Origin of the sequence: Streptomyces sp. NPDC006923 (genome assembly GCF_040635655.1) — a bacterium.
Taxonomy (GTDB): Bacteria; Actinomycetota; Actinomycetes; order Streptomycetales; family Streptomycetaceae; genus Streptomyces.
The window spans coordinates 1-56,950 of sequence record NZ_JBEYIF010000023.1 but is presented as its reverse complement, the minus strand read 5'-3'; the positions used below and the strand labels follow the sequence as shown (position 1 = coordinate 56,950).

Below are 56,950 nucleotides of genomic sequence, written 5' to 3'. Positions count from 1 at the left end.
CCGCACTAACGTGCGTGGGCATGACAGGTAGCGCGATCACGGAGGTGGCCGGATGAGTCTGACCAGACGGGGTGTACTGGCCGGCGGCGGCGCGTTGGGGGCCCTGGCCGCGACCGCCTCCCGCGCGGCGGCGCGCCCGGAGCGCGGACGGCCCGGCGCGGGTGTCCGCACCGGATTCGACCGGCTCGCCGCCGACGGCTACCGGCTGCTGTCCGGCCGGCGCGTGGGGATCGTCACCAATCCGACCGGGATCACCCGGGACGCACGGCACATCGTCGATGTGATGCACGGCGACGACCGGGTCGACCTGACCGCCGTCTTCGGCCCCGAGCACGGCTTCCGGGGCACGGCCCAGGCCGGCGGCTCGGAGGGACGCCACGACGACCCGGCCACCGGGCTGCCCGTCTACGACACCTACCTCAAGAGCGGACAGCCGCTCGCGGACATCTTCACCGCGTCCGGCGTCGACACCGTCGTCTTCGACATCCAGGACGCGGGCGCCCGCTTCTACACCTACATCTGGACGCTGTACGACTGCATGGAGGCGGCGGCCCTCGCGGGCAAGCGCTTCGTCGTCCTGGACCGGCCCAATCCGGTCACCGGGCGGGCGGCCCTCGGGCCTGTCCTGCACCCCGAGTTCGCGACCTTCGTGGGGCGCCGGCCGATCGCCCAGGCGCACGGCATGACGGTCACCGAGCTGGCGCTGCTCTTCAACGGCGAATTCCTGGCGAAGCCGGTGGAGCTGGAGACGGTGCGGATGTCGGGATGGCGCCGCTCGGACTTCTTCGATGCCACGGGGCTGCCCTGGGTGCCGCCGAGCCCCAACATGCCGACGCCGGACACGGCGCTCGTCTACTCGGGCACCTGTCTCTTCGAGGGGACGAATCTGTCGGAGGGACGCGGGACGACCCGGCCCTTCGAGCTGCTGGGGGCGGAGGGCATCGACCGGCGGTGGGCCGAGGCGGCCAACGCGCTGGAGCTGCCGGGGGTCCGCTTCCGCGAGGCGTACTTCGCGCCGTCGTTCTCCAAGTTCGAGGGGGTCACGGTCGGCGGCGTCCAACTGCACGTCCACGACCGGGAGTCCTTCGACCCGGTACGCACCGGGATCGCGCTGCTGGTGACGGCGAAACGCACCTGGAGCGGGTTCGCCTGGCGCTCCGACAACTGGATCGACAAGCTGACCGGCTCGGCGCGGGTCCGCACGATGATCGACGCGGGCGCCGGAACGGACGAGGTCGTCGGGGCCTGGGAGGACGAACTCGCCGCGTTCCGCGCCGTACGGCGTTCCTGGCTGCGCTACCGCTGACCGCGGAGGCCGGACCGCCCGGGACGGCGGTCCGGCGCGCGGGGCACACCGTCAGCGGTGCGAGGCAGTGTGGGGTCGGCAGGGCCGCGCCGGTGCGAACACCGACGCGGCGGTGGCGCCGGCGAGTCTTCCATTGCGTCGTCGCACGGATGCTCCTCGGGGGGCCGGCGTGCGGAAGTTACCGACGGCATGCCTCCCCAGGAAGATGAACATGAGTCACCTTTTCCGGGTCACCCCACGGATTTTCCTGTGAATCCCACTCGAATCTTGCTCGATAACAACCTAAATGCCCGGCTCGCCACAGCCAATTGTTTTTTGATGGAGCCGAATGGGGCAGGCGTACGTCCATTCCACAACGCCGAAGTACCAGCGACGGAGGTGGCATACGGTGGCCGGATTCCGGAGTCTTGCGAGACAGGTGCGCGATCCACGATGTGATCTGGCCTTGCGACGGTATTCACTGCGCAAGTGCCTGGAACGGTTTGCCCCTTATGGGCACCGGGCGACCTGGGATCATCTGTGCGCGAGGCACAGCATAGAGCCCGAGGACAGGGCGCCCGATCCGGCACGGCTGACCGCCGCGCTGGACGAACTGGAGGAGGCGCGGGCCGTATGGCTCGCGTACGAGGTGGAGTTCGCGGAACGGCGCAAGCGCGAGAAGCACGACGGGCTGCGGCGCCCGGGGAGCTTCGACGACTGGCACCGGCGGACCTGGGGCGGCAACGGCGTCGCCCGGTGCGACGATCCGGCGGTCCATCCGTCGGAGTCACTCGCCGAGGTGCTGCGCCGGCTGATCTCCGGGCTGGAGACGGGCCCCGGCACGGCCTGCCCGGTGTGCGCGGCGCGTGGGATCGTCTGGCGGCCGGATCTGTCCAACGAGCCGTGGTCCGGGCCGGTCTGCATGGGCTGTGGCATCGTCGTGCCGCAGCCCGTTCTCACCTCCGAGGCCCTGGACCGGGCGAAGCGGGAACGGCTGAAGGAACTGGCGTCAGTGGCATAGGACCTGCGGGGGCGGACTCCGGCGACGGTGCGCCCCCGCGGTGTCGACACCGCCACGGCTCCCCGTCCGCAGGCCCCGGACCTCTGGGAACGGGGCACGGGACGGCGGCCCGGCGGCCGGTGGCGACCACGCGCGGCGGGACCGCCCGCCGGCCTCAGGAGGCCCCGGTCCGCTTCCCGGCGCGGCGTTCCGGAAGAAGGCTCGACCCCGCCATACGGTCGCCGAAGACATCGTCCGGGTTGGACAGGACGCAGGTTTCGAGCGAGAGGCAGCCGCAGCCGATGCAGTCCGTCAGGTGGTCGCGCAGGCGGGCCAGCCGGTTGATGCGCTCGTCCAGTTCTGAACGCCAGGCTTCGGAGAGCCGGGCCCAGTCGTCGCGGGTCGGGGTGCGCTCCTCCGGGAGTTCGGCGAGCGCGGCCCTGATCGTCGCGAGCGGGATACCCACCCGCTGGGCGGCGCGGACGAAGGCCACACGGCGGAGCGCGTCCCGGCAGTAGCGGCGCTGGTTGCCACTTGTCCTGCGGCTTCTGATCAGTCCCTTGGACTCGTAGAAATGCAGGGCCGACACGGCGGCGCCACTGCGCGCCGAAAGCTGGCCGACGGTGAGTTCTTGGATCTTCTCGGGAATCTGCGGCACCTCCCAGAGCCTACTGTCCGCTCCCGTCGAGCGGGTGGGCGTCCGCGTCAACGGCCGTGCCGGCATACGCGCTGAGCCCGTGCCGGTGGGTGTCCGCGTTGACATGAGAACGCGCGCGCCAGCATCCTGAGCAAGCGCTTGGACATGCGCTTTCGCACGCTTCACGGGCCCGAGAGGCAGGGAACAGGGACATGGCTGAGCCGAGAATCTTCACCTCCGCCGAGGAACTGCGCGCCGGAGTCGGTGAGCAGCTCGGTCACAGCGACTGGCTGGACATCGACCAGAAACGGATCGACCTCTTCGCCGACGCCACCGGCGACCACCAGTGGATCCATGTGGACCCCGCACGCGCGGCAACCGGCCCGTTCGGGGCGACGATCGCGCACGGCTATCTCACGCTGTCGCTGCTGCCGGTGCTCGTACCGCAGGTCCTGCGGGTGGAGAACGCGAAGATGGGCATCAACTACGGTGCCAACAAGGTCCGTTTCCCCTCCCCCGTGCCGGTCGGCTCCCGGCTGCGCGCGTCGGTCGTCCTGAAGGAGGTCACGGAGGCGGGCGAGGGCGGCGTGCAGATCACGGCGCTGGTCACGGTCGAACGCGAGGGCGGCGCCAAACCGGTCTGCGTGGCCGAGTCCCTGATCCGCTATTACTTCTGAGCCCGGGGCTTCCGGGCCGCGCCGGGCCCTCGCGGGGCGGAGACCATGCGCAGGACGAGGTCGGCGTAGAGCGCGCCGACCTCGTCGGGTGTCCGGCGCCCGGCCGTGTTGAACCAGCGCGCCACATCGATGCAGAGCGACAGCACCGCGAGCGTGGTGCCCGGCACATCGGGCACGTCGAACTCCCCGTCCCGGACACCGTCGCCCAGGATGCGCCGCACCACCGCGTCGGTGCGCCGCCGCAGCTCGACGATCTCCGCGCGGTGCTCCTCGCCGAGCGCGTCCAGTTCGTACTGGACGACCCGCGCCGTGGTGTGCCGCTCCGCGTGCCAGCGGACGAAGGAGCGTACGGCGTCGGCGAGCCGCTCCGCCGCCGTACCCTCCCGGTCCGCCGCGGCGGACAGCAGTTCCAGCGCCCGGTCGTGGCCGATCCTGCTGATGCGGTGGAGCAGTTCTTCCTTGGTCTTGTAATGGATGTAGAGCGCCGCCGGGCTCATCCCCGCGCGTCCGGCGATGTCACGGGTGGTGGTGGCGTGGTAGCCGCGCTCGGCGAACGCCTCGACGGCGGCGACGAGCAGCCTTCTGGCCGCCTCCGGGGTGACCTCGCCCCAGGGCGTGTTCTCGCCGTCCGCCGTCTGCTCCGCCGTACGCATCGCTCGCCCCTTCCACTCGGCAGGACGCACACCATACCCCGAGCCTGAGCAAGCGCTTAGGGCTTGTCCGGTCCCCGGACGGCGCGGGAGATCCTGGTCAGAGCTTCTGGAAGGGGTCGTGCTCGGCGAGGATCTTCTCCAGCCGGGCCTGGTCGACACGGCTGACGATCTGCCCCGCCTCCTGCCGGTCTCTGACCACTTTGGCCAGGGTGAACGCCGAGGTCGTCAGATAGAGGATCGCGATGCCGAGGAAGCCCCGCACCCACGCGTCGGCGTCAAGACGGAGCACCCCGACGGTCACGGCGCCCAGCGCGAGGGCGAAGGAGGCGACGGCCTGACCGTAGAAGGCGGCCGTATTCTGCTGCTTGACGGGAGAATCAGTCATACAAGCAGCTTCGGCCGCCGTGATCCGGGCCACATCCGCATCCGTACTCAGTCGGTACTCAGACGACCGGGACGATCCCGGCGGCCGGGCCCGGCGGCCGGTTCAGGAGCGGTCGCGGGCCGGGGCGGACCGGCCGGGCTCCGGGACACCGGCCGTCTCCGCCCGGGTATCGGGCTCCGGCTCTGTCTCCCGTTCCGCCTCCCGTTCCGGTGGCGCGGCGGCCGGACCCCGGAGACCGAGGCCGGCCGCCGCCGTCAGCAGCGCGCCGAGCATCACGAACGGCGCCCCGGTGCCGGCGACTCCCGCGGCCAGACCGGCGGAGGCGGGCGCGGCGACCTGCCCCAGCCGGTTGCCGGTGAGCCGCAGGGCGAGAGCGGTGGAGCGGGCGTCATGAGGAGCGGCCCGTACGACGGTCGTCATCGACAGCGGCTGACCGGCACCGAGACAGAAGCCGAGCGCCCCGAGCGTCACCGCGAGCGCCCACACCGGCACGGGCAACGCGAGGCCCGCGCAGAGGAGTCCGCCGAGCAGACAGGTCACGGAGAGCAGGACGGTACGGCCGAGCCACCGGATCATCGGGGTCATCACCAGACGGCAGGCGATGGTCGCGGCGGCGCGCAGGCTGAGCAGCAGTCCGATCGTGGTGGGCGCGATCCCGCGCCGCTCCCCCAGCACCGGCAGATAGGCGGTGAGGATGTCCGTGGTGGAGAGCACGGCCAGGCTGATGAAGATGCCGACGGGCACGCCCCTGGTCCGCAGGATGCTCCGGACAGGGACCTTCACCGGCCGTCCGCCCGCCGGAGCGGAGACGGCGGGCCGCTCGATCCCCCGGAGCGAGGTGCAGGAGACCGCTGCTGCGGCGGCGGAGACAAGCAGGGCCAGTGCGCTCGTACGGGCCATCTCGGCGTCCCGGCCCGAGACCAGCAGACCGGCCGCGACGGGTCCGGCGAGCTGGCCGAGGGAGGCACCGATGGTGAAGTGGCCGAAGTCGCGGTCCTGTTCGGCGGGGGCGCTGCGGCGGGCGACGATCGACTGGGCGCCGATGACGAAGCAGAGATGACCGAGGCCCATCACCGCGCTCCAGACGGCCAGGGCCCGCAGCGAGTCCGCCGTACCGCTGAGCGCGCATCCGCCGGAGATCAGGACCACCCCGGCCACCAGCAGCGGGACACAGCGTCCATGGTCGGTCCTGCGGCCGAGCGGTACGGCGGCGAAGACCGGCAACAGCGCGTACACCGCGGTGATCACGCCGATCGCCTGCTCGTCCGCGCCCATGGAGAGCGCCCGGTAGGAGACGGCCGGCCGCGCCATCGACACCGCGCCCTGGGCGCAGCAGAAGGCGATGACCAGCCGGAGCAGCCAGCCCCGCCCGCCGGGCGTCCGGTCCGCCGGGATCGCGGTCACCCGCCCCGGGCGCGCGGCTCCTCTCGCCATGTACTCGACCATACCGGTGCCGGTGACGCCCTCGACGGCCGGTCAGGACGCGGTGGGGACAGGCGCGGTGGGCTCGGGGGGGCCATTGAGCACGACGTCCCGGAGTACGGATCCCGCCGGGAGCCGTCAGAGAGCACCGGCCGGTCGACCGGGCGCGCTTACGCGTGGCCGGTCAGTCGAGCGTCCTGGCGAGATAGGCGCGCAGCAGTTCCCTGGTCTCCCTGACGATCCCCGGATCGCCGGCCGCGTCCGTACGGCACGCGAGCCGGAGCAGCGCGTCGGCTGCTTCGACGGCGACCAGGACCGTCCGGTGCAGGGTCGCGTCGGGTGCCCGGCCGAGATGGGCCGCGAGCAGAGCGGTGAGCAGTCCGGCGACGCGGAGGTTGGGATCGGCCCCCTCGTCCGCCGGGCCGAGGGCGTCCCGGGACCGGGTGCCGGACAGGAACTGCGCGCCGAAGTCGATCAGGGCGAAGCCGGGCACGGTGCGCTTCATGGCGAGGTATTCGTCCAGTACGGCGTCGACGGCGCCGCGCCAGTCGCGCGGGTCGAGTGCCGTGAACCGGTGGGTGATCCGCTCGGCATAGCTGTCCAGATTGCGCCGGGCGAGCGCCTCCGCCATGGCGCGCTTGTCGCCGAAGAACCGGTAGACGGAGCCGATGGGGACCCCGGCGCGGGCGGCGACCGCGCGGGTGGAGAGCCGCTCGTAGCCCGTCTCGTCGAGGAGTCCGGCGCAGGCGTCCAGTATCCGGGCGAGCCGCTCCGCGCTGCGCCGCTGCACCGGCGCCCGGCGCAGACCACCGGCGTCGGAGCCGGCATCGGGACGGGCGGCCTCGTAGGGCCCGGCGTTCGTACGGTCGTGTGGCACGGACTCCATGATGCCGCGCGGCGCCGTTGACGCGTCGCGCCAGCAATCCTACGGTTGTCCATAGGATTTCCTGGACAGGGGAGCGGACGATGAGCGGCATCGAGCAGGCGCGGAAGACGGCGGAGGATCTGGACCACTCCCCCGGCTTCGGCAATGAGCACAGCTCCGAGGCCGTGCCGGGCGCGCTCCCGCACGGCCGCAACGCCCCGCAGCGCGCTCCGCTGGGTCTCTACGCGGAGCAGCTCAGCGGCAGCGCCTTCACCGAGCCCCGCTCGCACAACCGGCGGTCCTGGCTGTACCGCATCCGCCCGTCGGCCGCGCACCCGCCGTTCGTCAGGACCGACAACGGCGCGGTGCGGGGCGGCCCGTTCACCGAGACCGTCCCCGACCCCAACCGGCTGCGCTGGGATCCGCTGCCGGACCCCGCGCCGGGCACCGACTTCCTGGCCGGCCTCTGGACGCTGGGCGGGAACGGCGACCCGGCCCTGCGCTCGGGTATGGCGGTGCACCTCTACCACGCCAACACCGCCATGACCGACCGGGTGTTCAGTGACTCCGACGGAGAGCTGCTGATCGTCCCCGAGCGCGGCGGTCTGCTGATCCGTACCGAGCTGGGTCTGCTCGCCGCCCGCCCCGGCCAGGTGGCGCTGATCCCGCGCGGGGTGCGCTTCCGCGTCGAGCTGCTGGACGAGACGGCGCGCGGCTATGTCTGCGAGAACTACGGCCGGCCGTTCGCCCTCCCGGACCTCGGTCCGATCGGCGCCAACGGCCTCGCCAACGCCCGCGACTTCCTCGCGCCCACCGCCGCGTACGAGGACGTCGAGGGGCCGGTGGAGGTCGTCAACAAGTTCTGCGGGAATCTCTGGGCCGCCGTGTACGACCACTCCCCGCTCGATGTGGTCGCCTGGCACGGCAGCCATGTGCCGTACATCTATGACCTGCGGCGCTTCAATGTCATCGGGTCCATCAGCTACGACCATCCCGACCCGTCGATCTTCACCGTGCTGACCTCGCCCTCCGACACCCCGGGACTGGCCGGTGTCGACTTCGTCGTCTTCGCGCCACGCTGGCTGGTCGGCGAGGACACCTTCCGGCCGCCGTACTTCCACCGCAATGTGATGAGCGAGTACATGGGCCTGATCGAGGGCGCGTACGACGCGAAGACGGCCGGTGAGGGCGGGTTCGTACCCGGCGGCGGCTCGCTGCACACCATGATGTCGGCGCACGGCCCCGACCGGGAGACCTTCGAGCGGGCGAGCGCCGCCGAGCTGAGGCCGCAGAAGATCGACGCCGGGCTCGCCTTCATGTTCGAGACGCGCTGGCCGGTGACCATGACCGCACAGGCCGCGGGAGCTGGACACCTTCAGCAGGGCTATGACGACGTGTGGCAGGGTCTGGAGCGCCACTTCAGGCGCTGACACAGAGCAGTATGTGAAGTTTCGGAGTTGCCGTGACCGCCTTCGCCCCCGACTCGCTGGTCCTGAACCGCAAGCTGCCGCTCTGGTATCAGGTCTCGCAGTCGCTGCGCGCCTCGATACTGGGCCGCAGCCCGCGCGATCCGCTGCGGCTGCCCACCGAGGAACAGCTCGCCGCGCACTACGGCGTCAGTGTGCTGACCATGCGCCAGGCCCTCAAGGAGCTGGAGGAGGAGGGCCTGATCAGCCGGCACCGGCGGCGCGGCACCTTTATCGAGCCGGGCGCGCGGCGCGGTGCCCCGCGCCGGCTGCTCGGCTCGATCGACGCGGTCGTGGCCCAGCAGTCCGGCGAGCGGACGACGGTCCTCGGCCATGGCCCGGTCCCGGTCCCCGGTGAGCTGGCGGAGTACTTCCCCGGTCTGGACGAGGTGGTCGCCTACCGGCGGGTGCGCAGCGACGGCGCGACCGGTGAGCCCGTCAACTGGGCGGAGAACGCCGTCCGTCCCGAGGTCGCCGCGGACCTGGACATCACCGATCTGGAACGCTGGCCGATGACAAAGGTGCTGCGGGACGCGGTGGGGGTGCGGATCAGCCGGATCACGGACACGGTCGAGGCCCGGCTCGCGGACCCGGCCACGGCGGAGCTGCTGCGGGTGCCGCTGCTGAGCCCGATCCTGCACTACACCGGAGTGACGTACGACGACCGGGGCCGGGTCGTCGATGTGGCCAGGATCCACTACCGGGGTGACCGCTTCTCGTTCTCCGTCACCGTCGAGACGGACCTCACCGGCGGGGCGCCGGCGCACTGACCCCGGCGCACTGACCCGGTTCCGGAGCGCCGGTTACGATGCCGCCGACGGCGTACGGGGACAAAGACGACGGAAGGACTGTCCGGATGACGGGGAGGGTGCCCCCATGACGGCGACACGGTCCGGCGGGGACGCCCCGCTCTCCGACGCCCCGCTGCTCAGCGATCTCATGCCCTGGTCGACGGCGCCCCTGCGGTACGGCAGGTCCTGGATCCTGTCGCCGGACGCGGCGTCCCTCACGGCCCGCTGGGACCGGCTCGTACAGGCGCGGGGCGCCGAGCGGGAGGCGCTGTTCGAGCCGAGCCGGGCCCGTACGCAGCACAGCGCCGTGGCCGCGCTGCCCGGTGGGGCCACCGGCACCGGGCGGTTCGCACGGGAGTCGGGCCGCTGTCCGCGGCCGCTGAGGGTGCTGCACGGCCCGTTCGACGAGCAGTGGCTGATCCCCGACCACCGGCTGATCGACGTGGCCCGCCCCGAGCTGTGGCGCGTCGCCGACGAGCATCAGGTCTTCGCCGTCGAACAGGCCTGGATACCGGGCGCCACGACGGGTCCCGCGCTGCTGGTGAGCGCCCTGCTCCCGGACGGCCGTTCCCCGGCGGGGCGGCCGGGGCGGATCCGTCCGCTCTACCGCCGCCCCGGCGGCGCCGAACCCAATCTCGCTCCCGGGCTGACGGCCCTGCTGACCGGGCGTTACGGGCGCGCGGTCACCGCCGGCGAGGTATTGGCCTGGGCCGTGGCCGCCGCCGCGCCCTCCGCCGGAGGCGCCGCCGTACCGCTGACGGCCGACCCCGGAGTCTGGGCCCGCGGCGTGGCGCTGGGACGGCGGATGATCGAGATCCAGCTTCGCGGGGCCCGTGGCGGCGAACGGCCCCGGCTGCCCGGCGGCCGCCGCCCCTATGTGCGCGCGGCCGTCCCCGCCGTGCCCGGGACGATCGCGTACGACCCGGCCGACGAGGCCCTCCTGCTGGGCACCGGCCGTATCTCGCCGGTGCCCGCCGGGGCGTGGGACTTCCTCGCCGGAGGCGTGCGGATGCTGGAGCTGTGGTTCGAGCGCCGGACCCGGCGCCCCGCGCCGGGCACGCTGGAGGCGATCGCCCCTGCGGCCTGGCAGCGGGAGTGGACCTCGGAGCTGCTTGAGCTGATCACGGTCCTGGCGCTTCTCGCGGAACTCCGCCCACAGCAGCAGGAACTGCGCGAGGGCCCGGCCGTCGGCCGGAGCGAGCTGTACGGAGCGGGCGTCCTCCCGGCCCCGGAAGCGGCCCGCCGGCCGGCCTCCGTGCTGGACCATCACGAAGAGGGGCCGGACGGCCAGTTCGCCCTGATCTGAGGCATGTGTTTCACAGGGCCGGTGGGCATGGCGGGTGGCCAGAATCATGCGCCGACCGCCGGTGCTTCTCGTACTGTTCATACCGCTCGCGGTGAAGCGGTAGGCCGACGGCGGGAGTGACGGAAAACGGCGGGGCGGGAATACGGGGCGCGGGTTGAACGAGGTCGACGTCAACGGCTGGGGCCGGTGGCGGGGAGTGGTCCACCGGCCGAGCCGTCGCGACGAGGGAAGTGCCCGCGCCCGCCGAACGTACCGACGCGCTGCCGCAGGCCGTGGGGATGACGGACGAGCGGAGAGCGGCACCGCGTCGGACGGAATGATCGACCGAGCGCGTCCTGTCATGCTCCGAGGGTCAGCCGCGGCTGCCGAACAGCGAGCGGCGCAGGCGCCTCAGCGGTGCGAAGAGCGAGACCCGAGCGCTCCTGCTCTTGTGGGTCTCCGACCTGTCACGCGAGGTCAGCTCGCGCATCAGCAGGGTCGCCTCGGCCGCCTCACCCCGGGGCACGGCGGGACCGCCGAGCACCGAGAGATGGCGGTCGAGCCGCGAACTGGTCGCGCTGCTCCCGCATGTGATGGCAGGGATCCGCGCCCTGCTGTGCATCGTTATCTGTTCCATGTCACTCCCCACCCGTACGAGGGCACCCGGCCCGGGCAGGTTAACCCTATCGCCCCCTCATGACACTCGTGTATCCCGTCTACGGGAATAACCACACCCGTACGAGGACTGACGCCACCGCCCGATCCGTCTTAATTCAGGGCGAGTTGGACAGATCGTCAACAGATCGCCGCCACGCTGTTCGATCACGGGTGGGTCAAGAGGGTTCCGAGGGGCCCGGGTTGAGCGAGTGAGGCCGGTGCCGATCCCCCGGCGGGGCACCGGCCTCGCACTGATGCGCGGACCCTACGCGGCCCTGGTGAAGACCGGCAGATAGCCGCCCGACTGACCGCCGGACGTGGGGTGGTACGACTCGCCGATATTCAGCCAGTTCACACTGTGCAGCCAGGCCGATCCCGAGCAGATCTCGTGACCGGTGAAGGCTCCCGCGACATCGGCGAAGGTGAAGCCGTGGTCGGCGGCCCGCTTGGCGGTCGCCGCGTTGAGGTGGTCGGCGGCGCTGTTGATCGCGGCGCGCTCGTTCTCACTCAGGCCCACGACGCAGTTGCCGCCGAGCCGGTAGAAGCGCGGATAACCGAGGACGACGACCCGGGCCGAGGGCGCCTTGGATCTGATGGCCGTGTACACCGCGTCGAGGTTCCCGGGCAGGGTGCTGTCGACGAAGCCCCGGGCCTGAGCGATCCGGTTGAGGCAGGTCGCCTCCGACTGGAGGACGCAGGTGGTCATGACATCGGCGAAGCCGGCGTCATTGCCGCCGATGGAGATGCTCACGAGGTCGGTGGCCGAGCTGAGGGGTCCCAGCTGACCGGCGGTCACATCACCCGTACGGGCGCCGGAACAGGCGGTGAAGGCGAAGGTCGCGGGGGCGTTCGCGGCCGCCCAGAGGGCCGGGTAGGCCCGGGGCGTGCGCTTGCAGTCGCCGCTGGCGCTGTCGTAGCCCCCGGCCCCGAGCCCGGAGGAGTACGAGTCGCCGAGCGCCACATAGTCGACAGCGGCGGCCGACTGCGCGGCCTGGGCCGAGGCCGCTCCGGTGAGAGCGAGCACGGCACCGAGGATCAACGCGGAGGAGAATGCCGTCATTCGGGACAGTTTCATAGAACCTCTCCTTAGCAGGATTTCTGCCCCAACTTTGTTACCAGGCAACACAGTTCACTGGAAGTGTTCATGCCAAGAACATTACGTGAGGAGTCCGGAAAGGCGTCATGATCGCCCGGTTCGTAAGAGATCGGGTAAATCTGATCAGGGAGGTTCCGGAACTGAACGGCGAAGTACGGCCAAAGAAGCAAAAAAGCGGGACCAGCTTCCAGGTCTTGCCATACAGTCCCAATCATCAATACCGTCGTACATCCACCCGCATCGGACCATCATGCAAAGCGGCTCAGGGGAGGGCTCTAGCGTCGCGATGGATCCCGGAGCGGGGCGCGGTAGGGGGGTGCCGCGCTCGGTGACCGCACGGTGTGCCGAGTCGCGTGCCGCGCGGCCAGCTCCACAACTCACCCGTCAGGACGGCGTTCCGCGCCGCCCGGGACGGACTGAGAACCCCCCTTTCGAACCGGAAACACCACCGGACCGCCCGGGGGCGGGCGGTCCACCGGACGAGAGGGAAAAGACTCGTGAGCGCTTTTCTGCGCCCAGCCGTATCGAGCGAAGATCCACTCATCATGGCGTCAGGCCATACGGACGGTTCGGTAAGTGAGCAGACGCAGTCGCAGTCGCATTTCGCCAAGGACGAATCCGGCCGTATGGAGGGGCAATACCGGCCGGTCTCTTCGCATCTCGCGATCGCTCCGCCCGTCAGTGTCGTGATCCCTGCGATGAATGAGGCGCGGAACCTTCCGTACGTTTTCACGTCACTGCCCGACTGGATCCATGAAGTCGTCCTGGTGGACGGCGATTCCAGCGACGACACGATCGCGGTCGCCCGCGCACTGCGACCGGACGTCAAGGTCGTCAGGCAGCGGGGCAAGGGCAAGGGCGACGCCCTGATCAGCGGGTTCGCCGCCTGCACGGGCGACATCATCGTGATGGTCGACGCGGACGGATCGGCCGACGGCCAGGAGATCGTCTCCTATGTGTCGGCGCTCGTCTCCGGCGCCGACTTCGCCAAGGGCTCGCGGTTCGCGAACGGCGGCGGTACGGACGACATGACGGCGATCCGCAAGCTCGGCAACCGGGTGCTGTGCGCCGTCGTCAACGCCAAGTTCGGCGCCAGGTACACCGATCTCTGCTACGGGTACAACGCCTTCTGGCGCCACTGCCTGGACGAGATCACGCTGGACTGCACCGGTTTCGAGGTCGAGACCCTGATGAACATCAGGGTCGTCAAGGCCGGTCTCAGGGTGCAGGAGATCCCCAGCCACGAGTACGACCGTATCCACGGGGTCAGCAATCTGCGGGCGGTCAGGGACGGACTCCGGGTGCTCAGGGTGATCCTCCGGGAGAGGGGCGTGCCCCGGGCGACCCGCCGCCGCCCGCTCGCCCTGCGGGTCCCGGTCGCCCGGGGAGAGGCGTCTTGAACCACCGTCACCGGCCCTTCTCCGTGGTGATCTGCGTCTATACCGAGGACCGCTGGGAGGACATCCTCGCGGCGGTCGAGTCGGTGCGGCGGCAGTCACTGCCGGCCCTGGAGACACTGCTCGTGGTCGACCACAACGCCGCGCTGCTGGCACGGCTCGGCCGGGAGTACCGGGATCACGCGGCGCGCGGAGAGGTGCGGGTGCTCGCCAACGCGGGCCCCCGCGGCCTCTCGGCGGGCCGCAACACCGGCATCGCCGCCGCGCGCGGTGAGCTCGTGGCGTTCCTCGACGACGACGCCGTGGCCGAACGGGACTGGCTGCGGTTCTTCGACGAGGCGTACGACGATCCACGGGTGCTGGCCGTCGGCGGGCGGACGGTGCCCGCCTGGGCGTCGGGCCGCAGACCGGTCTGGTTTCCCGAGGAGTTCGACTGGGTCGTCGGCTGTACCTACCGGGGGCTGCCCGCCGGACGGGTACGGGTCCGCAATGTCCTGGGCGGGAACGCGTCGTTCCGGCGTACCGCGTTCGACTCCGCCGGGGGTTTCGCCACCGGCATCGGCCGTGACGGCGACCGGCGCCCGCTGGGGTGTGAGGAGACGGAGCTGTGCATCCGGCTCGCCAGGGCCGTGCCGGACGCCGTGCTGCTGATCGACGACAGGGCGGTCATCCACCACAAGGTGCCTGGGGTCCGCGAGCGCTTCGGCTACTTCCGCACGCGCACCTACGCGGAGGGACTCTCCAAGGCGCTGGTGGCCCGGAGCGTCGGGGCGCGCAAGGGCCTTGAGTCCGAGCGCCGCTACGCCACCCGCGTACTGCCCGCCGGGGTGGCGCGCGGACTGCGCGACACGGCGCGGGGGCGGCCTGGCGGGCTGGGCCGGGCGGCCGCGATCGTGGCCGGCGTCTCGTCGGCGGCGATCGGCTATCTGGTGGGCCGTTTCCACGGCCGGCGCCGCCCCGCCGTCTTCTCGTCCGGCCCGGTCGGAAGCGGTCCGGTCGGAAGCGGCCTGGCCGGCGCCGCCCCGCGCGAAAGCCCCCGGAGCCCCCGGAGTCCCCGGGGAGCGGCCGCGTGAGCGTACGGGCGACGGGCCCCGCGGCCGGTCCGGGAGCGAAGGAGACCTCGCCCCCGGACCGGCCCGTGCCGATCCTCATGTATCACGCCGTCGCGCACCGGCCGGCCGCGGCGACCCACGCGCTCTCCGTCTCGCCCGGCGCCTTCGCGGAGCAGATGGAGCTGCTCGGCGCGCGCGGCTTCACGCCGGTCAGCACGGCGCGGCTCGGTGACGCGTGGCGGACCGGGGCACCGCTGCCCGACCGGCCCGTGCTGATCACCTTCGACGACGGCTACGAGGGGGTGCACCGGTACGCCCTGCCCGTCCTCGCCTCGCTCGGCTTCGCCGCCACCCTGTTCGTCTCCACGGGGTGGCTGCGCGGCGCGTACGACGAAGGCGGTGCGCAGGACACCATGCTCGACTGGGAACAGGTGCGCGAACTGTCCGCGGCAGGTACCGAAATCGGCGGTCACAGCCACACCCATCCCCAGCTCGACCAGCTCGACAACCGGCGGCTCGGCCACGAGATCCGGCACTGCCGGGAGATCCTCGCCGCGGAGCTGGGCGCCCCGCCCGTCTCCTTCGCCTATCCGTACGGCTACTCCAGCCGGCGCGTACGCCACGCGGTCCGCGCGGCCGGTTTCGCGCAGTCGCTGGCCGTGGGCAACGCGCGGGCCCGCCGGAGCCAGGGGCCCTATGCCCTGGAGCGGATCACCGTCCGGCGCGGCACCGGCACGGAGGAGTTCGGACGGCTCGTAGAGGGCCGGTACACCGGCCGTCACTTCGCCCGGGACCACGCGCTGACCAAGGGATACGCCCTGGTGCGCGGCGCACGCCGGGCCGTTCGCGCCGCCGGCCGCGCGGCGCGCGGCGGCCCCGTCTGACCCGGTGCGAGCGACCGTCCCCAGCGGTCCCGGCCACCGTTCCCGGCGGCCGGGGCCGTCCTCGCCGCCGGCCGGGACGGCCGGACAGCACGCCGCCACAGGGCAAAACACCGTGCATCGGCCGTCCCTGTGCCGGATCATGGGCCCCATGTCTGCCAAGCCTCAGGACGCACTGCCGATCCGGCTCAACGTCGACGACAGCGACTCGCCGTCGGATGTGGTCGACGCGCTGTTCCTCGGCCGCTTCGCGACGGGCGAGCAGCCGTACTCCCACAGCTCCACGATCGACCGGGTCAAGTCGGGCGTGACCCTGCTGCCGCCCGGCGCCACCGTGCTCCGCTCCGCCCGCGACGACGACCGCAGCGCGACCCTCGCCGAGGGCAACGGCTGGACGCTGCTGGTGTCCCGCTGGAACCGCGGCGCCGATGTGACGGTGACGGCCGTCAGCTCCGAGCTCGCGGAGAAGATCCATCAGCAGGCGACGGACGGCGCGCAGGACGAGCCGGAGCCCCAGCCCGAGAACGTGACGATGGGGTTCTGGTACGTCTCGCCGCGGCGCGGCCCGCACCGCACCACCCGTCAGATCGCCGCCGGCACCTGGGACGAGGTCAGGCCCAACTACACCGCTCCGGTGGCCGACGCGATGGACCGGCTGATGAAGGTGACCCCGGACGACATCGCCGGCCGGCTGCTGCTGCTGCACGGCCCGCCGGGCACCGGCAAGACCTCGGCGCTGCGCACGCTGGCCCGCTCCTGGCGCGACTGGTGCCAGGTCGACTGCGTACTCGACCCGGAGCGGCTCTTCAACGACGTCGGCTATCTGATGGACATCGCGATCGGCGAGGACGACGGCACGGCCAAGGGCCGCTGGCGGCTGCTCCTGCTGGAGGACTGCGACGAGCTGATCCGCGGCGAGGCCAAGCACACGGCGGGGCAGGCGCTGTCCCGGCTGCTGAACCTCACCGACGGCCTGCTCGGCCAGGGCAGGAACGTTCTGGTGGGTGTGACGACCAATGAGGATCTGGAGCGGCTGCACCCGGCGGTCGTCAGGCCCGGCCGCTGTCTGGCCAGGATCGAAGTCGGCTCGCTCACCCGTTCGGAGGCATTGTCCTGGCTGAGCCGGGAGGACGGCGGCACGGAGGCGAAGGTCGGCCGCGAGGGCGCGACACTGGCCGAGTTGTACGCGCTGCGGCGCGGCAGCGGCCCGGCGGCGGTGCCCGCCCAGCACTCGGGCGCGGACGCGGGTCTCTATCTCTGACGGACGTTGGGCTTACGCTCCGGTGCTCCCGCCGGCCGGTCCGGGGCGCGGTCAGCCGGCATAGACGGCGCGGACCGCGTCCTCCGCCGCCGCCAGCGCGGCGCTCCGGTCGAGTCCGAGCCGCCGCGCCCGCTCCGCGTACGCCCGCGCGGCGGCCGCGGCCTCGTGTTCCGCCGCGTCGCCGGCCGCGGCGACGAAGGTGCCGTTCCTGCCCCGGGTCTCGACGACCCCGTCGGTCTCCAGCGCGCGGTACGCCTTGGCCACCGTGTTGGCGGCCAGACCCAGCTCCTCGGCGAGTCCGCGCACGGTCGGGAGCTTGTACCCGACCGGCAGCGCGCCGGAGCGGGCCCGCGCGGAGATCTGGGCACGGAGCTGCTCGTAGGGAGCGGTCGTGGCGGCGGCGTCGATCACGATCTTCAAGGTCACGGACCGATTCTCCCCCACCGCCGACCGGCCCGGGGCCGCGTGCGGCCGGTAAATGAGAGGCGCCCGGAGGGACCGCGCGCGTAGCGTGCCGCCCCATGACTGTGACTGTTCGTGATTTCCGTACCGAGGACGCCGGGGCCGTGGTCGGCCTGCGGCGCGCCTGCACCCCGTTCATGGTGACGACCAAGGAGGCCCTTCTGGCCGGGGTGGCCACCGCTCATCCGGCGAAGAAATACCGGCTGCTGGTCGCCGAGGAGGACGGGGAGATCATCGGTACGGCGCATGTCGGCATCGCGTACGACAGCAGCGACCCCGGGCAGGCGTCCGTCACCCCGCAGGTCCATCCGGAGCGCCGGGGCCGGGGCGCGGGGTCGCTGATCCTGCGGACCGCCGAGGAGCATCTCGCGGCGGAGGGCGCGACCAGTGTCTATGCCTGGGTGCTGGACGAGCCGCCGGCCAGGGCCTTCGCCGAGCGCCATGGCTACCGGCCGACGCGCCCCGCGCACTTCCAGCGGCTGGATCTGGCCCGCTGCACCCTGCCGGAGCTGCCTCCGCTGCCGGCCGGGGTCGAGCTGCGGACCGGCGCGGACTACGCCGGCGATCCCCGGCCGCTCTTCGCGGCGGACGCGGAGGCCGGCTCCGACGAACCGGGCGACATCAGCGTGACCCTCGACGACTACGGGGACTGGCTGAACCACACCTGGAACGATCCCTGCCTCGACCGAGCTCTCACCTCCGTCGTGGTGGTGGACGGCCGGATCGCCTCGTTCACCGCCGCCCACACCGACAGGCACACCCGCTATGCCTCCGGGATGACCGGCACCGTCCGGGAGTTCCGCGGCCGGGGCCTGGCGAAAATCGCCAAGATCCACTCCCTGCGGCGCGCCCGCGCGGCCGGCTATACCGACGCCTTCACCTCCAACGACGCGGACAACGGCCCGATGCTGGCGATCAACCGGTGGTTCGGCTACGAGATCTGCGCGACGGAGGTGCGCCATGTCCGCGCTCTCGGCTGAGCGCCGCGCCCGACCTCACGGGGCGATGTGCCGGTCCGGCGCCACCAGTTCAACCTCGTATCCGGCGGCGTCCTCCAGGTAGGCGGCGTAGTGCCCCTCGCCTCCGGCGTACGGATGCCGGTCCCCGTACAGCAGCGACCAGCCGTGTTCCGGTGCCCGCCGCACCAGCGCGTCGAGCGCGGCCCGGCCGGAGACATGGAACGCGAGATGATTCAGCCCCGGACGGCGGCGGTCGTGCGCTCCGGCGCGGAGGTCCGGTGAGCGCTCGATCACCACATAGGTGTCGGCGCGACGGAAGCTGTGGCCGTGTTCCCACCGCTGGAACGGCGTATAGCCCAGCTCACCGAGGAGCCAGCCCCAGCTCTTCTCGGCCGCTCCGGGATCGGGGACCCACAGTTCGATGTGGTGCACCCCGCCGCCGCTGGTGGCCGGCAGCGGGACGGCCCGGCCCGCGCCGCCCGGCCGGTGGGCGACCGGATCGCCGTCCTCGTGCCAGTGGATGACAAAGCGTTCGCCCGCGCGATAGGCGTCGAGCCCGGCCCGGCAGTAGGCGATGATGTCGTCCGGGAGGGCGGACAGGGGATGCCAGGAGAGCCCCGAGCACTTGTGCGGCTCGCGGTTGTACGGCTCGCCTCCCACACCGTGTTCCGCCTCGAAGAACCAGCCGGTCCTCGGCTGTCCGCCCGGCCCGCGGTGCTGCATGACCAGCGCGACGCGCAGATCGGCGGGGGCCAGCCGGACGCCGATCTCCTCGTACGCCTCGCGGATCATGGCCCGGCGGACGTCCTCGCCGTGTTCCACATGGCCGGAGGGGCCGTTCAGCAGGCCGTCGCCATAACCCGTGCCGGAGCGGCGGGCGAGCAGCACCTCCTCGCCCCGGCGCAGGATCAGATGGACGTCGACCACCTCGCGATGGCGCCGCACCTCGGTGAATTGGGCGATCAGCGCATACCGTTCGTCGTCGACGGCGCGGCCCCAGAGAGCGGGATCGGCCGAGAGCCGCTCGTGCTGGACGCTTTCGCTGAGGGGCGCCAGAGCCGTCGTCAGACGCTCCGCCGGAAGACCGGTGCCGGACCAGACACCCTCGATCAGCACCAGCCTGCCACCCGGTCTCAGCAGGGACGACCAGTGGCGCAGCGCCGCCTCGGGGTCCGGCAGCAGCCACAGCGTGTGCCGGGCGATGACGACGTCGAAGCTCCGCTCCCGCACCGGCGGCCGGCCGGCGTCGCCGATCAGGACCCCGGCCCTGGTCCCCGCCAGCTTCGCCCTGGCCAGCGCGGCCATGCGCGGCGAGAGGTCGACGGCCGTCACACGGTGTCCCTGCTCGGCGGCGAGCCGGGACAGACTTCCCGTACCGCAGCCGAGGTCGAGCACCCGGGAGGGCTCGCCGGGCAGCCAGCTCGTCAGCCGGCCGGCCCAGGCCGCGCGGACGGCGGGGTCCAGCAGCCCGTGGTCGGGCTCCCGGTCGAAGGAGTCGGCGGCGGCGTCCCAGTCGATCGTGGTCATGCGCCGATGGTGGCAGCCGCCACTGACATCGCGCCCCGGCCGTCGTCCGGGCCGGTGTCCCCGCCGGTGAACACGCCTCCGCCCCGCGGCACCTGCTCGGTGCTCGCGGGGCGGAGCTGTCCGGCACCGGTCACCCGGAGGCGCCACCACGGCGCAGGGCGAGCAGCTTCCGCACGCCCGGCCAGATCAGCAGGACCACGATCACCGCGTACACCGCGACCGAGAAGGGCGTGTTGACCAGCCCGGTCACGCTGCCGTCACTGATCTGGAGCGCGCGGCGCAACTGCTGTTCCGCGGCCGGGCCCAGGATCACACCGATGACGGCCGGCAGCACCGGCAGTCCGTAGCGCCGCATACCGAGGCCGATCAGACCGATGATCAGCAGGATGACCAGGTCGAGCGCCTCTCCGCCGACCGCGTAGGCGCCGACCGCCGCGAAGAAGAGGATGCCCGCGTAGAGGTACGGGCGCGGGATGCGCAGCAGTTTGGCCCAGACCGGCGCGAGCGGCAGATTGAGCGCGAGCAGCAGCACCATGCCGACGAAGAGCGAGGCGATCAGGCCCCAGACCAGGTCGGGTTCGCGTTCGAACAGCAGCGGCCCCGGCTGGATTCCGTACTGCTGGAAGGCGGCCAGCATCACGGCGGCGACGGCGGTCGTGGGCAGTCCCAGGGTGAGCATCGACACCAGTGTTCCGGCGGCCGAGGCCGAGGCCGCCGACTCGGGGCCCGCCACGCCTTCGATGGCGCCCTTGCCGAACTGGTCCTTGTGCCGGGAGAGCCGCTTCTCGGTGACATACGAGAGGAAGGTGGGGATCTCGGCGCCGCCGGCCGGGATCGCGCCGAACGGGAAGCCGATGACCGGCCCGCGCAGCCAGGGCTTCCAGGTGCGCCGTACGTCGTCCCTGCCGAGCCAGGGGCGGCCGACCGGAATCGCCTCGCCCGAGGAGCGCCGCAGATGGGCGGCGACCCACAGGGCCTCACCGATCGCGAACAGCCCGACCGCGACGATCACCACATCGATGCCGTCGGCGAGCTGGAGCGAGCCGAAGGTCAGCCGCTGCTGGCCGGTCATCTGGTCGAGGCCGACCAGCCCGAGGGTGAGACCGATGAGCAGCGAGGCGAGTCCGCGGATACGGGACGACCCGAGGACGGAGGTGACGGCGATGAACGCCAGCACCATGATCGCGAAGTAGTCGGGGGCGCCGATGTCCACCGCCAGCGAGGCGACCGTCGGGGCGAGGACCACCAGCAGGATGGTGCCGATCATGCCGCCGGCGAAGTGGCCGCCGGCGGCGGCCGCGAGGGCCTGGGCCCCCCGCCCGGCCTTGGCCATCGGGTTGCCTTCTATCGCGGCCACCACGGCGGCGCTCTCACCCGGGGTGTTGAGCAGGATGGACGTGGTGGAACCGCCGAACATCGCCCCGTAGTAGATACCGGCGAACATGATGAACGCGCCGGTCGGTTCGAGTCCGTAGGTCACCGGGAGCAGCAGCGCCACCGCCATCGCGGGGCCGATGCCGGGGAGCACACCGATCGCGGTGCCGAGCAGCACACCGATCGCGGCCCAGAGCAGGTTGATCGGCGTGAGCGCCGTACCGAAGCCGTCGAGGAGGGAGTTGAGGGAGTCCATCGGTCACAGCACCCCCATCAGCGGGCCACCGGGGAGGGGGACACCGAGCAGGTTGTTGAAGACGAAGTAGGTCACGAGCGAGAGGCCCGCGGCGATCAGCGGGTCACGGTCGTAGTGGCGGCTGCCCAGCGCGTACGCGGAACCCCAGAAGAGCAGGGCGCCGGAGATGGGGAAGCCGAGCGGGCCGATGAGCACGGCGTTGGCCAGGAAGACACCGGCGAGCAGCAGCACGGTGCGCCAGTCGGCCGGTTCGCTGAGGTCGATGTCCTCGCCGGCCTCCGCCTCGCCCCGGCCGCCGCGCAGGATGTCGAGGGTGAGCAGCGCGGCAACGGCCAACAGGCCGATTCCGACCACGAGGGGGACGGTCTTCGGGCCTACCGGGCCGCGCTGGGTGATGTCGACGTCCATGGTGAGCGCGTCGGTGAGGACGAGCACGCCGAGGGCGAACAGCAGCAGGCTGACGCCGAGCTCCGAGTGGTCGCGGAGCCAGGACCGGCGCGGGTCGGCCGGTGCGCCGGAGGTGCCCGGCATATCAGGTGTGTCGGGCGTGTTGATGTGCGTCGTCACAGTCCCAGCTCCTTCAGGACGGAGTCCACCCGGCGGTCCTCGGCGGCGAGGAAGTCGCCGAATTTCTCACCGGTGAGGAACGCGTCGTCCCAGGCGTTCTTCTGGAGGGAGTCGCGCCACTGGGGTGAGTCGTGCAGCTTTCCGAAGAAGGCCAGCAGCTTGGCGCGCTCGGCGTCGGAGATGCCGGGCGGGGCGACAATGCCGCGCCAGTTGGTGAAGTCGGTGTCGAGGCCGGCCTCGCGCAGCGTCGGAGCGTCCAGGCCGGGGATCCGGTCGGGGCCGGTGACCGCCAGCAGCCGCAGCTCGCCGGCCTTGATCTGGTCGAGATACTCGCCGAGACCGGAGACGCCGAAGGCGACCTTGTCGCCGAGGATGGACGCGAGGAGTTCACCGCCGCCGTCGAACGGCACGTAATTGACGGTCTTCGGCGCGATGCCCGCGGCCTTCGCCGTCAGCATCGCGGCGAGATGGTCGGGGCCGCCGGGCGAGGAGCCGCCGCCGACCGGCACCTTGGCCGGGTCCTTCTTCCAGGCGGTGAGCAGATCGCCGATCGTCCGGTAGGGCGAGTTCTTGCCGACCACGACGATGTCCGACTCCTCGGTGATCCGGGCGATCGGAGTCGTGTCGGCGAGGGTCTTGGGCGATTTGTTGGTGTGGACGGCTCCGACGACCCCGAGGCCCATGGACAGGGCGAGCTTGCCGTTGCCGTGTTCGCCGACGAGCCGGGTGAGGCCGACGGTGCCGCCCGCGCCGGGCAGGTTGAACACCTCGATGTTGTGGGTGAGCTCGGCGTCCTCGGCGTTCTTGGCCAGGGTGCGCGCCGTGATGTCGTAACCGCCGCCGGGTGTATTGGGGACCATGAAACGCAGGCCGGGTATCTGCGTGCCGGTGTCGGCGCCACTGCCCGCGGTGAGCAGCGGCGGCCCCACCAGCACCAGCAGCGCCGACCCCAGCAGGGCCAGGGGGGTGCGCAATCGCACGTGTGCCGCCTCTCGGAAAAGTGTGTGAAGTGGCCCACATGTTGCCTTCGTGTTAAGAAGCTGTCTCTCTTCCGGAATCAACGGACGTTGTGGTCGTTGTGGTCGCGGCTTAGCGTGGCGGCGTGACGAAAGTGCTGGTGGTGGACGACGACTTCATGGTCGCGAAGCTGCACAGCCGCTATGTGTCCGCCATGGACGGTTTTACGGTCGTCGGGGTGGCCCACAGCGGCGCCGAGGCGCTGCGCGCGGCCGAGCGGTTGTGGCCCGACCTGGTGCTGCTCGACATCTACCTGCCCGACATGGACGGGATCGCCGTACTGCGCGAGCTGCGGGCGGCGGAGGAACGGGACCGGAGCCGGACCAGCGTCGACGCCCTGTTCATCACGGCGGCGCGGGACGCGGGGGTGATCCGGGCGGCGCTGCGGGCGGGCGCGCTGCACTATCTGATCAAGCCCTTCAACCAGGCGGCTCTCCAGGAGCAACTACGCCATGTCGCCTCGCTGCGCACCCGGCTGGCGGGGCTGGGCGAGGCCCGCCAGGCGGATGTCGACCAGATCTTCGGCACCCGGCCGCCGGGCAGCCGCGAACTCCCGAAGGGGCTGGCGGCCCACACGGCCGACCTGGTCGAACGCACCCTGCGCGAACACGGCGGGGACCTGTCGGCCACGGAGTGCGCGGACGCGGGAGCCCTCTCGCGCGTGAGCGCCCGCCGCTATCTGGAGTACTTCGCGGACACGGGCCGCGCGGAGGTGACCCTGCGCTACGGCGGTACGGGCCGCCCGGAGCGCCGCTACCGCTGGATCGGCTGAAGCCACGTCCGGCGCGGCCGACTCGGACAACTCCGGGGGCTTTCCCATGGGTTTATGGGGATGTGCCGACAACGCGGCGAGGTGCCGTGGCCGCCGTCGCGCGCCCGCCGGGATTACGGGACGGCACTCACGCAGCGACGAAGGTCACTTCTGGTGTCGAAGCGGTAACCCTCCGACACCAGAACGATACTCCAAACGGCAGACACCTCGTCAGTTTCAGGTGGGTCCCGCGCTCCGCTTCGGCGCCGTTCCGTACCCCCGGCGATCCCCGCCGTTCACCGGGGCGTCCGCGCCCCGGGGCACCGGCGACGAGGGCCGCGCCCCCTTCCTGAGCGGTCTCTTAGCGGTTCCTTAAAGCGAGCATAAGGATTGTCATCGGGCCCTGGCGGCAGGGGATTTCGGGGGTCGGAGCGGCTAGCTTGCTGATCGCCGGAGCGGCACGGCACCGGGGAGGTTGCCTGTCGCTCCGGCGGATCGTCTGCCGCTTCGAAGGAGTCCGTTCATGACCGCTCGCCGTACGGCCACCGGGGTCGTCGTCCTCGGCCTCGCCCCGCTCGCGCTGGCCGGGCTGACCGCCGCGCCGGCCGCCGCCCACGGGTCGATGACGGATCCGGTCAGCCGGGTGGCCGCCTGCTACGCCGAGGGTCCGGAGAGTCCGGACTCGGCCGCGTGCAAGGCCGCGGTCGCGGCCGGCGGGACACAGGCCCTCTACGACTGGAACGGCGTCAATATCGCCAACGCCGCGGGACAGCACAGGCAGTTGATCCCGGACGGCACGCTGTGCGGCGCGGGCAACGACAAGTACAAGGGGCTCGATCTGGCGCGCGCCGACTGGCCGTCGTCCCCGATGACGTCGGGCAATCGCACCTTCCGCTACAAGGGCACCGCGCCGCACAGGGGATCCTTCGAGCTATATGTCACCAAGGACGGCTATGACCCGGCCAAGCCGCTGAAGTGGTCGGATCTGGAGGAGAAGCCCTTCCTCAAGGTCACCGACCCGAGGATGGAGAACGGCGACTACGTCTTCACCGGAATCGTCCCGAACAAGTCCGGCCGCCACCTGATCTATTCGATCTGGCAGCGCTCGGACAGCCCCGAGGCCTTCTACACCTGCTCCGACGTGGTCTTCGGCGAGGACAACGGCACGGTCGACGGCGCCGTCCCGGAGGCTTCCGCGCCCACCGACGAGGAACTGGCCGCGGGTGCGGACAAGTCCTCCGTGGAGCACAACGGCCATGGTGACGACGACGCCTCCACCGGCGCCGGGGTGACGGACGCCGTGGCCGGTACGGCATCCGGGGAGCAGCCGGGGCAGGAGGACGTCAACTACCCCGAGGCGAACAGCGCCGCCGTCCCGGCCGGCGCCCAGGACACGGCTCAGGACGCGGCGCCCGCGCGGGCCGCGCAGCCCGCCGGGGGCCAGCAGAATCTCGCCGAGACCGGTGGCAACGGCACCACCCCCTACCTCGCGATCGGTGGCGCGGCGACGCTCGCCATCGGCGCCGCGGTGATGTTCGGTACGGCTCGCCGCCGGGCCGTACCGTCGTCGGGACGCCACAGCCGCTGAGCCCCGGGCACGTCGGGCCCCTCGGGCCCCTCGAAGACAGCCGTCCGCTCCGGTGCCCCATCCCGGAGCGGACGGCTTTCGCGGGTCCGGATCCTCGTCCCCGCGGTCTCTCCGCAGTGTCCTCCGCGGTGTCCTCCGCGCCGTTCCCGGTCCGTGACGGTCAGCCGATCACCGAGGCGCAGGTGGTCGGGGTGGCACGGGCCGGGTCGAGGGCGTTGGCGACCTCGTGGAAGGCGATCCTGTCGATCGTCCCGATCGCGACGTGCTCGGAGAAGTCGGCCGGGCACAGGTCCTGGAGCAGCACATTGCGTACGTCAGGACCGGTCAGGAACTGCGAACGGTACGGGGTGACCACCTGGTCGTACCGGGTGGCGATGACCGTGTAGCGCACTCCCGGGACCGTGTCGCCGCCCGCGTTGAGCCTGGTGAGAAAGGGCGATCCGGCCAACTGGTCGGTGAGGCCGGGGGCCTTGTCGTTCAGCAGATCCCCGGCTCCCGGGAAGTGGGCGAGCAGCCCCGCCAGTCCGAGCAGAGTCGTGCCGTGGTTGTCGGGGGCGATGCCGACGAGCGCGTTCACCTTCGCCGCCCCGCCCAGGAACTTCAGGTAGTAGCGCGGCATCATGCCGCCCTGGGAGTGGCCGACGACATCAACCTCCGTGGCGCCGGTGGCGCCGAGCACTCGGTCCACATGGGCGGCGAGCTGGCCGGCCGAGGCGTCGATGGGGCCGAGGCCGTAGAAGACCGGCACACCGGGGAGTTGCCCGTAGTCGAGGGAGAAGACGCAGTATCCGCGGTTCACCAGATACGGCGCGAGCCCCAGCCAGTTGTCGACGGAGTTGGCGAAGGTGCCGTGCACCAGGACGACGGGCCGGGGATGAGCGGCGGAGGGCTCGCAGGCGTAGTTGTTCCAGCCGCTGCTCGCGGCGGTGGTGGCCGGGGTGGCGGTCGCGGCGGCGGCGGTCTCGGTGGCGGCGGGGGTGACCGCGACCGTCGCGGCCAGCAGCAGCGCCGCCAGCGGTCCGAGCGCGCGCTTCCAGGGCAGCGGGTTCCAGGGCAGCATCGGGCGGTCTCCTCGCGGCTCAAGGGAATGGCGATGACTGTCAGCCCATCTGGCCCGGACCGCAAAGATGGCTGTGCACATGCCAAGTTACGCACCGGTAGGAAGCCCTGGGAAGTTGCGCGTCGGTAAAAAATCCGGCCGGCCCGCCTCACCGCGGACCGCGGAGTCAGGCCGCCAGCGATCCCGGTATCAGCGCCCGCGGGCCGAACTTGGCGCGGGCCAGGTCCGCCACCGCCTCGATCCTGCGCGCCCGGTCGTCCACGGGGTCGAACGTCAGTTGCCGGGAGGCGTGTCCGGCCGGGGCCAGGCCCTCGGCACGCACCGAGAGGGCCCGGACCCGGGCCCGCTGCAGTCCGAGCGACGCGTGGATCCGGTACACGGCGCCGGCGAGCGCCGGCGAATGGGCGGTCGGCTCGCGCAGCGTACGGGTACGGGTGGTCGTGGACCGGTCCGCGTACCGCACGGTGAGCGTCAGGGAGCGGCACACCCGGCCCGTCTCCCGCATCCGGATGCCCAGTTCCTCGGTGATCGAGAGCAGTGCGCGCCGGTGCGCGTCCTGGTCCAGTTCATCGCGGGAGAAGGCCCGTTCGGCGGCGAGCAGGGAGGATCCGCCGCGCTCCGGGCCGTGGTGTGCGGCGGCGCCGTCCGGGACGACCGTCGTGCGGTCGATGCCGCGCGCCTTCTCGTACACGTCACGCCCCATCCGCACCCCGGCGATCCGCTGGAGTGTCGACAGCGGCACGGCGGCGGCCTTCCCCACGGTGTCGAGTCCGTACGCGCGGAGCGCGCGGGCCGTCGCGGCGCCGATCCCGGGCAGGGCCGCGACGGGCCTCGGCTCCAGGAACCGTTCGACCGCGCGCTCGTCGTCCGCCACCACCAGCGTCGTCCCCGGCGCGGCCTGCCGCGCGGCCATCCCGGCCAGCATCGGGGTGGCCGCCACACCGATCGTGCACCCGGCGCCGATGTGCGCGAGCGCCCGTACCCGCAGTACGGAGGCGATGCCCGCCGCGTCCTGCCCGAAGTACCGCTCCGCGCCGCGCACATCGACGAGCGCGGCGTCCGGCGGCAGCGCCCGGACGGCCGGGCTGATGTCCTCGATCAGTCCGAGCAGAGCGGGCAGCGCCGCCTCCGCGGTGCCCGCTCCGGGCTCCGGGCCGAGGTGGAAGCGGACGCAGAGGATCATCCCGCGCTCCCCGGGCTGGAGTGCCACAGCTTCCTTCCGGTGGGCATGCCCTCACCGGGCGGCTTGAGGTCCGCCCAGGGGTTCATCTCGAAGCCCGTGGGCAGATGGATGCGCCGGCCGTGGCCGGCGGACGGGCCCGGCGGACCGGAGGGAGCGGCCTGGTCCGCCGCGTCCAGCGCGGCCGCGACCGCGTCCAGGCCGCCTCTCTTCCGCAGCTCCACCAGCTCCGCCAGATTCCAGGCCGCCGTCCCCACCACGCTCAGACTCCGCGCGCCGCGCCGCTGCACCACTCCGCGCACCAGCAGCAGCCAGGAGTGGAAGACGGTGTGCGCGCACGCCTCGTGGCTGTCGTCGAAGAAGGCGAGGTCGACCAGGCCCGTGCCGTCGTCCAGCGTGGTGAAGACGACCCGCCTGCCGGATCTGATCGGCGGGGTCTGGGTCGCCGCCTTGGCGCCCGCGACCAGCACCGTCCTGCCGTGCGGCACCTCGCGCAGCCGCTTGGCCGACATCACCCCCAGCTCCTTCAGGAACGCCTCGTGATCTTCCATGAGATGGCGGGAGACATCCATGCCGAGCACCCCCAGCTCGGCGCTGAGGCGTTCCGCGTCACCCAGGTCGGGCAGCCCCGCCGGAGCGGTCCGCCGCCCTCCGCCGAGCGGGAGCTGATCCCCCCGGGGGCCGGATTTCCGCTGCGCTCCGTGCAGTTCGGACAGATGCAGCAGCAGATCACGCCGATTGGCGCCGAACCCGTCCAGCGCGCCCACCTGTGCGAGCCGTTCGGCGACGGGCCGGCTGGGCCTGGCCCGCTGCCAGAAGTCCAGCAGCGAGGAGTAGGGCTGTCCCGCCTCGATCCGCGCCGTCTCCGCCTCGCTGATGCCATGGACGTCACAGAGCGCGAGCCGCAGCCCCCACACCCCGGCCCCGGCCCCGGCCCCCCGCGTATCAGACACCAGTTCGATTCTATGAGCGGCCGCCGACCGGTTCACATCCAGCGGCAGCACCGGCACTCCGCGCCGCCTGGCGTCCGCGAGCAGCAGCCGCTTCGGATACATCCCCGGGTCGTGGGTGAGCAGCCCGGCGTAGAAGGCGGCCGGGTGGTGGGCCTTCAGCCAGGCCGACTGATAGGTCGGTACGGCGAAGGCCACGGCGTGCGCCTTGCAGAAGCCGTACGAGCCGAACGCCTCGATGATCTCCCAGGTGCGCGCCACGACATCGGACGCGTATCCCCGCTCCCGCGTCCGCTGTTCGAACCAGGCGCGGATCGCGGCCCCCGACTCCGGGTCGGACAGACCCCGGCGCACCTTGTCCGCCTCCTCCCGGCCGCAGCCGGTCATGATGTCCACCATCCGGATGATCTGTTCGTGGAAGACGACCACGCCACAGGTCTCGCGCAGCGTTTCCTCCAGGTCCGGGTGCGGATGGCGGACGGCCGCCCGGCCGTGCCTGGCCTCGATGAACGGCCGCACCATGTCGGCCGCCACCGGTCCCGGCCGGAAGAGCGAGATGTCGACCACCAGGTCGTGGAAGGTGGCGGGCTGGAGTCTGGCGACCAGGTCGCGCTGGCCCGGTGACTCGATCTGGAAGCAGCCCAGGGTCTCGGCGGAACGGATGAGCCGGTAGGTCTCCGGGTCGCCCTCCGGTACCTGTCCGGGGTCGTCGATGTCCACCTTCTCCCCCGTGGCCCGTTCGATCTCCGCGACCGCGTGCGCCATCGCCGACTGCATCCGTACGCCCAGCACATCCAGCTTGAGCAGGCCCAGATCCTCCACGTCCTCCTTGTCGAACTGGGACATCGGGAAGTTCTCGCCGCTGGTCGGCACCACCGGGGTACGGCGCAGCAGCGAGGCGTCCGAGAGCAGCACCCCGCACGGGTGCATGGCGACCCCGCGCGGCAGCGCGTCCAGCGCCTCCACCAGCTCCCACAGCCGCCCGTACCTCGCCCCCTCCCTGCTCTCCTCCGCCACGGCCCGCAGCTCGGGCAGTTCCGCCATCGCGGCCCGCGCGTCACGGGCCCTGATGTGCGGAAAGGACTTGGCGATCCGGTCGATCTCGGCCGGGTCCATGGACAGGGCCGCGCCCACGTCCCGTACGGCGTGGCGCACCCGGTAGGTCTCGGGCATGGCGACGGCCGCGACCCGCTCGGGGCCGAAGCGGTCGAGGATCGCGCGGTAGACCTCCAGCCGCCGCGCGGACTCGACGTCGATGTCGATGTCCGGCAGTCCCGGACGGCGACTGGAGAGGAAACGTTCCATCAGGAGTCCGTGCCCGACCGGATCGGCGTGGGCGATCCCCAGCAGATGGTTGACCAGGGAGCCGGCGCCCGAGCCGCGCGCGGCGACCCGGATGCCCATGCCTCTGATGTCGTCGGCGACCTGGGCGACGGTGAGGAAGTACGAGGCGTAGCCGAGCCGGCCGATCGTGTCCAGCTCGGCGTCCATCCGCGCCCAGTACTCCCGGTCCCGGTCATAGCCGCGCAGCACCATCCCCGCGGCGCAGCGCGAGCGCAGCACCCGCTCGGCGGTACGGCGGTCCGCGCCGACCAGCCGCGGCTCGGGGAAGTGGACGGTGCCCATCCCCAGATCGTCCTCGGGGTCGACCCGGCAGGCGGCGGCCGTCTCCTCGGTCAGGGCCAGCAGCCGGCGCGCGGTGTCGCGCCGCAGTCCCGCCGCCTCGGCGACCAGCCCGGCGGTACGGATCATCCCGGCCGGGTCCTTGAGCCAGCGCTCCCCGCTGTCCAGGCCCCGCCGGGGATCGATGGGGACCAGCCGGCGGGCCGCGTCGAGGACATCGGCGACCGGGCCCTGGCCGGCGTCGGCGTAGCGCACGGCGTTGCTGAGGACGGCCCGTACGCCCTGCTCCGTGGCGAAGCCGAGGGTACGGGCGGCATGCCGCAGCGAGCCGGGCCCGGCGCCCGGCCGGCCGTGGTGCACGACCTCCAGACGCAGCGCGTCGCCGTAGATCTCACGCCAGGGCACCAGCAGCCGCGCGGCCCGGTCGGGGCGGCCCGCCGCGAGGGCCCGGCCGATCTCGGAGTCCGGTCCGAGCAGCACGGTCAGTCCCTCGCCGTGGTTGTCCGTCCAGGGCACCAGCGGGCGGCCGTCCCCGGCGGCGTGCGCGGTGGAGACCAGCCGGCAGAGCTGTGCCCAGCCCGTCGCGTCCCGGGCCAGGAAGACCGCGCGGGGCGCGGACTCGTCGACGAAGGCGCCGCCGCGCACGGGGGTGCGCCTGCGTTCCGTGGGTCTCTCCGGCCGCGCCCGCTCGCCCACCGCCAGCTCCACCCCGAAGAGCGGCCGTACACCGTTCACGGCGCACGCCTTGGCGAAGCGGACCGCTCCCGCGAGGGTGTCGCGGTCGGTCAGGGCGAGGGCGTCCATGCCCCGCTCGGCGGCGCGCTCGGCGAGCCGCTCCGGGTGTGAGGCCCCGTACCGCAGGGAGAACCCCGAGACGGTGCGCAGATGCGTGAACCCGGGCATCGCGCACCTCCTGGATCGTCCGTTCTCACCTCCCCCTTCTCCACCATAGACCAACTTTCGAACGTTCGTGCGAAAGCTCTGGCGCCCTCTTCGCGCGGGCCCGGTGGGCTCCGGAACCGGCAGAGCCCGGCCCACCAGTGGTGGGCCGGGCTCAGGAAGGCGGCCCGGACGGGCGGCCCGCCGGTCAGCCGATCTCGGCACCGAACGCGGCGAGCGCCTCCGTCGCGGGCTGGAAGAACGTCTCACCGCCCGAGGAGCAGTCGCCGCTGCCGCCCGAGGTCAGCCCGAGCGCGGTGCCGCCCGCGAAGAGCGAGCCCCCGCTGTCGCCGGGCTCGGCGCAGACCGTCGTCTGGATGAGTCCGTTGACGATGTCGCCGCCGCCGTAGTTCACGGTGGCGTCGAGCCCGGTGACCCGGCCGCTGTGCACCTGGGTGGTCGAGCCGCTGCGGGTCACCGTCTGGCCGACGGTCGCGTCGCCCGCCTGGGTGATCGGCTGCGCGCTGCCGTCGTACAGGTCGACCTCACTGGGGTGCGGCACCTCCGCGGTGTACTTGACCAGCCCGTAGTCGTTGTCCGGGAAGCTGGAGCCCTCGTTCGTCCCGATCTCGGTGCCCTGCGCGTCGGACCAGGTCTGAATGGCCTCCGTGCAGTGCCCGGCGGTCAGGAAGTACGGCTCGCCGTCCTTGACCACGTTGAAGCCGAGCGAGCAGCGTCCGCCGCTGCCCGTGATGGCGTCGCCGCCCGAGACGAAGGGCTTGAACTCTCCCGCCGTCCTTCTGAGCTCGGCCCTGCCGCCGAGTTCCCTCACCACGCCGCTGAGCCTGTCCCACGCCGCGCCCTTGACCGTACGGTCGGCCGTGACGACCACCTTGTTGGACACCGGGTCGACGACCCAGGAGGTCCCCGGGACGGTGGCCCTGTCGGTGAGGACCGCCCGGGCGTTCCCGAGCTCGGTGAGGGAGTTCTCGACCAGTCTGGCCCTGCCGCCCGCCCGGCGTACGGCCTCGGCCGCCCGCTCGTCGACGACATTCACCACGAGCGCCCTGGTCCCGGCGTCGTAGTAGGAGCCGGCCGTGTCACCGCCCAGCTTCTCGTCAAGGGTGGATGCGAGGTTTCCGGCCGCCGTCGCCGTCAGCGACTTGACCGTGGACTGAGGTATTTCCTCACTGGCGTTCGCAGTCTGGAAGGTGATACCCGCGACCACCAGGGCGAGCACGGCACCGCCTGCCGCCGTCGCCCGCTTTGTGGACACACGCCTGTGCTGCAACGTCAACCTCCTGTGGGGGGCCGTGTCAGGGCATGTGGGGTGTCCTGGCACGGAGGATGAGGCGCCCACTATTCCGAGACCCGCCGGTGGCACACAAGGTCGACTTCAGGACGCCCGTACGGCAGGTATGCCGCTCCCGGGACCGCCCGCCCCTCCCCCACGGCCAGGTTCGGTTCCATTCGCGAACACCGGGAGCAATCACCGGTACATCAGCGGGTGAGGACTAGTCCTGTCTTGAATTCGCCCTCGACGGACCGGGGTCCGGGCCGTCCCCGGCCCCCGATGGGTGATCAGTACACCGACGGGGAATGCAGGGACACGGTGCCCGCACCGGGTACGCGCGGAGAAAGGGGCACGGGTGCGACGTCGGGTGCGCGCGGCGGACGGGCGGCATCTGATGGTGGAGCGTCTGGGAGATCCACGCGGGAGACCGGTCTTCCTGCTGCACGGCACCCCGGGCAGCAGGCTGGGGCCCGCCCCGCGCGGCATGGTGCTGTACCAGCGGGGGATGCAGCTCATCGCCTACGACCGTCCGGGATACGGCGGTTCCGACCGGCTCCAGGGGCGCAGCGTGGCCGATGTGGCCCAGGACGTCGAGACGATCGCCGACGCGCTCGGCCTGGAGCGGTTCGCCGTCGCGGGCCGCTCGGGCGGCGCCCCGCACGCGCTGGCCTGCGCCGCGCTGATGCCCGACCGGGTGACCAGGACCGCCGCGCTGGTGACGCTCGCGCCCCGGGACGCCGCCGGGCTCGACTGGTTCGAGGGCATGGCGGCCTCCAATGTCCGGGAGTACACCACCGCGTCCCTGGATCCGGACGGCGTCGCCGCCCGGCTCACCCCGCGCGCGGACGCGATCAGAAAGGACCCGGCGCGGCTGCTGGACGATCTGCGCAGGGAGCTGACCGACTCCGACCGCATGGTGGTCTCCGACGCCGGGGTCAGGACCATGCTGCTGCGCAACTACCAGGAGGCGCTGCGGAGTTCCGCGTACGGCTGGATCGACGACGCCCTCGCCTTCTGCAGCCCCTGGGGTTTCGATCCCGCCGACATCCGGGGGCCCGTCCTGCTGTGGCACGGCGAGAAGGACGTCTTCTCGCCGGTCGGCCACTCCCGCTGGCTCGCGGAACGCATCCCGGGCGCGACGGCCGTACTGGAACCGGCCGCCGCGCACTTCGACGCGCTGCACGCCCTCCCCCGGATCCTCACCTGGCTGCTCCACGACTGAGACCGGCCGGTCTCACACCGCCAGTGGCTCCAGATCGCGGTGGGCCCTGCGCTCGTCACGGGCCAGCCTGGTCAGCGCGTGCTCCTCGCCGAGCAGCCGGGCCAGCTCCCCGGCGGTCTCCGCGCGCAGCCGCGCCGCCTCGTCCTTGCGGCCCAGCGCGCCGAGTGTGACGCACATGTTGGAGACGACGGCGAGCACCTCCGGGTGGTGCGCGCCCAGCACCGCGCGCAGTCCGGCGACGGCGTCCCGCTCGATGGCCAGCGCCTCGTCCAGCTCGCCCAGGTCCGCCTTGGCGTTGGCGAGGTTGACCGTGCAGAAGAGGGTGTGCGGATGCTTGTCCCCGAGCACCTCCCGCATGGTCCCCAGCGCGTCCTGGAGGAGTTGCTCGGCCAGCTCGGGGCCGCCGCAGCCCCAGTGGTAGATGCCGAGGTTGTTGATCGCGGCGAGCGTGTACGGATGCCGCTCCCCCGGCACCAGCATGTACTGGTCGACGACCTCCTGCGCCAGATCCCGCGCCGCCACCGGCTCACCGGCGGCGAAGTGGTCGGCCGCCAGGTTCAGATCGCAGGCGAGCGAGTCCGGGTTGGTGTCGGCGCCGTACTTGGCCCGGTAGCGGTTGCGGGTGGCCGTGGTCAGCCGCCGGGCGTCCTCCAGCAGCCCGGCCCTGCGCAGCGACACGGCGAGGCTCTTGGCCGCGGCCAGAGTGCCGGGAAAGGCCCGTCCCATCGTCTCCTTGTAGAGGGCGTACGTCCGGGTGAGCAGCGCGACCGAGTCCTCGTACCGGCCGATCTCCCGCAGGTCGCGCGCCAGGCTGGTGGCCGAGGAGAGGGTGTACGGATGGCCGGGGCCGAGCACCTCGGTCCGCCGGTCGAAGACGTCCTGGTCCATCTCGCGCGCCTGCGCGTAACGCCCGACCAGCCGCAGGTTCAGCGCCCGGTTGTTGGCGGCCGCGAGCGTCCTCGGATGGGACTCGTGGAAGATCCCGCTGAACCCCTCGTGCGCCTCCGTCGCCAGGTCCATCGCCTTGCCGTACTCGCCCAGGGCGCCGACGTCCATGGCGAGACCACTGGTGGTCATGTACGTATGCGGATGGGACGGCCCCAGGACCACGCGCTGGCGCGCCAGGGTCTCCTCGCCCAGCTCCCGCGCCTCCACGTAACGGCCCTGCGAGCGGAGGATGTTGGAGAGATGGAAGCGCAGATACAGGTACTGCGGATCGTCGTTGCCGAGCTCCTCCCGCCAGCTTTCGCGCAGTTCACCGGCGAGTTCGAAGGCGGCGGGCCAGTCGCCGCGCTTCCACAGGTAGCGCACCCGGTCGATCATCAGCCGGCGGGTCTCCGGCCGCCGGCAGAGGCTGGCCTCCGAGGGCGTGAGGTGCGGCCAGATGGTGTTGAACCTCTCCCAGGTGCCGGGGTTGTCGATCGGTTCGTCACCGTCGGGACGGGCGCCCGCGAGGATCCGGTGGACCGCGTGCCGGGCGTCCATCTGCTCCTGCTCGGTGAGCTGGGCCCGGATGATCGCCTGGACCAGCCGGTGGACCTGGATGCTGTTGCCGACCTGGTCCACCTTGGCCAGCGCGAACCGGCCGATCTCCCGGATGACCCGGCCGAGGACCAGGGTCTCCTGGAGCGAGACGTCGTACGGCTTGAGCGCCTCGATCATCTCCTTGCTGTAGAGGAGGTTCGCGGAGATCGGCTCGGGTGCGAAGAAGGCGCAGAGCTGGAGCAGCCGCACGGCGGCGGGCGAGCGTTCCCTGAGCCGCTCGATGGAGATGTTCCAGGTCGCGGCGACCGGCTCGGGATAGCCCACCGGCTGGTTGAGGGCCAGCACACTGGGGGCCTGCCGGGCGAGCTGGTCCAGATAGTCGGCGACGGGTGTGGCGGTCTCCGCGATCCAGGCGGCGGCCTGTTCGACGGCGAGCGGCAGATCGCCCACGGCGGTGGCCACCTTGTCAGCGTCCTGGGCGGTCAGTCCCGGCGCGCGCCGCTGGAGATGCTCGACGGACTCCTCGCGCAGGAAGACATCGACGGGCAGCGCGTCGCCGTACTGCGACCAGCTCTGGTTGCGGGAGGTCACCAGGACATGGCCGGGGCCGCCCGGCGGGAAGAACCGCTGGAGCTGCTCGGGGTCGTCCGCGTTGTCGAAGACCAGCAGCCAGCGCGAGGAGGGTATGCCGCGCCGCAGCAGATCGACCGCCTCCTGCGAGGCGGCCGCGATGTCGTCGCCGCCCTGTGCCCCGAGCCGTACGGCCAGTTCGGCGAGACCGGCCACCACATCGGCGGTCTGCTCGGCCGAGATCCACCAGACCAGGTCGTAGTCGGCCATGAAACGGTGCACGTACTCCAGCGCCACCTGCGTCTTGCCGACACCGCCGAGCCCGTACAGGGTCTGCGGCTGCGGCAGCACCACGGCCATTCCGCCGCCGAGCTGGTCGCGCATCCGCTCCAGTACGAGGGAGCGGCCGGTGAAGCCGGCGTTGCGGGCGGGCGCGTTCCAGATCTTGGGCACGGTGCCGGGGAAGCGCGGGCCCGGCGAGACCGCGTCGCTGAGCTGTACGGGCCGGTCCAGCGCGCGCAGCAGCGCGGTGGTGGCGTGCACCTCGTCCAGCCGGAACAGGTCCACCGGGTTGCGGTCGATGTAGGGCGTGGTGAGCCGGACGTCCCCGACGCGCAGCGGCAGCAGATGGCGCCGGCCGCCGCCGGGGTCCTCGGAGGCGGCGTGTGCCCATACCTCCACGGCCCGCGCGGACTTGAGGTAGGCGCCGGAGAGCAGCACGACCGTACGCGCGGCGTTCTCGGCGGCCCCGGCCCCGCTCTGCCGGGATCCGGCGGTCTCCGGGCCTGCGGAGACATCGCGTGGCACGACGCGGAAGCCGGCCCGGGTGAGCACCGATTCGACCCAGTCGGCCCACATCCGGTTCTCGGCCACATAGCTGAGGAAGAGATCGGCGGGCAGCGCGGGGCGGCGGCGGGTGAACGCGTCCCTGATCCGCAGCCTGACCTCCTCGCCGACCTGGGGCATCGAGGTGATGGCGCCCTCGGTGACCTGGCTGGTCAGCCGCTCGAAGGCGGAGAGCAGGGAATTGCTCAGTCCGGCTTCGTCGCCGAAGGTCGCGAGGGTCTCCTCGTAGGCGTAGTAGGGACGGTACGGAATCTCCACCGCGCCCCAGTAGGCGGTGAGCCCCTCCCCGGTGAGCCCGCTGGGAAGGCGGTCGAACTTCAGCCGCGCCAGGGCCCGTCCGGCGTCGGCCTTCTCCTTCTCGCCCTCGTCGATGCGCATCGGCACCGGGAGGATCCGGATGCCTCGGCCGCCGTAGCGCTCGTCGATCTGGCGGGCCACCGCGGCGGCGCCGTCGATGGACTGGTCGCTGAGGGTGAAGCAGTCGACGAGGACATCGGGCAGATGGACGGTGCAGATGTCGGCGATGTCGCTCAGGCCCGTCCGGCTGTCGATGAGGACGTAGTCGTAGTGGGCCTTCATGTCGTCGCGCAGGGCGTCGAAGAAGTGGCCGCCGCCGAGCCGGTCGTAGAAGTTGTCCCAGTCGAAGGTCGAGACCGTCGCGGAGTATTCGCGGTTCTGTTTGCCGGCGGAGACGAAGTCGAGCGTGCCGCCGGCCGGGAATTCCCAGCCCAGCGGCTCCGGAGTGAGGGAGACGGCGTGCGGCTGGATCCGCGCGTAGTCGCGGTGCCAGTCGCCGGGACGTTCCACGGGGCTGGTCGCGGCCCAGGCGTACTCGGTGATCAGATCGATGACACCGGTGGTGGCGCCGAGGGTGGAGGGGTCGAGGAAGGGGTGGAAGAACCGGTGCAGGCCCGGGGCCTCCAGGTCCCAGTCGACGGCCAGGACCCGCTGCCCGTTGGCGGCGAGAATCCAGGCGGTGTTGGCCAGGGCCATGGTGCGGCCCGTGCCCCCCTTGTACGAGTAGAAGGTGACGATGCGTCCGTCACGACGTGCTGTCATCCGTGTCCTCCGCATCGGGCGCCAGGTCGTGCGTCTCGGGAATGTAGTGCGTCGTCGCGTACTCGGCGGCCATCGGGCCGCGCAGCCGCGGGCGTTCCGTGTGGCCGCCGCCGGCCGGCGGATAGGCGGCCGCGTGTCTCAGATACTGCTGGGCCGCCGCCTCCACCACCTGTGGCAGGAGCTGTCCGAACGCCTCCATGCTGGGCACGCCCTTGGCGGCGGCCCGGCAGGCGGCGCGGCCCTGGCCCATCTTCTTCGGCATGGTCCGCTCAAGCTGGTCGCTCAGCTCGGCGTCGGCCGCCCGGCTCTGCCGGTCCTCGCGGTTCCACGGCACGACCACGCTCACCCAGGGCCGGTGCTCGGCGTCGAACCGGGCGAGCCGCTCGCGCTGTTCCCCGTCGCGCAGGGCCCAGCGGTCGACGAGCAGGATCTCCGGCCTGGTGGGGGCCTGTTTGCCGTCGTGCGGTACGGACACCTCGTCGAACGAGACGATGTCGGCCTGGTAGTTGAGCGAGCGCACCAGGTCCCTGGCGACATACGCCAGCGGCCGTGCGGAGTCCGGGTGATACGGATTCCAGTCCTGGGCCATGCTGCCGTAGTACTGGGGCTCCCGGCCCGCCGGCAGGTCGTGCCGGGTGGGAGCGGCCACGGTGACCTGCATCGGGCGCGGCCCGCCGTTTGTGCCGAAGGCGCTGGGCGCCTGCCGGTAGTCGACCGGACGCCCGGGGCCCACGGCGGTCGTGTCGGCGACACTGACGATGCGCTTGGCGAGTTCGTAGACCGCGCGCTCGTACTCCTCGGCGAACACCCGGAGCTTGATCAGGCCGTAGAGCCCGTCGGTGACATACCGGTCCCCGAAGTCCCGGTGATTGAACTGGAGCCGCTCGGCGGGACCGGGCAGTTGCTGGGGCGGCACCGGCACCCAGAGCGCGGGGACGATCGCCTCCGCCGTGCGGTTGTTCTTGGCCTGCTCCCAGATGACCCGCTGGGCGAAGGCGTACCACTCCTTGCCGCACATCTCGCTGGCGAAGTAGCGCGGCGAGAAGAGCGGTACGAACACCCGGCAGGTGGCGAGCACGTCACCGAGCCGTTCCGACCAGCCCTCGCCGGAGCGTATCTCCCGGTCGATGAAGCCGGCCTGGGCCCCGGCCGGCAGGTCCGTCATGGCCATCACATGGCCGCACAGATCCCGGAAGAGCCGTTCGACCCACATGTCGGGGTCGGGGCCTCCCACACCGTTCCTCGGTGTGTGCGCATAACTCAAGAAGAAATACGGCCGATGGTCAGCCGCTCGCTGCTGCGGTGACGCGTGCACACGACCCCCGTCCTGTGTGAGCACTCGCCTCCGCGATCGACACGGACGCGAGCCAACCAATCATTCCGGAGCTGAGCCCACTCCCTCCCCTGACGTTCGGTCAATCAGCGCCGTTTTTCGGTCATCCAGGCTTCCGCGTGGGCGACGGCGGCCTTGATCGGGAAGAGCCGCACGGACGCTCCTCCCAGGTGTCCCCGCTGCTCCACGCCCCACGGGAACGCGGCGCCGATCGCTTCGAAATCCCGGGCGTCGAGAGCGACATCCTCATATTCGACCCACTGCGGGCTCCCGTCAGGCGCTTTCACCACACAGCGATAGGAACGCGGCTGCGCGGCGCGCCCGTACTCGGCGAAATGGAAGGCCGTGCAGGCGGCGAAACCGACATTGACCATCAGCACCCGGGCGTCGGCCCTGACGAGAGCGCCCAGCGGCGAGTCCTCGCCGAGATGGCTGTGCAGCGGATGCCCGGCCATCAGCTCGTGCGCCCGGCGGCCGACGGCCGCGAAGGACGTCTGCGGATGCGCGCTGCGCACGGCTCCGGGGTGGGTGCGGACGGACTCGGCCAGCCGGCCCATTCCCTCACACGGCGTGGTCTCCGCGTCGAAGGCGGGCATCCGTGCCCGGAAGGCCGCCGCCTGGCGGCGGGTCATCCCCCGGACGCGCGCCAGATGCGCCGAGGACGTGTCCGAGTTCTCCTCGGTGAAGGCCGGGACGACCAGGGTGCCGTCCTCTCCCAGCGCCGTGAGCAGCGCGGTGCGCAGGTCGTCGGTGTCCAGTCCCGTGCCGCTCAGGGACGCGTGGACGAGCAGGGTGGTCCCCGGTGTGACGCCCAGCGCCGCGAGATCACGCGCCAGCGCGTCCGTGCTCGTGGCGCTGTGCCCGGTCTCGTTCTCAGCCATGGTCGGCCTCCTTCCGCAGCGCCGCCAGCAGGCTCTTCCCGCTGACGGTCAGTTCGGCCGCGTGCTCCAGTGTGTCCAGGGCCCGGCGGGCATGGTCCCGGTAGGCCGGGTCGTACGCGGCGAGCCCCACCCGCTCGTACGCCCCGGCCAGCAGTTCCGACACCGGGACCGGTGTCTCGCGCCAGGGCGCGGGACGGCTCCACTCGCCGTCCCGCGCGTACAGGTCGGTGACCTCCGTCAGCGCCCGCAGCCCGGCCCGGCGGAAACCGCGCAGCAGCGCGATCGCCAGCTCTCCGGCGCTGCCGCTCACGGGCACGCCCAGCGCGCCGTAGCCGTGCGCGCCCACCTCGGGTCCGGCGGAGAGCAGCGGTGTCAGGGTGGACAGCGACTCGGCCGCCGCCGCGGCCTGCCCGGGCACGGCGTCCCCGAGCAGCCTCCAGGCCCCGGCCAGCCGGCCGCTCCACTCGGCGGACGCCTCCGGGCCGAGCCCGGGATGGACGGGGGCGCCGTAGCAGTCCCGGTACGGGTCGAGGTCGTCGAGGGCGAGAGCGGGCGCCCCGGCCAGGGCGAGCACGCGCACGGGGCGCCAGTGCGAGGTGGCCTCTCCGCGGTGCCCGACCAGCCGCTCCGTCCTGCCGGTGCGCACCAGGAAACCGGTCCCGGCGCTGCGCACCTCGGCCTCCCCGCTCTCCCCGGGGCCGCCCAGCCGCAGCTCGCCGAGGGTGGGCAGCCGGAGCGCGCCGTCCCGCCAGCGGACCCGTACGGGCAGGTCCAGCCCGCCCCGGACGACCGCGGCGGCCACATACGACGACAGCCCGCGCGCCGCGCCGAGCGAGCCGGGACCCTCCTGGCGCAGCGCGGTCATGGAATCGATCAGCCAGGTGCGGGTGTAGGGGTGCGCGAGCACCTCGTCGAGCCCGTCGGAGCGCCGCTCGACCACGCCCGCCAGCTCCCAGGCCTCCTGCCATTCCTCGCCGCCCCGGCCCGCGAGTTCGCTGTGCAGCCCGGCCAGCAGTGAGCGGGTCAGGTCCTGCTGCGCCACCAGCAGTTCGCCGGTGTCCGTGACGGCGGGCGAGGTGCTCGCGGCGGCCGTACGGGACTCGACCCCGCGGATCAGCGCCTCCAGATCGGCGCAGTAGACCGAGGTGTTGTCGAAGCCGCCCCGCCCGGTGCCGTCCCGCGTGGTGTCCGTACCGGGCGCCGACCGGTAGCGATGGGTGTAGAGCCCGCCGCCGCAGGAGCGTACGACCGGGCAGCGCCGGCAGGTCTCCCCCACACCGGCCAGCCCGAGCTGACGTGCTCGCACACCGGGATGGGCGGCGACCTCGTCGAAGGCGTGCGAGAAGACGTCGAAGCCGGTGGCGGCGGCGCCGTCGTAGGCGCTCTTGAGCGAGTCGGCCTGCTCCAGGGTGCCGTCGGTCTCCACGACGACCAGATCGGTGGGCGCGAGTCCCAGGGACTCGGTGAGGCTCGGCCCCCCGGAGAGGGTGGAGAGCACCGACTCGAAGAGCCGGACGGGCATCCGGCGGCCCCGCTCGTCCCAGCGGTCGAAGACCGCGAGCAGCCAGTCGGCGTAGGCGGTGGGCGAACCGTCCGGGCGCGGCGGTGGCGCGTCCCAGGTGGCGTGCGGCAGCAGGAAGTCGATCCGCGGCGGATCGAGCGCGTCCAGCGCGTCGTACACCGCGACCGGGTCGTTGGCCGCGTCGACGGTGCACAGCAGCCCGAGGTCGAGATGGCGGTAGCGGTCCTGCCGGAGTGATTCGACGGCCCTGAGGACCAGCGGATGGCTGCTGCGGCCGTCCGCGAACCGGCGGTGGCGGTCATTGGCCGCCCGGTCGCCGTCGAGGGAGATGCCCACCTTGACGTCGAACTCGTCGAAGAGGTCGAGGTGACGGTCCGAGAGCTGGAGCCCGTTGGTGTGGATCCTGAGATCGAGTGCGGCGACTCCGTCGAGGGCCCCGGTCAGCTCCTCGCAGACGCGTCGCAGCCGTGCGACGCCCGCCAGCAGTGGCTCCCCTCCGTGCAGGATCACTGACACGGAGGGCAGGTCATGTGTCTTGGCATGCTCCGCCAGTCGCAGAGCGGTCCATAAAATCGCTTCGTCAGAGATTGTCCTGGGGCGGGTGCGCCAGCTCTGATCGGCGTGTTCGTAGATATAGCAGTGGTCACACGCAAGATCACACCTGCTGTGGACCTTCAGAACGATCTCGCGAAATGGGACCAGCGGTCCTGTCATTACGCCAGTCTAGAGTGTGTTTCGGCAGGGGGACCGCCGTCCGGAGGCGGCGACCGCGGTGGTGGGTGAGGCTCCCGGAGGCGCTTTCAGAGGGCGGAGTTGAAGCTCGAAACGCGCGGGGCGCGGTGGCTGGGCATGGGCAGCACCCGGCCGAGCTTCTTGGCGACCTCGGCGTCGCGTACATCGATCTCCGCGAGGGGCACCCGGTTCTTCTTCGCAGTGGCGAAGGTGACAGAGGTCTGATAGGTCACGACGGCCGTCCTTGGTCATGTGGTCCGAACAGGAGACACGGCACCGTTGCAGTGTCAGCGGCTCGACTTTACTCTCATGAACTCCCGCGGCAACTCGGCGTATGACGCCGGAACAGAAGCGTCGCCGGGAATTCACGACGCGGCGCGGAACGCACCATTCCATCGTTCGAGTGACAACAAAACAGCAGACGGGGGCGCGCATGGCCGAGTTACGCGGACCACTGCACAGCATGGTCTTCCACAACGCTGATCTGCCGGTTCTCTTCCATCACGCGGACACGCTCGCCGTCGCGCGGCAGCGGAGGGCGGTCAACGCGACCCGCCTGCAGTTGCTGCTGCTGGTCCTCGGCGCCGTACCGGCCTCGCTGCCCTGGCAGGGAAAGCTGGGGGGTTCGCTCCAAGTCGTCAGCGCCCTCGGCGCGTTGGCCTACGCGGGCGTGCTGCTGCTCACCTTCCGGTCGGCCGGCCACCGGGCGACGTCGCACTGGCAACTCAACCGCTCCGCGGCGGAGTTCATCAAGTCGCTGTCCTGGCGGTACGCCGTGCACGGCGCGCCCTTCGACTCCGGCGCCGCGGACCCCGCGGGCCTGTTCGCCGCCCGGATGGAGGCGGGGCTCGGAGAGCTGCGGAAGGTCGGCTGGCAGGATCCGCGCGAGGGTGCTGACGGCGGTCCGGGTCCGGCCGGTGAGCTGATAACGGCCCCCATGCGGAGGCTGCGCGAGAAACCGTTCAGCGTCCGCAAGGAGACCTATGTCAGGGACCGGCTGATCGAGCAGCGCAACTGGTATCACCGCAGGACGGTGGTCTCGCGCCACGCCACCGCGCTCTGGTCGGCCACCATTGTCCTGCTGACCCTGCTGGCGCTCCTGCTGACGGTGCTGCGGGCCTTCTCGGTGACGGACTCCTCGGCCGTGCCGGGTCTGCTCTCGGCGTCCGCCGCCGCCTGTCTGGCGTGGAGCGAGATCCGGCGCCATCAGCCCCTCATCTCCGCGCACTCGCTGGTCGAGGAGGACCTGGCGGCGATGCATACGGCGATGGAGACGACGGTCACCGAGGAGCAGTGGGCGAACGCCGTGTACGAGACCGAGCGGATCGTCTCGCCGCAGCACACCGACTGGCTTGTCCGCCACCGGAGTTGAGCGGGACCGCCGGAGCCGGGGAGGGCCAAGTCGCCGGCGGGTCCGGCGGTCCCGCCGCTCAGGCGCGCTCCACTCCCTCGCACCAGATCACCGTCACCGGTTTTCCGCGCTCGCGGGCGTACCGCACGATGTCGCCGGTGCCGCCGAGCCCGCGGGCCGGGCGGCCGTCCCAGACCGCCAGCAGCCGGTCGCAGTGGTCGGCGATATAGGTGCCCGCCGCGTAGTACGCCTCGTCGGTGGAGTGCGGGAAGGCCATCCTGACCTCCCGTGTGGCCCGGTCCTTGAGGCGCCGGTAGCCGGCCAGTTCCTCCGGGTCGCCGAAGCCGTCCTCGTAGTCGCCGCTGGGAATGACCACGGTCAGCTCGGCGCCCCGGTCGAGCGCCAGGCAGGCGAAGAGCTGGTCCGCGCCGGCGGCGAGGCTGGAGAGCGCGCGCAGGGAGCCCGTATGGCCGCGCAGCGCGGTCCTGATGGCGGCCTCGATATGCGCCTGGGCCTCGGCGGGGATGTCCCGGTGGCCCGTCACTCCGATGCGTTCCACTGCTCCGGGCCCCCCGGTCCCTCTGTGGCCGACCATCCGGACATCTTCTCAGAGACACGGCGGCGAGCCCCCGGCCGACGCCTGCCGGGGGCTCGCCTGTGGCCTGCCGCGGTTCCGTGGATCCGCGGCTCCGCCGTTGCGGACGGTCAGCCGTGGATCAGAGGAGGGTGACGCCGTAGGCGCTCAGGGCCTCGGTGACCGGCTGGAAGTACGTCGTACCGCCGGAGGAGCAGTTGCCGCTGCCGCCGGAGGTCAGACCGACCGCGCGGGAGCCGGAGTAGAGCGGGCCGCCGCTGTCGCCGGGTTCGGCGCAGACGTTGGTGCGGATCAGGCCGGAGACGATGTCTCCGCCACCGTAGTTGACCGTGGCGTTGAGTCCGGTCACGGAACCGCTGTGGATACCGGTGGTGGAGCCGCGGCGGGTGACGGACAGCCCGACGGTCGCGTTGATCGCGCTGGTGATGTCGACGCTGCCGACCGTGCCCGGGTGGGCGACCGAGGCGTTGGAGTACCGCACGATGCCGTAGTCGTTGCCCGGGAAGCTGGAGCCGGCCGTGGGACCGATGCTCGTGGAGTGCGAGGAGTTGGTGTACCAGGGCGGATTGCCCTCGGTGCAGTGCCCCGCGGTCAGGAAGTAGTACGTGCTGCCGCTGACGACATTGAAGCCGGCCGAGCAGCGCCAGCTCGTGGCGTACACGGCGTCGCCACCGGAGATGAGTTTGGAGAGCTTGCCCGGTGTGCGCTCGACGCGCAGCGCGCCGGCGTTGGCTCCGGCGGCCTGCTTGATCTCGGCGATCTCGGCCGTGGACACGGTGCTGTCGGCCGTGACGACGAGGTCGTTGCTCGCCTTGTCGACGTACCAGGCGGTGCCTGCCACGTCCGCGCTCAGTACGGCGTCGCTCGCCGCGGTGAGCTGGGCGGCGCTGAAGACCCCGGCCGAGTCGGCGTTCGCGGCGGGTACCGCGAGCGCCGCGGCGGCGACGAGTCCGGTGGTGACGGCCAGCAGACGAGTGCGTCTGGCTATGCCACTGCGGGGGGTGGTGCGCTTGATCCTCACGTGTCGTTCCTCCGAAGGGAATCGGGGGCCCGCGGGTGGGGTGCCGGGCCCGTGAGGCGCAGCCGGGAGCGCTCATCCGGATTGCGGAAAAGCCGTACCCCCGACCAGCGCTGTTCGGGAGTATTGGGGGGCCACAACCGGCCGCGCAAGGGCGCCTTTTGGCCGCCCGTGACGGCTGAGGCGGCTGGGGCGGAGGCGTCCCTTGCGGCGGTCCTGGAGGGGTTCCGGAGGTGTCCGGGAGCTCCGGCGCGCTCCGGGGCGGTCCCGGAGCGGCCCCGGGCGGTCCGGAGGAGGACAAGCGGTGTGTCAGCCGCCGAACAGGTCGCGCTCTCCTGCCGGGACGGCGATCGGGAGCGTGTTGCCGGGCGGCGGGAACGGGCAGATGAAGTGATCCGCGAAGGCGCAGGGCGGCAGCAGCGAACGATTGAAGTCGACTGTCACCGTGCCGTCCTCGGCCGGGGCGGCGGGACGCAGAAAGCGGAAGCGGTAGCTCTCCTTCCCGCTGGTGGTGTCGGCGAAGACCACCCAGAGAGAGCCGTCGGGCTCCACCGCGGCCCGCAGGGTGTGTTCCGTACCGCCGACGGTGAAGGAGATCTCGCCGGCGAGGCCGAGGCCCCGTTCGCGTCCGTCGGCGTTCTCGACCTGGACGGTACGGCTGTCGCCGTACGGCCGGAAGCGGCCCGGCAGCACCCAGCCGGGGTCGTACGCGGTGGCGTCGATGCCCAGGAACGCGCGCCGCGCGGCGGAGTCCGGATCGAAGTCGCGCACCGCCCACTGTCCTTCGCGGCGCACGACGACCAGCCGGCGCTCGCCGGCGGCGATCCGGGACTCCGCGTTCGGCGGCCGGTCGGCGGTGAGCCGGATCTCGCCGCTCAGCGGGTGGCCGTCGGCGGTCAGACCGTCCTCGGCCGCCGCGGTCAGCACCACCTCGTCACCGTCCTCGCGCCACACCCCGGGAATCCCCGGAAGGCGTCCCTCCGGATGGTCCGCGAGCCAGTGGGTGCCGGTGAGCGAGAGCGATCCGTACGGCGCGGACACCGTGAAGACACGCTGCTCGTGCCAGCTCTTCCAGTCCTGGACCGGATCCGGGACCGCCGCCTCGGCGCCTGCGCCGGAGACGGCGGAACTCTCGGTGGTCATACGGGTCAACCTTTCGACACGGGGCTGAGCAGCCCCAGATGTGAGCGGAGCGTGGACCCCGTGTATTCCGTACGGAAGGCCCCGCGCTCCTGGAGGAGGGGTACGACACGGTCGACGAAGTCGTCGAGACCGTCCGGTGTGAGAGAGGGCATGAGGACGAAGCCGTCCGCCGCGTCCTCCAGTACAAAGGTGTCGAGCGCCTCCGCGACGGTCTCCGGGGCGCCGACGAAATGCGGGGAGATCCGCCGCTCGCGAATCCCGGCGGCGCGTTCGCGTGCCTCGGCATCACTGTCGCCGAGGACGACGGTGACCCTCGGCATGATCTTGAGGTCGGCCGGTGTCCTGCCGTACTTCGCCAGCCTGCTCTTGGTGTCGGCGTAAAGGGCGCGGCCCGCCTCCAGTGTGCTGTGCCGGGTGAGGACGACATCGGCGGCGCGGGCGGCCGACTCCAGGCCCTCCTCGGAGCCGCCCGCCTGGATGACCACCGGGTGGCCCTGCGGTGAGCGGGGGAGGGTGAACTCCCCCGCGATGTCGAAGTGCCGGCCGGAGTGGGCGAACGGGCGGGGAGCGCCGTGCGGGGAGCCGGGCCCGGCGGGCGCCCAGGAGTCCCACAGTTCGCGGGCCGTCGCGACGAACTCGGCGGCCCTGGTGTGACGCCCGGTGCCTTCGCGCCGGAGGTCCTCTCCGGTCGGGGGGCCGGCGGAGGAGACGGCGTGCCAGGCGGCGCGCCCGGCGCTGAGATGGTCGAGGGTGGCGAGTCTGCGGGCCAGTTCGTACGGCTCGCTGCGGGCGGCGCTCACGGTGGCGGCGAGGCCGAGCCGGTCGGTGACGGCGGCGAGCGCGCTCAGCACGGTGATCGGTTCCGGCCGGGCGGCCGTGTCCGGGTCGTGGACCGGGCCCCGGTGCTCGTACGGCGGCGGCGCCTCGGCGAGGCAGAGGAAGTCGAACTTCCCGCGCTCCGCGGTGCGGGCCAGGTGCTCGAAGGAGGAGAAATCGGTTCCCGCCGTCGGGCGCCGGCCGGTCGGGCCTGTGGCGGTGGCGGTCCCGGGGTGGCGGGCGGCGAGATGCATCCGCTTGCGGACGGCGGGGCCCGTGGCGTGGATGGCACCGGCGGTCACGCGGTCCCTCCGGCGAGCGTGTACTGGCCGGCCGGGCGGCCGAGTCCGAGATGTTCGCGCAGGGTGCCGCCCGGATGGAAGGTGCGGAACCGGCTGCGGTGCTGGAGGAGTGCCACCGTGCCGTTGACGAGCCGTTCGAGATCGCGCCGCGGTTCGGCGGGCGTGAGATGGAAGCCGTCCACGGCGCCGGTCCTGTGCCAGGCCGTGATCAGTTCGGCGAGTTCGACGGGGCCGCCCCGGTAGTGCGGGCCGCCGGCGCCCGCGGTGGTGCGGGACGCGCTCTCCAGGCCCGGTTCTGCGGGCCGTTCGCCACCGCTCAGATCGATGGTGAGCGAGGCCAGTACCCGCAGTGTGTCCGGGTCGCGGCCGTGGCCGGCGGCGCGGGAGCGCAGTTCCTCCCTGACCGCTCCGATCCGCTCCGGCGCGGTGGCGCCGACCAGGACCACATCGGCGTACCGCGCGGCGGTCCCGACGCTGTGGCCGCCGGTCACATCGACCACGGTGACGGGGTGGCCCTGCGGCGGTCTGGGCACCGCGGACCGGCCACGGACCGGGGAGCCGGCCCCCTCGGAGCCGGCAGGGCGCGGCTCCTCCCGGCCGGTGCGGCGGCCGGTCGCCGTGGCGCGGATCCCGGCGCCGTCCTCGCGGCCGTCCCACAGCCGGGCCGCGGCATCGGCGATCTCGCCCGCCTCCTGCCAGAGGTCCTCGGCGGGCGCCGCGGGCCGGTGGCCGAAGAGTCTCGCCTGCGCCGGGGTGTCCGACACGTCGACGAGCCAGCCGGCCCGGCCCCGGCTCACCCAATCCAGGGTGGCCAGGGCCGTGGAGAGATGGAACGGCTCGGTGTGGGTGGTGGTGACCGCCGGCACCAGGCCGATGCGCTCGGTGGCGGGCGCGACCCGGGCCAGTACGGCGAGCGCGTCGGGGCCGGGGCGCGCGAAGGAGTCCCGGAGGGTGACGAAGTCGAGGGCGCCGTACTCGGCGAGCCGGGCGAGTTCGACGTACGGCGCGGCTGCGTACTCCGGTGGACCGCCGATCTCGGCGGCCAGATGCAGGGGTCGGAGTGCGGACATGAGGGCCTTTCAGCTTCGGTTGGCGGCACGGGTGCCGGTGCTGCCGGGGCCGCGGTGCCGGGGCCTTGTCCCGCCGGCTCCGGAGCCCCCGAGCGGGGACGCGGGTCAGGCGCCGGGGCCCGTGCGACAGGACAGGTCGCGGAGCAGGCCGAGCGCGGCCCGCGCGGTGGCGTCGTTCTGCCGGAACGCCGCTCCCCCGGTGCGGGGCCGGGTGAAGGCACCGCTCGACCGGGCGGTGGTGTAGGGGCCGAGGGCGAAGCGCCGCGGATGCGGCCGGCCGTCGCTCTCCAGGAGCCGTCCGTCGCCGGGGTCGACCCGGACCAGGCCCGCCGATGTGGTGGCGGCGCCCTCCTCGTACAGCCCGCGCAGCAGCGGACTGCGGGTGCGCTCCGGCGAGGGGTCCGGGAGCCGCGCCTCGACCAGCGCGCGGGCCTCGATGTGCTCTCCCGGTACACCGGCGCTGCCGGCCCGGAAGACACCGCGCTCCTCGTCTGCCTCGACCGTCATGTCCGGGCCGAGGAAACGGACGACACCGGCCTCGGAGAGCGCGAGGAGCTGGCGCAGCCGGGGCCCCGGCGGACCCGAGGCGACATAGCTGAAGAAGCCGTGCCACCGGCCGCCCGTGTCGCCCATGTCGCCGAGGCGGATGAGCTGGCCGTAGACGGAGAGCAGCCCGAGGAAGACGGCCAGGTCCGCGCTGTGCGAGGGGTCGTGCCGCCGGGCGAGATCGTCGCCTATGTAGCGGCGCAGGCCGTCCTGGAGCGCGTCGTACGAGGGAAACCGCACCCCTCGCAGCGGACGGTCGAGGGCATCGAGATCGAGCCGGTCGGCGGGGTCGGGCACGGCCGCGGCGACCAGCGCCTCCAGCTCGGGGCTGCCCGGTTCGACGGCCGCGTACTTCTCCTCGAAGTCGGTCCAGTCGACGCGGGTGCGCTCCGGATGGGCGGTGAAGAGCCGGTGGTAGTGCGCGTAGCCCAGCTCCTTCTCGGCCAGGGGCCAGACATCGCGCCGGAAGTCCGGCGGTCCCGGTCTGTCCAGCAGTTCGTCTATCTGCTCGGGACCGAGGAAGCGGGGCAGCGGGGGCCGTTCGCCGTCCAGCCCGTAGCCGATCTTGGAGTGGTACGGCACACCGCGCCGGGAGCCCACGTACAGCACCGGCTCGCGCCCCGAGGGGTGGTAGACGAGCTTCCCGCCGTCGCCGGTACGGTCGCCGTCGCCGTCGCCGTGGGGGGCCACCTCCGTGTAATGGCCGCCGCGGCCCTCGGTGAGCAGCACCATCAGATCGATGAACGCGAGCCCGAAGCCCCGGACGATGACGGGTTCGCCGGCGGGCAGCGCGGACAGATCACTGTCCGCGGTGAAGTCGGGCGGCAGATGGATCAGCCCGTGCCGTTCGGCGAAGCGGCTCAACTCCCGCTGTTCCTCGTCCGGTTCACCGTCGAGATGGCCGAGGGTCAGTACGACGACGTCGGCGAGCAGCGGTTCGGTGCGGTCCTCCAGCCATACGCGCTGCCTGCCCTCGCGCGGACCGCTGACACTCAGGGCGCGGGTGCGGTGCCGGTGGACGGTGACACCGGGCGGCAGCTCGGCCACCGTCTGTTCGTAGACCCAGCTCAGATAGGCGCTCTGCAGCCGCCGGCTGGGAAAGGTCTCGCCGGTCAGCTCGGCTATCTCCGTACGCAGCGGCGGCCCGGCAGCGGACTCCCCGCCCGGAAACCCGGCACGCCCGGACCCGGCGCGCTCGGACTCCGCCCGTTCGGACTCGGCGGAGATCCTCGACCGGCCCTCCCTGATGTCCCGCGCCCACTCGTGCAGCGCGGGCCCCTGCCGCACCGGCCCGTCCAGCGGCACCGAGTCGTCCGTGTACATCGTGACGTCCTGGGCCATGGAGTTCATCCAGAGCAGCGGTGACTGGTCACGCCGCCAGATCCGGCCGCCGCCCGGCGGATGCGGGTCCACGAGATGGATGTCCAGGGGCAGGCCGTCGTACAGGGACCGCGCGTTGGCGGCGATCCGCTCCAGAAAGCCCGTGCCGCGCGGACCGGCGCCGATGACGACAAGGGACGGGGTGACGGGCCGGTTGTGGACGGTGTCCGATGAGACAGGCATGCGAAGGCTCCGTGGATACAGAGATCGTGCACGGGAGGTGCCTTCAGGGACAACGCAGCCGGATCGAGCCCCTCAGCACGGTCCGCTTGCCAGATCGAGGCTACGGCGTCCGCACGGCCGGTTGTCAAGCCTGTCCGCACTGTGAGCCGACCGTCTCAGCCAGTTGACGCGGAAACGGATGCCTGTTCCACTTGGCGCATGTATTCGCAGCAGTGGCTGGTCACACGCTCCCACATCGACTTCGGTCGAGTGTGGTCCTCGTCCTGTTGAGCTGACGCCCTGCACGGCCTCCGGCGCTCGCGCCCGTCCCCGCGTGCCTTCACACGCAGACACACCGCTTTTTCCCCTCGCCCAGCCAGTCCGGGCCGCTGCCGCCGGTCGTCGCGTCAGCAGCCGCAGTCGCAGCAGTCGGGACAGCCGTCGCAGTCACACTCCCGGCAGCAGCCTTCCCGCTTCTTGCGCGACCAGGGGCCTTCGTACTCCTTCGCGCAGCACAGTTTGCACGTACAGCACAGTCCGACGAAGACCGCGCAGCCGGCCCAGAATCCGCGCCTGCCCGGCTTCGGCGGATCCGGCTCAAAGCCGGGCGGGAGCCCGCCCGGGCCGCCCGGCGCGCCCGGGTTCCCGCCGCCGTAGGGGTTGTTGGAACCGTACGGGCCGTCGGAGCGGTACGGCCCCGCGCCCCGGCCGCCGTACGGACCCGGCGGTCCCTGCTGCCCGCCGTGCCCCTGGTGCGCACAGGTCGTCGTGCCGAAGGCGCGCGCCACCGAGGCGCGCAGTTCGTGCGCCAGCAGCACATGCGCCAGCTTGCCGTCCGTGAACTCCGTGTCACGCAGCGCGAGACCTATTCCGTGTACGGCGTCGTCGGCCAGCCGCCGGGCCTCCGCCCGGGGGGTGGCGGTCGCGGTGAGCGGGTTCCACGCACCCGACGCCGCGTCAGCTTCCTGGTCCTCCACGGCGTCCAGCAGATGCGCGAGCCGTCCGAAGAGCCGTCCGGCCTCGGCCAGTGGCGCCCCGTTGCCGGGCCGCCCCGCCAGCACCGCGGTGTGCGCGAAGGCGGCGGCGGTGGCCGTCTCGGTCGGTTCCGTGACGGTGAGCAGCGGGGTGCCGGGCCCGGCCAGCGCCTCGGTCTCCGGCTGCCGGTCGACCGCGTCGACCAGAACGGCCGTGTCGAAGCCCAGCTCCGCGCCGGTACGCGCGCCCGCCCTGTCCCAGCCGGCGGCGACCCGGCGCGCGGCGGCGGCCAGCGGGCGCCGCGCGAACAGCCCGTCCCGGTCCGCCACGTGGTCCCGCACCTTCGCCGAGGCGAGCACCAGCGACACCGCGGCCGCCAGCCGGGCGCCCTCACCACTGGCGACCGGGGCGGTACGCATGCCGCGCAGCGGACAGGGTCCCGCCGTGCGCCGCCGTACGCCGCTCCGTCCGGCCTGAGCATCCGTCAGAACCGAGACGATCAGGCCGTCGTAGTTGGTGACGATCCGGGAGAACTGCCCGTGGTCGGAACGAAGTGCCAGGCACAGCCCGCAGAGATGGGCCATCCACTCGGTCTTGAGTCCGTCGGTGAGCCGATGGCCGCACGGTCTGACGATTCCGAACACAACTGTCCCCCGAGAGTCGTTCGCGTGTGCGGAACGCATCGTATCGAGTGACCCGTTCACCCGGACGTCCCCTACGTCACCCATCTGGCCGGAAGTTCATATTTTGCACCCCGTCAGGGCCCGTACGCTGGAAGAACCTTGACGAATCACCACATCTTCTGCACCAGTACCGTCACGAATCCCCTGCGCGCCGACTATCCCCTTGGCGCGCAATCCGCATCATGGACGACGATAGGGATAGGGAACGACATGTGACCGCGGTGAAAGGAGGCGTCCATGGGATCGGTGCGCAAGGCGAGTGCCTGGCTGGGCCTCGTTGAGGACAACGACGAGCGTTACTACGACGACGAGTACGCCGAGGGTGCGGAAAGTGGCGACAACTGGAAGACCGACCCTCGCGTGCGGGTCGCCTCCCGGAGCGCCCAGGAGCAGGACCGCAGAATCGCCACCGTCTCCCCGGACGGCTTCCGGGACGCCCGGGGCATCGGGGAACTCTTCCGGGCCGGCGTCCCGGTCATCATGAACCTCACCGCCATGGAGCCCACCGACGCCAAGCGCGTGGTGGACTTCGCCGCAGGACTGGCATTCGGGCTGCGCGGCTCGATCGAGCGCGTGGCCACCCGGGTCTTCCTGCTGACCCCCGCCGACACCGAGATCGTCACCGGTGACTCCGCGGGCCGCGCGCAGGACGGCTTCTTCAACCAGAGCTGAGCAGGGCGCTCACCGGTTGCGCCGGGTTCCCACCGGTCACCGGAAGGCGTCGAGGCCGGTGAGCGCCTTGCCCAGCACGAGCTGATGCATCTCGGTGGTGCCCTCGTAGGTCAGCACCGATTCGAGATTGGTCGCATGCCGCATCACGGGGTATTCGAGCGAGATCCCATTCGCGCCGAGGACGGTCCGCGCGGTCCGGCAGATCTCGATCGCCTCCCGCACGTTGTTGAGTTTGCCGAAGCTGATCTGCTCGGCCCTGAGCCGGCCCGCGTCCATGCGCCGCCCGAGGTGATGGGCGAGCAGGATGCCCTTGTGCAGTTCGAGGGCCATGTCGGCGAGCTTGGCCTGGGTGAGCTGGAAGCCGCCGATCGGGCGGCCGAACTGCTCCCGTGTCGTCGCGTACCGGAGCGCCGACTCGAAGCTGGCGCGCGCGGCGCCCATGGAGCCCCAGACGATTCCGTAACGGGCGTGGCTCAGACAGCCGAGCGGCCCGCGCAGCCCGGTGACCCCGGGCAGGACAGCGTCGGCGGGGAGCCGTACCTCGTCGAGGACCAGCTCACTGGTGACCGAGGCGCGCAGTGACCATTTGTGCTTGATCTCGGGCGCCGAGAATCCGGGGGTGCCTGCCGGGACGAGGAAACCGCGGATGCCGTCGTCGGTCCCGGCCCAGACGACGGCGACGCCCGCCACCGAGCCATTGGTGATCCACATCTTGCGGCCGGTGAGGACCCAGTCGTCGCCGCTGCGCCTGGCGTATGTGCGCATCCCGGCCGGGTCGGAGCCGTGGTCGGGCTCCGTCAGGCCGAAGCAGCCGATGGTCTCGCCGGTGGCCATGCCGGGCAGCCAGCGCTGCTTCTGCTCCTCGGAGCCGTAGCGGTGGATCGCGTACATGGCGAGCGAACCCTGGACGGAGACGAGGGAGCGGATGCCGGAGTCGGCGGCCTCCAGTTCCAGACAGGCGAGTCCGTACTGGACGGCGGTGGCTCCCGCGCAGCCGTAGCCCGTCAGGGACATCCCGAGCGCGCCGAGGGAGCCGAGTTCGCGGGCCAGCTCACGGATGCCGGGCAGCTCGCCGCTCTCGTACCACTCGGCGATGTGCGGCAGGATCCGGTCGGCGGCCCAGGCGCGCACGGTGTCCCGGATCGCCAGGTCCTCCGGGTCGAGCAGGTCGTCGATGCCGAGCGGATCGTCCGGGTCGAAGGACGGCGGCCTGGTCACGGACGGTGCGGACATGGGGAGGGCCTCCGGCGGCTCACAAACACGCCCTGGCGGCGCTGGTCACGACTCGGCGCCGAGGTTACGGCCCAGTAGCGCGCCCGTCCAGTCCGGGCCCGCCCGGCGGCCGTCGGCTGTCCGGTTCTCATCTGGAGCGTGCCCCGGCCCTTCCGCGCAGCGCGGCCAGATCGGACGGTTCCCGGGTCTCCGGCGGTGTGCGCAGCTCGGGCGGCCGCTTCTCCGGCGGTTTGCGCGGCCGGGACGACTGCTGAGCGGACGGCCGTGGCTCCGCGGAGCGCTGTTCCGGAGGCCGTTCCGGCCCGCGCCCCCGCCGGGCCTTCGACGCCTCTTCGGCCGGGACGGCGCCGGACGCGGGGCATTCCATGATCCTCGGCAGTCGTAGCGCGGCCAGCGCGCCGAGCAGCAGCAGACCGGCGCTGACCAGCAGCGTCACATGCAGGCCGTGCACGAACGACTGGCGGGCCGCGGTCCGCAGGGTTTCTCCGGCCGGCCCGCCGATCCTGGCGGCCACCTGGTACGCCTCGCCGAGCGACTCGGCCGCCGCCGAGCGGGCCCCGGGCGGGACCTCGCGCACCGACGACATCGCGGGGGCGTACGCGGCGTTCATCACGCTGCCGAGCAGGGCGATTCCCATGCCGGCGCCCAGTTGGTAGGACGTCTCGCCGATGGCCGCCGCGCCGCCCGCCTGATCGGCGGGGGCCTCGCTGAGCATCGACTCGTACGCGCCGAAGAGCGTGGTCTGGAGGCCGAAGCCGAGCAGGACGAAGGCGGCGGTCAGCAGCGCGGGCCGGTCGTGCTGGCCCATCAGGACCAGCAGCAGTACGGCGCCGGCGGTGAGCACAAATCCCCAGGCCACCATCGCGCGCGGGCCCACCCGGCGCAGTGTGGCCGACCCCGTGGCGCCCGCCGCCATGGCGGCGAAGGTCAGCGGCAGCAGCCTCAGCCCGGTCTCCAGCGGGCTCAGTCCCAGGACGAGCTGGAGGTACTGGACGGCGATCAGCTCCAGGCCGACCAGGGCCAGCATGGCGAGGACGATGCAGCCCACGGAGGTCGAGAAGGTCGGCCTGGCGAACATCCGCATGTCGATCAGCGGTTGCGTCCTGCGGCGCTGTCTGCGTACGAAGAGGACCAGCAGGGCCGCGCCGAGACACAGCGGCCCGACCGTGGCCGGGTCGAGGGCCCCGTCTCCGGCGCCGAGCCGCTTCACGCCGAAGACGACCCCGAGCACCCCGGCCGCCGCCATCAGCGCGCCGAGCACGTCCCAGGGGCCGTCGGCGCAGCCCTTCGACTCCGGCAGCACCAGCCGGCCGAGCGGCAGGATGACCGCCAGCAGCGGCAGATTGATCAGGAAGACCGAGCCCCACCAGAAGTGCTCGACGAGGAAACCGCCGAGAACCGGGCCGACCGCGGCGCCGACCGCCGCCACGGCGGTCCAGACGCCGATGGCCACCGCGCGCTCGCGCCGGTCGGGAAAGACCGCGCGCAGGACGGACAGGGTCGCGGGCATGATCATCGCGCCGCCCACACCGAGCAGGGCTCGGGCTCCGATCAGCACCACCGGGGTCTCCGCGAAGGCCGCGACCGCCGAGGCGGCCCCGAAGAGGCCGTACCCCATCAGCAGCACCCGTCGGCGCCCGACGCGGTCACCGAGCGTGCCGAAGAGGATCAGCAGCGAGGCACAGACCAGCGGATACGCGTCCACGATCCACAGCAGCTCGACCCCGCTGGGGCTGAGGTCCTCGGTGACGGCGGGGACCGCGACATGCAGCACGGTCGCGTCGAGCGCGACCAGCAGCAGGCTGACGCAGAGGACCACCAGGACGACCCAGCGGTTGGCACCGCCGCCGGTGGCCGCGCGCAGCCGTGCTCCGGCCGTGGTGGTCCCGGACATCTGAGTACCTCCCAATGCGTCCCTCGCGTTCGGCGGGCCGACGGGGACCTCATCCCTCGGGGCGGCCCGGCATCGGTGGCGAGTGAGCCGTCAGCGTACGCGAGTGAACGCGTGTGGCGCGTGGTGCATCTCTCACCCTTCCGACCGGGGAGTGTGGCGTACGCCACCCTCGGCGCGCCGCCGCGGCGGGCCGGCCGGGCGAGCGGCAGGGAAATTCCACGCGACGTCACGGTGAACTAATTCTGTTCCGCACAAAGACGGTTCCGGCGACGGCGCGTCGATTAATAGCGGCCAAGGTCACGTGATTTTCGGGAACCGCCCCGAATAAACCGTCTCTTGAGACGGCCTCCACATCACATCGTCATCACGAAGAGAGCGGATGGACCTGTTCGGTCACTCACTCGCTGTAACGTCGATTGCGTGCGTACCGACATCTTTGCCCGGCTGGACCGGGAGCCGGAGCCGCCGAAGATAGAGATCCCGCGGATGAGCCGCACCCGCAAGGCTCTCTTCGGCGGGACGCTGGCGTTCTATCTCGCCATCGTCATCGCCGTGCTCGCCTCGTCCTGGCTGGTGACCCTGGACTGGAAAGTCATGCTGTTCCGGCCCTACCAGCAGTGGCCGGGCCTGCATGCCTTCCTCGACTACTTCGTGGTGCTCGGCCAGCGCGGGCCGACCGCCGTGATGATCGCGGCCTGGCTGGGGTGGCGTTCGTGGCGCCAGCACACGCTGCGGCCGCTGCTGACTCTCGGTGCCGCCCTGCTGCTGCTCAATGTGACCGTCGGGGCGGTCAAAATCGGACTCGGGCGGCTCGGCCCGCACTACGCGACGCAGATCGGCTCCGCCGAGCTCTTCGCGGGCGGCGATATATTTCCTTCGGGACACACCGCCAACGCCGTGGTGACCTGGGGAATCCTGGCCTATCTGGCCACCACCCCCCGGGCCAGGCGCTATCTGTCGGTCATGTCGTCCGTGGTGGCCCTGGGCGTCGGCGCGACGACCGTCTATCTCGGTACGCACTGGCTGAGTGACGTCCTGCTCGGCTGGGCCGCCGGCCTGCTGATCCTGCTGGGGCTGCCCTGGGTCGAGCCACTGATCGGCCGGTCCGAGCTGGCGATCTTCGCGGGACGCGAGCGGTGGCGTGCGAGCCGGAGGACAATCAG

The 56,950-nt window shown here is 72.0% G+C and carries 48 protein-coding genes; 17 read left to right on the top strand and 31 right to left on the bottom strand.

Annotation, left to right across the window (positions count from 1 at the left end; all coding sequences use genetic code 11):
* Positions 1–52 precede the first annotated feature (52 nt).
* A complete protein-coding gene (locus tag ABZ707_RS30565) occupies positions 53–1,306 on the top strand; it encodes a DUF1343 domain-containing protein (protein ID WP_360181110.1) in 1,254 nt (417 codons plus the stop codon).
* A gap of 388 nt (positions 1,307–1,694) precedes the next feature.
* Entirely contained in the window at positions 1,695–2,306 is a 612-nt protein-coding gene (locus ABZ707_RS30560; protein WP_360181107.1) for a hypothetical protein, read from the top strand.
* Between the two features lie 154 nt (positions 2,307–2,460).
* Here ABZ707_RS30560 and soxR read toward each other — a convergent pair whose 3' ends face one another.
* A complete protein-coding gene (gene soxR / locus ABZ707_RS30555; RefSeq protein WP_360181104.1) occupies positions 2,461–2,943 on the bottom strand; it encodes a redox-sensitive transcriptional activator SoxR in 483 nt (160 codons plus the stop codon).
* A gap of 191 nt (positions 2,944–3,134) precedes the next feature.
* Here soxR and ABZ707_RS30550 point away from each other — a divergent pair, with 191 nt between their 5' ends.
* Positions 3,135–3,599, top strand: coding sequence for a MaoC family dehydratase (locus ABZ707_RS30550; protein WP_360181101.1), 465 nt, complete (start codon positions 3,135–3,137; stop codon positions 3,597–3,599).
* Here ABZ707_RS30550 and ABZ707_RS30545 read toward each other — a convergent pair.
* The 4 genes from ABZ707_RS30545 to ABZ707_RS30530 all read right to left on the bottom strand — a co-directional run bounded on the left by ABZ707_RS30545 (position 3,590) and on the right by ABZ707_RS30530 (position 6,864).
* Positions 3,590–4,252, bottom strand: a complete 663-nt coding sequence (locus tag ABZ707_RS30545; protein ID WP_360181098.1) for a TetR/AcrR family transcriptional regulator — start codon at positions 4,250–4,252, stop codon at positions 3,590–3,592. The two genes, ABZ707_RS30550 and ABZ707_RS30545, sit on opposite strands and share 10 nt — an antisense overlap.
* A 97-nt stretch (positions 4,253–4,349) precedes the next feature.
* Positions 4,350–4,637: a YiaA/YiaB family inner membrane protein gene (locus ABZ707_RS30540; RefSeq protein WP_360181095.1), complete on the bottom strand. Its 288-nt coding sequence runs from the start codon at positions 4,635–4,637 to the stop codon at positions 4,350–4,352.
* A gap of 102 nt (positions 4,638–4,739) precedes the next feature.
* Positions 4,740–6,071: an MFS transporter gene (locus tag ABZ707_RS30535; protein WP_360181092.1), complete on the bottom strand. Its 1,332-nt coding sequence runs from the start codon at positions 6,069–6,071 to the stop codon at positions 4,740–4,742.
* A gap of 172 nt (positions 6,072–6,243) precedes the next feature.
* A complete protein-coding gene (locus tag ABZ707_RS30530; protein ID WP_360181160.1) occupies positions 6,244–6,864 on the bottom strand; it encodes a TetR/AcrR family transcriptional regulator in 621 nt (206 codons plus the stop codon).
* Between the two features lie 161 nt (positions 6,865–7,025).
* On the opposite strand from ABZ707_RS30530, the gene hmgA reads away from it, so the two are divergent.
* The 3 genes from hmgA to ABZ707_RS30515 all read left to right on the top strand — a co-directional run bounded on the left by hmgA (position 7,026) and on the right by ABZ707_RS30515 (position 10,487).
* Entirely contained in the window at positions 7,026–8,354 is a 1,329-nt protein-coding gene (gene hmgA / locus ABZ707_RS30525) for a homogentisate 1,2-dioxygenase (protein ID WP_360181089.1), read from the top strand.
* Between the two features lie 32 nt (positions 8,355–8,386).
* Positions 8,387–9,160 (top strand): GntR family transcriptional regulator, encoded by a 774-nt coding sequence (locus ABZ707_RS30520; RefSeq protein WP_360181086.1) that lies wholly within the window; start codon positions 8,387–8,389, stop codon positions 9,158–9,160.
* Positions 9,161–9,266: 106 nt separating this feature from the next.
* Complete coding sequence (locus ABZ707_RS30515; RefSeq protein WP_360181084.1) at positions 9,267–10,487, top strand: type ISP restriction/modification enzyme; 1,221 nt, start codon at positions 9,267–9,269, stop codon at positions 10,485–10,487.
* A gap of 352 nt (positions 10,488–10,839) precedes the next feature.
* Here ABZ707_RS30515 and ABZ707_RS30510 read toward each other — a convergent pair whose 3' ends face one another.
* Positions 10,840–11,103 (bottom strand): hypothetical protein, encoded by a 264-nt coding sequence (locus ABZ707_RS30510; protein WP_319679371.1) that lies wholly within the window; start codon positions 11,101–11,103, stop codon positions 10,840–10,842.
* 285 nt (positions 11,104–11,388) lie between these two features.
* Entirely contained in the window at positions 11,389–12,198 is an 810-nt protein-coding gene (locus tag ABZ707_RS30505; protein WP_360181081.1) for an SGNH/GDSL hydrolase family protein, read from the bottom strand.
* 647 nt (positions 12,199–12,845) lie between these two features.
* Between ABZ707_RS30505 and ABZ707_RS30500 the strand changes: the two genes are divergently transcribed.
* From ABZ707_RS30500 to ABZ707_RS30485, 4 genes are all read left to right on the top strand, one after another.
* Positions 12,846–13,619, top strand: a complete 774-nt coding sequence (locus ABZ707_RS30500) for a glycosyltransferase family 2 protein (RefSeq protein WP_360181157.1) — start codon at positions 12,846–12,848, stop codon at positions 13,617–13,619.
* Positions 13,616–14,689, top strand: a complete 1,074-nt coding sequence (locus ABZ707_RS30495) for a glycosyltransferase family 2 protein (RefSeq protein WP_360181079.1) — start codon at positions 13,616–13,618, stop codon at positions 14,687–14,689. Before ABZ707_RS30500 ends, ABZ707_RS30495 begins: the two co-directional genes overlap by 4 nt.
* Positions 14,690–14,766: 77 nt before the next feature.
* On the top strand, positions 14,767–15,552 hold the full coding sequence (locus ABZ707_RS30490) for a polysaccharide deacetylase family protein (protein WP_360181154.1): 786 nt from the start codon (positions 14,767–14,769) through the stop codon (positions 15,550–15,552).
* Between the two features lie 148 nt (positions 15,553–15,700).
* Complete coding sequence (locus tag ABZ707_RS30485) at positions 15,701–16,810, top strand: DUF5925 domain-containing protein (RefSeq protein WP_360181077.1); 1,110 nt, start codon at positions 15,701–15,703, stop codon at positions 16,808–16,810.
* A 51-nt stretch (positions 16,811–16,861) separates the two neighbouring features.
* Here ABZ707_RS30485 and ABZ707_RS30480 read toward each other — a convergent pair whose 3' ends face one another.
* A complete protein-coding gene (locus ABZ707_RS30480) occupies positions 16,862–17,236 on the bottom strand; it encodes a GntR family transcriptional regulator (RefSeq protein ID WP_360181075.1) in 375 nt (124 codons plus the stop codon).
* 95 nt (positions 17,237–17,331) lie between these two features.
* On the opposite strand from ABZ707_RS30480, the gene ABZ707_RS30475 reads away from it, so the two are divergent.
* Positions 17,332–18,252, top strand: a complete 921-nt coding sequence (locus ABZ707_RS30475; RefSeq protein ID WP_360181073.1) for a GNAT family N-acetyltransferase — start codon at positions 17,332–17,334, stop codon at positions 18,250–18,252.
* 15 nt (positions 18,253–18,267) lie between these two features.
* Here the strand turns inward: ABZ707_RS30475 and ABZ707_RS30470 are convergent, their stop codons facing one another.
* From ABZ707_RS30470 to ABZ707_RS30450, 5 genes are read right to left on the bottom strand one after another with little or no spacing between them, the layout of a single operon-like run.
* Positions 18,268–19,758, bottom strand: a complete 1,491-nt coding sequence (locus ABZ707_RS30470) for a trifunctional class I SAM-dependent methyltransferase/NUDIX hydrolase/VOC family protein (protein WP_360181071.1) — start codon at positions 19,756–19,758, stop codon at positions 18,268–18,270.
* Positions 19,755–19,892, bottom strand: coding sequence for a hypothetical protein (locus ABZ707_RS30465; protein ID WP_360181069.1), 138 nt, complete (start codon positions 19,890–19,892; stop codon positions 19,755–19,757). Before ABZ707_RS30465 ends, ABZ707_RS30470 begins: the two co-directional genes overlap by 4 nt.
* Entirely contained in the window at positions 19,889–21,388 is a 1,500-nt protein-coding gene (locus tag ABZ707_RS30460) for a tripartite tricarboxylate transporter permease (RefSeq protein ID WP_360181067.1), read from the bottom strand. Before ABZ707_RS30460 ends, ABZ707_RS30465 begins: the two co-directional genes overlap by 4 nt.
* A gap of 3 nt (positions 21,389–21,391) precedes the next feature.
* Entirely contained in the window at positions 21,392–21,919 is a 528-nt protein-coding gene (locus ABZ707_RS30455) for a tripartite tricarboxylate transporter TctB family protein (protein ID WP_360181151.1), read from the bottom strand.
* A gap of 32 nt (positions 21,920–21,951) precedes the next feature.
* Positions 21,952–22,935, bottom strand: a complete 984-nt coding sequence (locus ABZ707_RS30450; protein WP_360181065.1) for a tripartite tricarboxylate transporter substrate-binding protein — start codon at positions 22,933–22,935, stop codon at positions 21,952–21,954.
* A gap of 122 nt (positions 22,936–23,057) precedes the next feature.
* Between ABZ707_RS30450 and ABZ707_RS30445 the strand changes: the two genes are divergently transcribed.
* Entirely contained in the window at positions 23,058–23,744 is a 687-nt protein-coding gene (locus tag ABZ707_RS30445; protein WP_360181063.1) for a response regulator, read from the top strand.
* Positions 23,745–24,246: 502 nt separating this feature from the next.
* Positions 24,247–25,311: a lytic polysaccharide monooxygenase gene (locus ABZ707_RS30440; protein WP_360181061.1), complete on the top strand. Its 1,065-nt coding sequence runs from the start codon at positions 24,247–24,249 to the stop codon at positions 25,309–25,311.
* Between the two features lie 160 nt (positions 25,312–25,471).
* Here the strand turns inward: ABZ707_RS30440 and ABZ707_RS30435 are convergent, their stop codons facing one another.
* The 4 genes from ABZ707_RS30435 to ABZ707_RS30420 all read right to left on the bottom strand — a co-directional run bounded on the left by ABZ707_RS30435 (position 25,472) and on the right by ABZ707_RS30420 (position 32,294).
* Positions 25,472–26,371 carry an alpha/beta fold hydrolase gene (locus ABZ707_RS30435; protein ID WP_360181059.1) on the bottom strand — a complete coding sequence of 300 codons (900 nt, stop codon included), beginning with the start codon at positions 26,369–26,371 and terminating at the stop codon, positions 25,472–25,474.
* 166 nt (positions 26,372–26,537) lie between these two features.
* Positions 26,538–27,554 (bottom strand): hypothetical protein, encoded by a 1,017-nt coding sequence (locus ABZ707_RS30430; protein WP_360181148.1) that lies wholly within the window; start codon positions 27,552–27,554, stop codon positions 26,538–26,540.
* Positions 27,551–31,027 carry a DNA polymerase III subunit alpha gene (locus ABZ707_RS30425; RefSeq protein ID WP_360181057.1) on the bottom strand — a complete coding sequence of 1,159 codons (3,477 nt, stop codon included), beginning with the start codon at positions 31,025–31,027 and terminating at the stop codon, positions 27,551–27,553. Before ABZ707_RS30425 ends, ABZ707_RS30430 begins: the two co-directional genes overlap by 4 nt.
* Before the next feature lie 184 nt (positions 31,028–31,211).
* Complete coding sequence (locus ABZ707_RS30420) at positions 31,212–32,294, bottom strand: S1 family peptidase (protein WP_360181055.1); 1,083 nt, start codon at positions 32,292–32,294, stop codon at positions 31,212–31,214.
* Between the two features lie 358 nt (positions 32,295–32,652).
* Between ABZ707_RS30420 and ABZ707_RS30415 the strand changes: the two genes are divergently transcribed.
* Positions 32,653–33,519 carry an alpha/beta fold hydrolase gene (locus ABZ707_RS30415; protein ID WP_360181053.1) on the top strand — a complete coding sequence of 289 codons (867 nt, stop codon included), beginning with the start codon at positions 32,653–32,655 and terminating at the stop codon, positions 33,517–33,519.
* Positions 33,520–33,531: 12 nt separating this feature from the next.
* On the opposite strand, the gene fxsT is transcribed toward ABZ707_RS30415, so the two are convergent.
* The 5 genes from fxsT to fxsA all read right to left on the bottom strand — a co-directional run bounded on the left by fxsT (position 33,532) and on the right by fxsA (position 42,180).
* A complete protein-coding gene (gene fxsT, locus ABZ707_RS30410) occupies positions 33,532–37,479 on the bottom strand; it encodes an FxSxx-COOH system tetratricopeptide repeat protein (protein WP_360181051.1) in 3,948 nt (1,315 codons plus the stop codon).
* Positions 37,463–38,818 carry an FxsC protein gene (fsxC, locus tag ABZ707_RS30405; RefSeq protein ID WP_360181049.1) on the bottom strand — a complete coding sequence of 452 codons (1,356 nt, stop codon included), beginning with the start codon at positions 38,816–38,818 and terminating at the stop codon, positions 37,463–37,465. The genes fxsT and fsxC overlap by 17 nt, the downstream gene beginning before the upstream one ends.
* Before the next feature lie 80 nt (positions 38,819–38,898).
* Positions 38,899–39,693 carry an AAC(3) family N-acetyltransferase gene (locus ABZ707_RS30400; protein WP_360181047.1) on the bottom strand — a complete coding sequence of 265 codons (795 nt, stop codon included), beginning with the start codon at positions 39,691–39,693 and terminating at the stop codon, positions 38,899–38,901.
* The gene (fxsB, locus tag ABZ707_RS30395) at positions 39,686–41,929 is read right to left on the bottom strand and encodes a radical SAM/SPASM protein FxsB, inactivated metallohydrolase extension form (protein ID WP_360181045.1); all 2,244 of its coding nucleotides are present in this window, start codon (positions 41,927–41,929) and stop codon (positions 39,686–39,688) included. The genes ABZ707_RS30400 and fxsB overlap by 8 nt, the downstream gene beginning before the upstream one ends.
* 86 nt (positions 41,930–42,015) lie before the next feature.
* Positions 42,016–42,180 carry an FxSxx-COOH cyclophane-containing RiPP peptide gene (fxsA, locus tag ABZ707_RS30390; RefSeq protein WP_360181043.1) on the bottom strand — a complete coding sequence of 55 codons (165 nt, stop codon included), beginning with the start codon at positions 42,178–42,180 and terminating at the stop codon, positions 42,016–42,018.
* 230 nt (positions 42,181–42,410) lie between these two features.
* On the opposite strand from fxsA, the gene ABZ707_RS30385 reads away from it, so the two are divergent.
* Positions 42,411–43,319 carry a DUF4231 domain-containing protein gene (locus ABZ707_RS30385; RefSeq protein ID WP_360181145.1) on the top strand — a complete coding sequence of 303 codons (909 nt, stop codon included), beginning with the start codon at positions 42,411–42,413 and terminating at the stop codon, positions 43,317–43,319.
* Between the two features lie 58 nt (positions 43,320–43,377).
* Here the strand turns inward: ABZ707_RS30385 and ABZ707_RS30380 are convergent, their stop codons facing one another.
* The 7 genes from ABZ707_RS30380 to ABZ707_RS30350 form a co-directional block, all read right to left on the bottom strand.
* The gene (locus tag ABZ707_RS30380) at positions 43,378–43,857 is read right to left on the bottom strand and encodes a hypothetical protein (RefSeq protein ID WP_360181041.1); all 480 of its coding nucleotides are present in this window, start codon (positions 43,855–43,857) and stop codon (positions 43,378–43,380) included.
* Between the two features lie 157 nt (positions 43,858–44,014).
* A complete protein-coding gene (locus tag ABZ707_RS30375; RefSeq protein WP_360181039.1) occupies positions 44,015–44,914 on the bottom strand; it encodes a S1 family peptidase in 900 nt (299 codons plus the stop codon).
* Positions 44,915–45,220: 306 nt separating this feature from the next.
* Positions 45,221–46,054: a DUF1684 domain-containing protein gene (locus tag ABZ707_RS30370; RefSeq protein WP_360181037.1), complete on the bottom strand. Its 834-nt coding sequence runs from the start codon at positions 46,052–46,054 to the stop codon at positions 45,221–45,223.
* Between the two features lie 5 nt (positions 46,055–46,059).
* On the bottom strand, positions 46,060–47,172 hold the full coding sequence (locus ABZ707_RS30365) for an LLM class flavin-dependent oxidoreductase (RefSeq protein WP_360181035.1): 1,113 nt from the start codon (positions 47,170–47,172) through the stop codon (positions 46,060–46,062).
* Complete coding sequence (locus tag ABZ707_RS30360) at positions 47,169–48,242, bottom strand: LLM class flavin-dependent oxidoreductase (protein ID WP_360181033.1); 1,074 nt, start codon at positions 48,240–48,242, stop codon at positions 47,169–47,171. The genes ABZ707_RS30365 and ABZ707_RS30360 overlap by 4 nt, the downstream gene beginning before the upstream one ends.
* 105 nt (positions 48,243–48,347) lie before the next feature.
* On the bottom strand, positions 48,348–50,351 hold the full coding sequence (locus ABZ707_RS30355) for an FAD/NAD(P)-binding protein (protein ID WP_360181031.1): 2,004 nt from the start codon (positions 50,349–50,351) through the stop codon (positions 48,348–48,350).
* Between the two features lie 386 nt (positions 50,352–50,737).
* On the bottom strand, positions 50,738–51,949 hold the full coding sequence (locus ABZ707_RS30350) for a DUF5685 family protein (protein ID WP_360181029.1): 1,212 nt from the start codon (positions 51,947–51,949) through the stop codon (positions 50,738–50,740).
* 276 nt (positions 51,950–52,225) lie between these two features.
* Between ABZ707_RS30350 and ABZ707_RS30345 the strand changes: the two genes are divergently transcribed.
* A complete protein-coding gene (locus ABZ707_RS30345) occupies positions 52,226–52,660 on the top strand; it encodes a cell division protein SepF (protein WP_360181027.1) in 435 nt (144 codons plus the stop codon).
* A gap of 36 nt (positions 52,661–52,696) precedes the next feature.
* Here ABZ707_RS30345 and ABZ707_RS30340 read toward each other — a convergent pair whose 3' ends face one another.
* Both ABZ707_RS30340 and ABZ707_RS30335 read right to left on the bottom strand, forming a co-directional pair.
* Positions 52,697–53,893 carry an acyl-CoA dehydrogenase family protein gene (locus ABZ707_RS30340; protein ID WP_360181025.1) on the bottom strand — a complete coding sequence of 399 codons (1,197 nt, stop codon included), beginning with the start codon at positions 53,891–53,893 and terminating at the stop codon, positions 52,697–52,699.
* 127 nt (positions 53,894–54,020) lie between these two features.
* Positions 54,021–55,787, bottom strand: a complete 1,767-nt coding sequence (locus tag ABZ707_RS30335) for an MFS transporter (RefSeq protein ID WP_360181023.1) — start codon at positions 55,785–55,787, stop codon at positions 54,021–54,023.
* A 420-nt stretch (positions 55,788–56,207) separates the two neighbouring features.
* Between ABZ707_RS30335 and ABZ707_RS30330 the strand changes: the two genes are divergently transcribed.
* The coding region (locus ABZ707_RS30330) for a phosphatase PAP2 family protein (RefSeq protein ID WP_360181021.1) at positions 56,208–56,950 on the top strand (743 nt) is incomplete at its 3' end.

What these genes read in the sequence shown, in the direction of transcription:
- ABZ707_RS30435 (WP_360181059.1), bottom strand. Translation starts at nt 26,371, where the DNA reads ATGCTGCCCTGGAACCCGCTGCCCTGGAAGCGCGCGCTCGGACCGCTG.
- ABZ707_RS30335 (WP_360181023.1), bottom strand. Translation starts at nt 55,787, where the DNA reads ATGTCCGGGACCACCACGGCCGGAGCACGGCTGCGCGCGGCCACCGGC.
- ABZ707_RS30455 (WP_360181151.1), bottom strand. Translation starts at nt 21,919, where the DNA reads ATGCCGGGCACCTCCGGCGCACCGGCCGACCCGCGCCGGTCCTGGCTC.
- ABZ707_RS30460 (WP_360181067.1), bottom strand. Translation starts at nt 21,388, where the DNA reads ATGGACTCCCTCAACTCCCTCCTCGACGGCTTCGGTACGGCGCTCACG.
- hmgA (WP_360181089.1), top strand. Translation starts at nt 7,026, where the DNA reads ATGAGCGGCATCGAGCAGGCGCGGAAGACGGCGGAGGATCTGGACCAC.
- fxsT (WP_360181051.1), bottom strand. Translation starts at nt 37,479, where the DNA reads ATGACAGCACGTCGTGACGGACGCATCGTCACCTTCTACTCGTACAAG.
- fxsB (WP_360181045.1), bottom strand. Translation starts at nt 41,929, where the DNA reads ATGACAGGACCGCTGGTCCCATTTCGCGAGATCGTTCTGAAGGTCCAC.
- ABZ707_RS30355 (WP_360181031.1), bottom strand. Translation starts at nt 50,351, where the DNA reads ATGCCTGTCTCATCGGACACCGTCCACAACCGGCCCGTCACCCCGTCC.
- ABZ707_RS30425 (WP_360181057.1), bottom strand. Translation starts at nt 31,027, where the DNA reads ATGCCCGGGTTCACGCATCTGCGCACCGTCTCGGGGTTCTCCCTGCGG.
- ABZ707_RS30545 (WP_360181098.1), bottom strand. Translation starts at nt 4,252, where the DNA reads ATGCGTACGGCGGAGCAGACGGCGGACGGCGAGAACACGCCCTGGGGC.
- ABZ707_RS30515 (WP_360181084.1), top strand. Translation starts at nt 9,267, where the DNA reads ATGACGGCGACACGGTCCGGCGGGGACGCCCCGCTCTCCGACGCCCCG.
- ABZ707_RS30550 (WP_360181101.1), top strand. Translation starts at nt 3,135, where the DNA reads ATGGCTGAGCCGAGAATCTTCACCTCCGCCGAGGAACTGCGCGCCGGA.
- ABZ707_RS30510 (WP_319679371.1), bottom strand. Translation starts at nt 11,103, where the DNA reads ATGGAACAGATAACGATGCACAGCAGGGCGCGGATCCCTGCCATCACA.
- ABZ707_RS30505 (WP_360181081.1), bottom strand. Translation starts at nt 12,198, where the DNA reads ATGAAACTGTCCCGAATGACGGCATTCTCCTCCGCGTTGATCCTCGGT.
- ABZ707_RS30440 (WP_360181061.1), top strand. Translation starts at nt 24,247, where the DNA reads ATGACCGCTCGCCGTACGGCCACCGGGGTCGTCGTCCTCGGCCTCGCC.
- ABZ707_RS30485 (WP_360181077.1), top strand. Translation starts at nt 15,701, where the DNA reads ATGTCTGCCAAGCCTCAGGACGCACTGCCGATCCGGCTCAACGTCGAC.
- ABZ707_RS30360 (WP_360181033.1), bottom strand. Translation starts at nt 48,242, where the DNA reads ATGTCCGCACTCCGACCCCTGCATCTGGCCGCCGAGATCGGCGGTCCA.
- ABZ707_RS30540 (WP_360181095.1), bottom strand. Translation starts at nt 4,637, where the DNA reads ATGACTGATTCTCCCGTCAAGCAGCAGAATACGGCCGCCTTCTACGGT.
- ABZ707_RS30535 (WP_360181092.1), bottom strand. Translation starts at nt 6,071, where the DNA reads ATGGCGAGAGGAGCCGCGCGCCCGGGGCGGGTGACCGCGATCCCGGCG.
- ABZ707_RS30385 (WP_360181145.1), top strand. Translation starts at nt 42,411, where the DNA reads ATGGTCTTCCACAACGCTGATCTGCCGGTTCTCTTCCATCACGCGGAC.
- ABZ707_RS30340 (WP_360181025.1), bottom strand. Translation starts at nt 53,893, where the DNA reads ATGTCCGCACCGTCCGTGACCAGGCCGCCGTCCTTCGACCCGGACGAT.
- ABZ707_RS30370 (WP_360181037.1), bottom strand. Translation starts at nt 46,054, where the DNA reads ATGACCACCGAGAGTTCCGCCGTCTCCGGCGCAGGCGCCGAGGCGGCG.
- ABZ707_RS30345 (WP_360181027.1), top strand. Translation starts at nt 52,226, where the DNA reads ATGGGATCGGTGCGCAAGGCGAGTGCCTGGCTGGGCCTCGTTGAGGAC.
- ABZ707_RS30490 (WP_360181154.1), top strand. Translation starts at nt 14,767, where the DNA reads ATGTATCACGCCGTCGCGCACCGGCCGGCCGCGGCGACCCACGCGCTC.
- ABZ707_RS30500 (WP_360181157.1), top strand. Translation starts at nt 12,846, where the DNA reads ATGGAGGGGCAATACCGGCCGGTCTCTTCGCATCTCGCGATCGCTCCG.
- ABZ707_RS30565 (WP_360181110.1), top strand. Translation starts at nt 53, where the DNA reads ATGAGTCTGACCAGACGGGGTGTACTGGCCGGCGGCGGCGCGTTGGGG.
- ABZ707_RS30430 (WP_360181148.1), bottom strand. Translation starts at nt 27,554, where the DNA reads ATGATCCTCTGCGTCCGCTTCCACCTCGGCCCGGAGCCCGGAGCGGGC.
- ABZ707_RS30475 (WP_360181073.1), top strand. Translation starts at nt 17,332, where the DNA reads ATGACTGTGACTGTTCGTGATTTCCGTACCGAGGACGCCGGGGCCGTG.
- ABZ707_RS30400 (WP_360181047.1), bottom strand. Translation starts at nt 39,693, where the DNA reads ATGGCTGAGAACGAGACCGGGCACAGCGCCACGAGCACGGACGCGCTG.
- ABZ707_RS30470 (WP_360181071.1), bottom strand. Translation starts at nt 19,758, where the DNA reads ATGACCACGATCGACTGGGACGCCGCCGCCGACTCCTTCGACCGGGAG.